General features: G+C 72.4%; 46 protein-coding genes, 4 pseudogenes and 1 riboswitch (1 of these 51 cut by a window edge). Of the genes and pseudogenes, 20 read left to right on the top strand and 30 right to left on the bottom strand.

The genetic code is table 11. The features are described 5' to 3' along the window. Positions 1-59 carry the beginning of an arginine deiminase gene (locus Sru02f_RS28195; protein ID WP_164274016.1) on the bottom strand. 1,165 nt of this gene lie to the left of the window's left edge, so 59 of the gene's 1,224 nt are visible here — the first part of the coding sequence; the start codon lies at positions 57-59; its stop codon lies off the left edge, out of view. A 240-nt stretch (positions 60-299) separates the two neighbouring features. Between Sru02f_RS28195 and Sru02f_RS28200 the strand changes: the two genes are divergently transcribed. Further along, on the top strand, positions 300-1,595 hold the full coding sequence (locus Sru02f_RS28200; protein ID WP_109030002.1) for a cation:proton antiporter: 1,296 nt from the start codon (positions 300-302) through the stop codon (positions 1,593-1,595). 52 nt (positions 1,596-1,647) lie between these two features. Here the strand turns inward: Sru02f_RS28200 and Sru02f_RS28205 are convergent, their stop codons facing one another. The 7 genes from Sru02f_RS28205 to Sru02f_RS28235 form a co-directional block, all read right to left on the bottom strand. Then, on the bottom strand, positions 1,648-4,254 hold the full coding sequence (locus Sru02f_RS28205; RefSeq protein WP_174855004.1) for a polynucleotide kinase-phosphatase: 2,607 nt from the start codon (positions 4,252-4,254) through the stop codon (positions 1,648-1,650). Continuing rightward, a complete protein-coding gene (locus Sru02f_RS28210; RefSeq protein ID WP_164274011.1) occupies positions 4,251-5,735 on the bottom strand; it encodes a 3' terminal RNA ribose 2'-O-methyltransferase Hen1 in 1,485 nt (494 codons plus the stop codon). The genes Sru02f_RS28205 and Sru02f_RS28210 overlap by 4 nt, the downstream gene beginning before the upstream one ends. 159 nt (positions 5,736-5,894) lie before the next feature. Further along, positions 5,895-6,818 (bottom strand): LLM class F420-dependent oxidoreductase, encoded by a 924-nt coding sequence (locus Sru02f_RS28215; RefSeq protein WP_109029808.1) that lies wholly within the window; start codon positions 6,816-6,818, stop codon positions 5,895-5,897. A 70-nt stretch (positions 6,819-6,888) separates the two neighbouring features. Then, positions 6,889-7,359 (bottom strand): DUF6099 family protein, encoded by a 471-nt coding sequence (locus tag Sru02f_RS28220; RefSeq protein ID WP_011030573.1) that lies wholly within the window; start codon positions 7,357-7,359, stop codon positions 6,889-6,891. Positions 7,360-7,542: 183 nt separating this feature from the next. Beyond that, complete coding sequence (locus Sru02f_RS28225; protein WP_059298140.1) at positions 7,543-7,887, bottom strand: nucleotide pyrophosphohydrolase; 345 nt, start codon at positions 7,885-7,887, stop codon at positions 7,543-7,545. Then, the gene (locus Sru02f_RS28230) at positions 7,884-9,083 is read right to left on the bottom strand and encodes an AAA family ATPase (RefSeq protein ID WP_109029809.1); all 1,200 of its coding nucleotides are present in this window, start codon (positions 9,081-9,083) and stop codon (positions 7,884-7,886) included. Before Sru02f_RS28230 ends, Sru02f_RS28225 begins: the two co-directional genes overlap by 4 nt. 95 nt (positions 9,084-9,178) lie before the next feature. After that, a complete protein-coding gene (locus Sru02f_RS28235) occupies positions 9,179-9,571 on the bottom strand; it encodes a cell division protein SepF (RefSeq protein WP_030864086.1) in 393 nt (130 codons plus the stop codon). A gap of 220 nt (positions 9,572-9,791) precedes the next feature. Between Sru02f_RS28235 and Sru02f_RS28240 the strand changes: the two genes are divergently transcribed. After that, complete coding sequence (locus Sru02f_RS28240; RefSeq protein ID WP_109029810.1) at positions 9,792-12,923, top strand: FAD-binding and (Fe-S)-binding domain-containing protein; 3,132 nt, start codon at positions 9,792-9,794, stop codon at positions 12,921-12,923. A gap of 106 nt (positions 12,924-13,029) precedes the next feature. On the opposite strand, the gene Sru02f_RS28245 is transcribed toward Sru02f_RS28240, so the two are convergent. Next, the gene (locus tag Sru02f_RS28245; protein ID WP_109029811.1) at positions 13,030-13,497 is read right to left on the bottom strand and encodes a DUF7144 family membrane protein; all 468 of its coding nucleotides are present in this window, start codon (positions 13,495-13,497) and stop codon (positions 13,030-13,032) included. Between the two features lie 278 nt (positions 13,498-13,775). Here Sru02f_RS28245 and Sru02f_RS28250 point away from each other — a divergent pair, with 278 nt between their 5' ends. The 7 genes from Sru02f_RS28250 (at position 13,776) to Sru02f_RS28280 (ending at position 19,454) form a co-directional block, all read left to right on the top strand. Next, positions 13,776-15,122, top strand: a complete 1,347-nt coding sequence (locus tag Sru02f_RS28250) for a chloride channel protein (RefSeq protein ID WP_109029812.1) — start codon at positions 13,776-13,778, stop codon at positions 15,120-15,122. Between the two features lie 98 nt (positions 15,123-15,220). Next, the gene (locus Sru02f_RS28255) at positions 15,221-15,682 is read left to right on the top strand and encodes a potassium channel family protein (protein WP_167469346.1); all 462 of its coding nucleotides are present in this window, start codon (positions 15,221-15,223) and stop codon (positions 15,680-15,682) included. A gap of 64 nt (positions 15,683-15,746) precedes the next feature. After that, complete coding sequence (locus Sru02f_RS28260; RefSeq protein WP_109029814.1) at positions 15,747-16,340, top strand: MerR family transcriptional regulator; 594 nt, start codon at positions 15,747-15,749, stop codon at positions 16,338-16,340. A 70-nt stretch (positions 16,341-16,410) separates the two neighbouring features. Then, positions 16,411-16,517: riboswitch (cobalamin riboswitch) on the top strand. 284 nt (positions 16,518-16,801) lie between these two features. Then, positions 16,802-17,500 (top strand): energy-coupling factor ABC transporter permease, encoded by a 699-nt coding sequence (locus tag Sru02f_RS28265; protein WP_109029815.1) that lies wholly within the window; start codon positions 16,802-16,804, stop codon positions 17,498-17,500. After that, entirely contained in the window at positions 17,497-17,853 is a 357-nt protein-coding gene (locus Sru02f_RS28270; protein WP_109029816.1) for an energy-coupling factor ABC transporter substrate-binding protein, read from the top strand. The genes Sru02f_RS28265 and Sru02f_RS28270 overlap by 4 nt, the downstream gene beginning before the upstream one ends. Then, complete coding sequence (gene cbiQ / locus Sru02f_RS28275) at positions 17,854-18,603, top strand: cobalt ECF transporter T component CbiQ (RefSeq protein WP_109029817.1); 750 nt, start codon at positions 17,854-17,856, stop codon at positions 18,601-18,603. Further along, positions 18,600-19,454: an ATP-binding cassette domain-containing protein gene (locus tag Sru02f_RS28280; RefSeq protein WP_109029818.1), complete on the top strand. Its 855-nt coding sequence runs from the start codon at positions 18,600-18,602 to the stop codon at positions 19,452-19,454. Before cbiQ ends, Sru02f_RS28280 begins: the two co-directional genes overlap by 4 nt. 15 nt (positions 19,455-19,469) lie before the next feature. Here the strand turns inward: Sru02f_RS28280 and Sru02f_RS28285 are convergent, their stop codons facing one another. After that, entirely contained in the window at positions 19,470-21,074 is a 1,605-nt protein-coding gene (locus Sru02f_RS28285) for an MFS transporter (RefSeq protein WP_109029819.1), read from the bottom strand. A gap of 180 nt (positions 21,075-21,254) precedes the next feature. Then, on the bottom strand, positions 21,255-21,902 hold the full coding sequence (locus tag Sru02f_RS28290; protein WP_109029820.1) for a TetR/AcrR family transcriptional regulator: 648 nt from the start codon (positions 21,900-21,902) through the stop codon (positions 21,255-21,257). A gap of 177 nt (positions 21,903-22,079) precedes the next feature. Here Sru02f_RS28290 and Sru02f_RS28295 point away from each other — a divergent pair, with 177 nt between their 5' ends. Continuing rightward, a complete protein-coding gene (locus Sru02f_RS28295; protein ID WP_109029821.1) occupies positions 22,080-22,514 on the top strand; it encodes a hypothetical protein in 435 nt (144 codons plus the stop codon). Positions 22,515-22,580: 66 nt separating this feature from the next. Here the strand turns inward: Sru02f_RS28295 and Sru02f_RS28300 are convergent, their stop codons facing one another. From Sru02f_RS28300 to Sru02f_RS28315, 4 genes are all read right to left on the bottom strand, one after another. Further along, positions 22,581-24,878, bottom strand: coding sequence for a glycosyl hydrolase family 18 protein (locus Sru02f_RS28300; RefSeq protein ID WP_109029822.1), 2,298 nt, complete (start codon positions 24,876-24,878; stop codon positions 22,581-22,583). 98 nt (positions 24,879-24,976) lie between these two features. Then, the gene (locus Sru02f_RS28305; RefSeq protein WP_109029823.1) at positions 24,977-27,718 is read right to left on the bottom strand and encodes a TIR domain-containing protein; all 2,742 of its coding nucleotides are present in this window, start codon (positions 27,716-27,718) and stop codon (positions 24,977-24,979) included. A 2-nt stretch (positions 27,719-27,720) separates the two neighbouring features. Beyond that, positions 27,721-28,488 (bottom strand): hypothetical protein, encoded by a 768-nt coding sequence (locus Sru02f_RS28310; protein WP_167469329.1) that lies wholly within the window; start codon positions 28,486-28,488, stop codon positions 27,721-27,723. A gap of 210 nt (positions 28,489-28,698) precedes the next feature. Next, on the bottom strand, positions 28,699-29,310 hold the full coding sequence (locus tag Sru02f_RS28315) for a TetR/AcrR family transcriptional regulator (RefSeq protein ID WP_109029825.1): 612 nt from the start codon (positions 29,308-29,310) through the stop codon (positions 28,699-28,701). Between the two features lie 146 nt (positions 29,311-29,456). Here Sru02f_RS28315 and Sru02f_RS28320 point away from each other — a divergent pair, with 146 nt between their 5' ends. Continuing rightward, a complete protein-coding gene (locus Sru02f_RS28320; protein ID WP_109029826.1) occupies positions 29,457-30,908 on the top strand; it encodes an MFS transporter in 1,452 nt (483 codons plus the stop codon). A gap of 291 nt (positions 30,909-31,199) precedes the next feature. Here the strand turns inward: Sru02f_RS28320 and Sru02f_RS28325 are convergent, their stop codons facing one another. From Sru02f_RS28325 to Sru02f_RS28375, 11 genes are all read right to left on the bottom strand, one after another. Beyond that, positions 31,200-32,393 (bottom strand): FAD-dependent monooxygenase, encoded by a 1,194-nt coding sequence (locus tag Sru02f_RS28325; RefSeq protein WP_109029827.1) that lies wholly within the window; start codon positions 32,391-32,393, stop codon positions 31,200-31,202. Then, positions 32,390-33,787 (bottom strand): MFS transporter, encoded by a 1,398-nt coding sequence (locus Sru02f_RS28330; protein ID WP_109029828.1) that lies wholly within the window; start codon positions 33,785-33,787, stop codon positions 32,390-32,392. The genes Sru02f_RS28325 and Sru02f_RS28330 overlap by 4 nt, the downstream gene beginning before the upstream one ends. A 13-nt stretch (positions 33,788-33,800) precedes the next feature. Continuing rightward, positions 33,801-34,574 (bottom strand): YoaK family protein, encoded by a 774-nt coding sequence (locus Sru02f_RS28335; RefSeq protein ID WP_109029829.1) that lies wholly within the window; start codon positions 34,572-34,574, stop codon positions 33,801-33,803. After that, the gene (locus tag Sru02f_RS28340; RefSeq protein WP_164278516.1) at positions 34,571-36,382 is read right to left on the bottom strand and encodes a gamma-glutamyltransferase family protein; all 1,812 of its coding nucleotides are present in this window, start codon (positions 36,380-36,382) and stop codon (positions 34,571-34,573) included. The genes Sru02f_RS28335 and Sru02f_RS28340 overlap by 4 nt, the downstream gene beginning before the upstream one ends. A gap of 5 nt (positions 36,383-36,387) precedes the next feature. Beyond that, the gene (locus Sru02f_RS28345; RefSeq protein ID WP_109029831.1) at positions 36,388-37,524 is read right to left on the bottom strand and encodes a DUF3500 domain-containing protein; all 1,137 of its coding nucleotides are present in this window, start codon (positions 37,522-37,524) and stop codon (positions 36,388-36,390) included. Then, positions 37,517-38,302, bottom strand: a complete 786-nt coding sequence (locus Sru02f_RS28350; RefSeq protein WP_109029832.1) for an alpha/beta fold hydrolase — start codon at positions 38,300-38,302, stop codon at positions 37,517-37,519. The genes Sru02f_RS28345 and Sru02f_RS28350 overlap by 8 nt, the downstream gene beginning before the upstream one ends. Before the next feature lie 192 nt (positions 38,303-38,494). After that, complete coding sequence (locus Sru02f_RS28355; RefSeq protein WP_109029833.1) at positions 38,495-39,112, bottom strand: TetR/AcrR family transcriptional regulator; 618 nt, start codon at positions 39,110-39,112, stop codon at positions 38,495-38,497. 82 nt (positions 39,113-39,194) lie between these two features. After that, positions 39,195-40,343 carry a pyridoxal phosphate-dependent aminotransferase gene (locus Sru02f_RS28360; protein WP_109029834.1) on the bottom strand — a complete coding sequence of 383 codons (1,149 nt, stop codon included), beginning with the start codon at positions 40,341-40,343 and terminating at the stop codon, positions 39,195-39,197. Beyond that, complete coding sequence (locus Sru02f_RS28365; RefSeq protein WP_109029835.1) at positions 40,340-40,999, bottom strand: RraA family protein; 660 nt, start codon at positions 40,997-40,999, stop codon at positions 40,340-40,342. Before Sru02f_RS28365 ends, Sru02f_RS28360 begins: the two co-directional genes overlap by 4 nt. Before the next feature lie 215 nt (positions 41,000-41,214). Further along, positions 41,215-42,027 carry a hypothetical protein gene (locus Sru02f_RS28370; RefSeq protein WP_167469331.1) on the bottom strand — a complete coding sequence of 271 codons (813 nt, stop codon included), beginning with the start codon at positions 42,025-42,027 and terminating at the stop codon, positions 41,215-41,217. A 77-nt stretch (positions 42,028-42,104) separates the two neighbouring features. After that, positions 42,105-42,749 (bottom strand): RNA polymerase sigma factor, encoded by a 645-nt coding sequence (locus tag Sru02f_RS28375; RefSeq protein ID WP_164277449.1) that lies wholly within the window; start codon positions 42,747-42,749, stop codon positions 42,105-42,107. A 185-nt stretch (positions 42,750-42,934) separates the two neighbouring features. Here Sru02f_RS28375 and Sru02f_RS28380 point away from each other — a divergent pair, with 185 nt between their 5' ends. Further along, a complete protein-coding gene (locus Sru02f_RS28380) occupies positions 42,935-44,110 on the top strand; it encodes a PP2C family protein-serine/threonine phosphatase (protein WP_109029837.1) in 1,176 nt (391 codons plus the stop codon). On the opposite strand, the gene Sru02f_RS28385 is transcribed toward Sru02f_RS28380, so the two are convergent. Beyond that, positions 44,094-45,521 carry a non-reducing end alpha-L-arabinofuranosidase family hydrolase gene (locus tag Sru02f_RS28385; protein WP_109029838.1) on the bottom strand — a complete coding sequence of 476 codons (1,428 nt, stop codon included), beginning with the start codon at positions 45,519-45,521 and terminating at the stop codon, positions 44,094-44,096. The two genes, Sru02f_RS28380 and Sru02f_RS28385, sit on opposite strands and share 17 nt — an antisense overlap. A 390-nt stretch (positions 45,522-45,911) precedes the next feature. On the opposite strand from Sru02f_RS28385, the gene Sru02f_RS28390 reads away from it, so the two are divergent. Further along, on the top strand, positions 45,912-47,345 hold the full coding sequence (locus tag Sru02f_RS28390; RefSeq protein ID WP_109029839.1) for an endo-1,4-beta-xylanase: 1,434 nt from the start codon (positions 45,912-45,914) through the stop codon (positions 47,343-47,345). 122 nt (positions 47,346-47,467) lie between these two features. Here the strand turns inward: Sru02f_RS28390 and Sru02f_RS28395 are convergent, their stop codons facing one another. Both Sru02f_RS28395 and Sru02f_RS28400 read right to left on the bottom strand, forming a co-directional pair. Beyond that, a complete protein-coding gene (locus Sru02f_RS28395; RefSeq protein ID WP_244941752.1) occupies positions 47,468-48,166 on the bottom strand; it encodes an MSMEG_1061 family FMN-dependent PPOX-type flavoprotein in 699 nt (232 codons plus the stop codon). A 27-nt stretch (positions 48,167-48,193) separates the two neighbouring features. Further along, a pseudogene (locus Sru02f_RS28400) lies at positions 48,194-48,616 on the bottom strand (NUDIX hydrolase); the annotation flags it as partial. Positions 48,617-48,685: 69 nt separating this feature from the next. On the opposite strand from Sru02f_RS28400, the gene Sru02f_RS28405 reads away from it, so the two are divergent. The 7 genes and pseudogenes from Sru02f_RS28405 (at position 48,686) to Sru02f_RS28435 (ending at position 56,614) form a co-directional block, all read left to right on the top strand. Then, entirely contained in the window at positions 48,686-49,414 is a 729-nt protein-coding gene (locus Sru02f_RS28405) for an SDR family oxidoreductase (protein ID WP_109029840.1), read from the top strand. An 89-nt stretch (positions 49,415-49,503) separates the two neighbouring features. Continuing rightward, positions 49,504-50,241, top strand: a pseudogene (locus Sru02f_RS28410) (MerR family transcriptional regulator); the annotation flags it as partial. Positions 50,242-50,250: 9 nt separating this feature from the next. Continuing rightward, a pseudogene (locus Sru02f_RS28415) lies at positions 50,251-51,545 on the top strand (glycosyltransferase). Continuing rightward, positions 51,509-52,819 carry a helix-turn-helix domain-containing protein gene (locus tag Sru02f_RS28420; RefSeq protein WP_109029841.1) on the top strand — a complete coding sequence of 437 codons (1,311 nt, stop codon included), beginning with the start codon at positions 51,509-51,511 and terminating at the stop codon, positions 52,817-52,819. Before Sru02f_RS28415 ends, Sru02f_RS28420 begins: the two are co-directional and overlap by 37 nt. After that, a complete protein-coding gene (locus Sru02f_RS28425; RefSeq protein ID WP_109029842.1) occupies positions 52,816-53,568 on the top strand; it encodes a toll/interleukin-1 receptor domain-containing protein in 753 nt (250 codons plus the stop codon). The genes Sru02f_RS28420 and Sru02f_RS28425 overlap by 4 nt, the downstream gene beginning before the upstream one ends. Continuing rightward, positions 53,565-55,553 (top strand): hypothetical protein, encoded by a 1,989-nt coding sequence (locus Sru02f_RS28430; RefSeq protein ID WP_109029843.1) that lies wholly within the window; start codon positions 53,565-53,567, stop codon positions 55,551-55,553. Before Sru02f_RS28425 ends, Sru02f_RS28430 begins: the two co-directional genes overlap by 4 nt. Continuing rightward, a complete protein-coding gene (locus Sru02f_RS28435; protein WP_244941745.1) occupies positions 55,550-56,614 on the top strand; it encodes a hypothetical protein in 1,065 nt (354 codons plus the stop codon). Before Sru02f_RS28430 ends, Sru02f_RS28435 begins: the two co-directional genes overlap by 4 nt. Positions 56,615-56,792: 178 nt before the next feature. Here Sru02f_RS28435 and Sru02f_RS28440 read toward each other — a convergent pair. Then, positions 56,793-56,942, bottom strand: a pseudogene (locus Sru02f_RS28440) (type II toxin-antitoxin system death-on-curing family toxin); the annotation flags it as partial. Positions 56,943-57,270: the final 328 nt, after the last annotated feature.

Here is a 57,270-nt window from a genome sequence, read left to right on the forward strand (position 1 = left end):
GGCCGGTGCAGGATGACGCGGGTGAGCCGCCCGGCTTCGGAGTCGACTTGGAATCCCATGTCTCCATCCTGACCACTCCGGCGCCCGTTCACCCCCTGCTTTCGCGTGCCCGTGACCACAGTGCGCCCTCCGGGTGCCCCTGTGCGACGGCGGGGCCCCGCGACGCCGCCGCGTAAAGCGTGGCGACGGCCGGAGTGCCCGGCCGCACGTCAGGGGGAGGCCCGTTGAGTTCCGACACGCTGAGTTCCGACATGCTGAGTTCCGACACGTTGAGTTCCGACACGCTGAGTGCCGGTGCCTTGAGTCCCGATGCCCTGATCACCCACTTCGTGGGTGCCTCGGCGCTGATCCTGGTGGCCGCCCACAGCGGTGGGTGGCTGGCCCGGCGGCTGGGGCAGCCGTACATCGTGGGCCAGTTGGCGACGGGGATCGCCCTCGGTCCCTCGCTGCTCGGCAGCACGGCCCCGGACGCGTACGCGGCCCTGTTCCCGGCGGCGATCGGTCCGGCGCTGACCGGGCTCGCGCAGTTCTCGCTGGTGGTGTTCCTGTTCGCGGTGGGCTACGAGCTGGACCTGAAGATGCTCGGTGTCCGGGCGCGCAGCTCGGTGAACGTGGCGCTGGCCTCGTTCGCCGTGCCGATGGCCGTGGGCAGCGGCTGCGCCCTGCTGTTCGGGGACGCCCTGCACGACCTGGGCATGCCCAGGGACCTCTCGCCCGGCATGGTGGTCTTCGCTGGGGTCGCCCTGGCGACGACGGCGGTACCGGTGCTGACGGCCATCGTGCGCGAGAACGGGCTGTCCCGCACGGTGCCCGGAGTGGTGGCCGTCTCCGCCGCCGGGGTGCTGGACGCGATCTGCTGGACGGTGCTGGCGGGCGCGCTGCTGGAGTCGGGGGGTGGGGGCGGCGCCGGAGGAGGGCTCGACTGGCCGTGGCGGGTGCTGCTCACGGTCGGCTACGTCGCCCTGATGGCCTGCGCGGCCCGTCCGCTGCTGCGCCTGCTGCTGTGGCGGACCCGCCTGGAGCCCTCGCTCCGGATGGCGCTGCTCATCGGCTTCGCGCTCGGCTCGGCGTGGGTCACGCACGCGCTGGGACTGCATGTGATCTTCGGTGCGCTGCTCGCCGGGGTGGTCGTCCCGCGCGAGGAGGGCGGCACGCTCGACCCCGATCTGCTGCGGCCGCTGCTGTCCGTGGCCTCGCTGCTGCTGCCGTTCTTCTTCGTGCTGTCGGGCCAGTCCGTGGCGCTGAACAGCATGACGGGCACGGGCTGGGCCGCCCTGGCGGTGGTGACGCTGCTCGCGGTGGTGACGAAGATCGGCAGCGGGGCGGCGGCGGCCGGTCTGGGCGGCCTCGACCGGCACGACGCGTGGACGGTCGGCATCCTGCTCAACACCCGGGGGCTGACCGAGCTGATCGCCCTCAACGCGGGCCTGGACGCGGGCCTGCTGAGCGCCCCGCTCTACACGGTCCTGGTCTTCATGGCCCTCGCCACGACGCTGCTGACCCAGCCGCTCCTGCTGCTGAACGCGCGGCTCGCCACCCGCGAGCGCCGTCCGGAGTCGGCCCGGTCCACGGCGGTGAAGCCGTACGCCGGGTGACTCCGGCCGGCGCACGTCCCACCGCCGCGGCCCGGTCACCGGGTCCCGGAGGTCACAGCCGCGGGTCCACCGGCTCCGACTCCAGGGCCAGCACTGCGAACACCGCCTCGTGCACTCGCCACAGCGGCTCGCCGTCCGCGAGCCGGTCCAGGGCCTCCAGGCCGAGGGCGTACTCGCGGATCGCCAGCGACCGCTTGTGGTTCAGGAAGCGGTGCCTGAGCCGGGCGAGGTTGTCGGGGCGGGTGTACTCGGGGCCGTAGATGATCCGCAGGTACTCGCGGCCGCGGCACTTGATGCCGGGCTGCACCAGGCGGCCCTTGTCTCCCCCACTCTCGGCTTCGCTCGAGCGGGGGGACCCCCACCGCACGAGGGCGCCGATCGGCTTGACCACCATGCCCTCGCCGCCGCGGCCGGTCATCTCCAGCCACCAGTCGACGCCCGCCGCCACCGACTCGGGGTCGCCGGTGTCGACGTACAGGCGCCGGGTGGTCTGGAGCAGGCCGCTGCCGTCGTGCTCGACGAGCCGGTCGAGGAGGGCCAGCTGCTCGTCGTGCGGCAGCGCGGCCAGGCTGCGGCCCTGCACCGCCAGGATCTGGAACGGGGCCAGGCGGACGCCGTCCAGGCCGTCGGTGGGCCAGCAGTAACGGCGGTAGGCGTCGGTGAAGGCGGCCGCGTCGGCGGACCGGGCGCGCTGGCGGTCGAGGAGGTCCTTCACCTCGACGCCGCGCGCCGCGGCACCCTCCAGCGCGGCCAGCGCGCCCGGGAACACCGCGCCGGAGGCGGCGCCCACGGCGGCGTACTGGGAGCGCAGCAGGCCGGATGCCTTGAGCGACCAGGGCATCAGCTCGGTGTCGAGGAGCAGCCAGTCGGTGGCCAGTTCCTCCCACAGGCCGGCCTCGCCGATCGCGGTGCGCAGCCGGTCCAGGATCTCCTCGGTGAGCGAGGCGTCGTCGAGGAAGGGGCGGCCGGTGCGGGTGTAGAGGGACCCGGTGGGACCGTCGACCCCGAAGCGGGCGCGGGCCGCGTCCGCGTCGCGGCAGACCAGGGCCACCGCCCGGGAGCCCATGTGCTTCTCCTCGCACACGACCCGCTCGACGCCGTCCGCCGCGTACTGCGCGAAGGCCTCCTTGGGGTGCTCCAGGTAGCCGTCCACCCCGGAGGTGGCCGTCGGTGCCATGGTCGGCGGGAGGTACGGGAGCAGCCGGGGGTCGGTGGCGAAGCGGCTCATCACCTCCAGCGCGGCCGCGCCGTTCTCCTCGCGTACGGTGATCCGCCCGGCGTGCCGGGTCTCCACCACCCGGCGGCCCTGGACGTCGGCCAGGTCCAGCGGGCGGCCGTCGTGCCCGCCGGGTGCCTCGGTGCGCAGCGGCTTGGCCGGCTCGTACCAGACCCGCTCGGCGGGTACGTCGACGATCTCCCGCTCCGGCCAGCGCAGCGCGGTGAGCTTGCCACCGAAGACCGCGCCGGTGTCCAGGCAGATGGTGTTGTTCAGCCAGGTGGCCTCCGGGACCGGGGTGTGGCCGTAGACGACGGCCGCGCGGCCCCGGTAGTCCTCGGCCCACGGGTAGCGCACGGGCAGGCCGAACTCGTCGGTCTCGCCGGTGGTGTCGCCGTACAGGGCGTGGCTGCGGACCCGGCCGGAGGTGCGGCCGTGGTACTTCTCGGGCAGACCCGCGTGGCAGACCACGAGCCGGCCGCCGTCGAGGACGTAGTGGCTGACCAGGCCGTCGATGAACTCCCGTACCTCGGCGCGGAACTCCTCGCTCTCCCCCTCCATCTGCTCGATCGTCTCGGCGAGTCCGTGGGTGTGCTGGACCTTGCGGCCCTTCAGGAAGCGGCCGTACTTGTTCTCGTGGTTGCCGGGGACGCACAGCGCGTTGCCCGACTTGACCATGGACATCACGCGGCGCAGCACGCCGGGGCTGTCCGGGCCGCGGTCGACGAGGTCGCCGACGAAGACGGCGGTGCGGCCGTCGGGGTGGACGCCGTCGGTGTAGCCGAGCTTGCCGAGCAGGGTCTCCAGCTCGGCGGCGCAGCCGTGGATGTCGCCGACGATGTCGAAGGGGCCGGTGAGGTGGGTGAGGTCGTTGAACCGCTTCTCGGTGACGACGGTGGCGTGCTCGGCCTCCGCGACGCCGCGCAGCACGTGCACCTTGCGGAAGCCCTCGCGCTCCAGGTGGCGCAGGGAGCGGCGGAGTTCGCGGGTGTGGCGCTGGATGACCCGGCGGGGCATGTCGGCGCGGTCGGTGCGGGTGGCGTTGCGCTCGGCGCAGACCTGCTCGGGCACGTCGAGGACGATGGCGATGGGCAGCACGTCGTGCTTCCTGGCCAGCTCGATCAGCTGACGCCGGGCGTCCTGCTGCACGTTGGTGGCGTCGACGACGGTGCGGCGGCCGGCGGCGAGCCGCTTGCCCGCGATGTAGTGCAGGACGTCGAAGGCGTCGCGGCTGGCGCTCTGGTCGTTCTCGTCGTCGGCGACCAGGCCCCGGCAGAAGTCGGAGGAGATGACCTCGGTCGGCTTGAAGTGGCGCCGGGCGAAGGTGGACTTGCCGGATCCGGAGGCGCCGATCAGCACGACGAGGGAGAGGTCGGTGACGGGCAGGGCGCGGGCCCGCACGGAGGTGGCTCCGGTGGTGCCGGTGGTGTCTGCGGTGCTCATGCGGCCTTCGCCTCCTTCTCGGTGGCGGTAGCGGTAGCGGTAGCGGTCAGGGTGAACAGGGCCAGCTGGGTGGGCGGGCCCACCTCCGGGTCGTCGGGTCCCACGGGGCGGAACTCGACGTCGTAGCCGTGGCGTTCGGCGACCGCTCGGGCCCAGGCGCGGAACTCCCCGCGGGTCCACTCGAAGCGGTGGTCGCGGTGGCGGGCGTGACCGGCGGGCAGGGTCTCCCAGCGCACGTTGTACTCGACGTTGGGGGTGGTGACGACGACGGTACGCGGACGGGCCGAGCCGAAGACGGCGTACTCCAGGGCGGGCAGCCTCGGCAGGTCGAGGTGCTCGATCACCTCGCTGAGCACGGCGGCGTCGTACCCCTTGAGGCGCTTGTCGGTGTAGGCGAGGGAACCCTGGAAGAGCCGGACGCGGGCGGCCTGCCGTTCGCCCATGCGGTCCAGCTTGAGCCGCCGGGAGGCGATGGTGAGGGCGCGCACCGACACGTCCACGCCGACGATCTCGGTGAACCGCGGCTCGCTGAGCAGCTCGCGCACCAGGTGCCCCTCGCCGCAGCCCAGGTCGAGGACGCGGGCGGCGGCGTGGTCGCGCAGCGCGGTGAGGATCGCCTCGCGGCGGTGCACGGCGAGCGGGGTCGGCTTCGGCTCCTGCTCGGCCTCCGCCTCGACCGCGTTGTCGATCTCCTCGACCTCGCTGTCGTCGGTCTCGGCCAGCCGGATCAGCTCCAGCCGGTCCATCGCCTCGCGGGTCAGGGACCAGCGGCGGGACAGGTAGCGGCTGGTGATGAGCTTGTGCTCGGGGTGGCCGGGCAGCCAGCCCGCACCGGCCCGCATCAGCTTGTCGACCTCGTCCGGGGAGACCCAGTAGTGCTTGGCGTCGTCGAGCACCGGGAGGAGGACGTACAGGTGGCGCAGGGCGTTCGAGAGGGTGAGGGCCTCGGACTCCAGCACGAGCCGGACGTAGCGCGAGTCGCCCCACTCGGGGAACTCGGTGTCCAGCGGCACCGCCTCGACGGCGACCGCCCAGCCCAGCGGCTCGAACAGGCGCCGCACCAGGTCGGGGCCACCGCGGGCGGGCAGCGCCGGGATCTCGACGCGCAGCGGCAGCGGTTCGGCGGCACGCTCCGGGCGGGCCTTGCACACGCCGCGCATCGCGCTGGAGAAGACGTTGCTCAGCGCGACAGCGAGGAGGGACGAGGCCGCGTACGGGCGGTCGTTGACGTACTGGGCGAGGGCCGCGTCGGGGGCGCCGCCGCGGCCCTTGCCCTTGCCGCGCCTGACCAGCGCCACCGCATCGACCTCCAGCAGCAGCGCGGCCGTGCAGCGCTGGTCCTCCGCCTCGGGGTAGAGCACGTGGGCCGTGCCGAAGGAGGTGGAGAACGCCTGCGCCTTCTCGGGATGCTTGTGCAGCAGGAAACCGAGGTCGGTCGCGGGGTGCTCGGGGGTGCCTGTGGTGGTGAGGGTCAGGAACATGCGGAGGGCCTCTCCGGCTGGTGGACGGGACGGGACGCCGTACGCGCGAGAGCCCCCGGGGCGGTACCCCGAGGGCTCCGGCAGGACGACGGTCACACGATCGCACAGGGCGGGTGACCGGCGCCTTCGGTTATTCGACCGTTCGACGGGCGGCCGGCTTCAGGTCAGTTGCGACTGGACCTGGGAGGAGATCAGCTCCAGGTGGTCCAGGTCGTCGAGGTCGAGGATCTGGAGGTAGATCCGCTGGGCGCCGGCCTCGGCGTAGCGGCCGATCTTCTCGACGACCTCGGCCGGGGAGCCCGCGAGGCCGTTGGCCTTCAGCTCCTCCACCTCGCGGCCGATGACGGCGGCGCGCCGGGCGACCTCGGCGTCGTCCTTGCCGACGCAGGCGACGAGGGCGTTGGAGTAGGTGAGCGCGTCCGCGCCGCGGCCGGCCGCCTCGGCGGCGGCCCGCACCCGGCCGAACTGGCGCCCGGTGTCCTCGATCGAGGCGAACGGCATGTTGAACTCGTCGGCGTACTGACCGGCCAGCCGCGGGGTGCGGGTGGCGCCGTGCCCGCCGATGAGCACGGGCACCTTGGCCTGCGCGGGCTTGGGCAGCGCGGGCGAGTCGGTGAGGTCGTAGAACTTCCCGTGGAAGTCGAAGGTCTTGCCGGTCTCGGTGGCCCACAGACCGGTGACGATGGCCAGCTGCTCCTCCAGGCGGCCGATCTTCTCCTTCGGGAACGGGATGCCGTAGGCCTTGTGCTCCTCCTCGAACCAGCCGGCGCCCAGGCCCAGCTCGACGCGGCCGCCCGACATCTGGTCGACCTGCGCGACCTGGATGGCGAGGACGCCGGGCAGGCGGAAGGTGCCGGCGGTCATGAGGGTGCCGAGGCGGATGCGCTTCGTCTCCCGGGCGAGTCCGGCGAGGGTGATCCAGGCGTCGGTGGGGCCGGGGAGTCCGTCCACGGCGCCCATGCGGAGGTAGTGGTCGCTGCGGAAGAAGGCGTCGAAGCCGAGGTCCTCGGTGGCCTTGGCCACGGTGAGCAAGGTGTCGTAGGTGGCCCCCTGCTGGGGCTCGGTGAAGATACGGAGATCCATGTCTTCCATCCTGCCTGCTCGGCGCGGGGGTACGGCACAGGCTCCCGCCGCGGCGCGCGGGGCGGAGGTCTCACCCGGCCTCCCGCTCGGGTAAGTGCGCGTCGCGGTCCGCCAGTTTGCGCAGCATCTCGAGGACCCGGTCGCGCGACTCGTCCGCCGCGTCGATGGCCTCCATGCACTGCCAGTACGTCGCCTCGTCGTCGGCGGCGCAGGCGACGCCCACGAGGGCGATGCCGGTCTCGCCGAGCAGGGTGCCCAGGCGCATCAGGGCCTGCCGGGCGTCGCCCAGTTCGGTGAGCTGGGCGGCGCGCAGCTCGCCCGGGGCCAGCTCCGGGGTGTGCAGCACTCCGCAGCCGCGGCCCGCCAGCTCGGTCAACCCGATGGCCTCGCCGCGCAGTTCGGGCGGTCCGTGGACCGCCAGCCGGCTGCCGATCGCCTGGGCCAGTGCCTGCACCTGCCACACCTCCGTCAAAACCTCCGGCACCTCGCCGCCGGCGGCCAGGGCACGCCCACTCGTCACGATGAGCCGCACAGCGTCCATGCGCTGCCCCCGTCTGTCCGACGCGCTCGCGGCGCGTCCGCCCGAACTCCGTTGTCCACTACCCAGAGTGAAGGTGTGTGGGGCGAAAAGCCAGAGGAAGGCGGAAATCTTCGGACACCATCGTGATTTCTGGCCGGAACTTGACTGCGGAGAGTGATAACGGAGTGGTCGGCTCCCCCGGCTTCAGTCTTCCGGTGCGCCCGCCACCGGGAACCGGGACTCGTTGCGCTCGATCTTCGCCTCCAGCGCGGCCAGCGGGTCGACTCCGAGTACCTCGCAGAACTGGAGGAGGTACGCCAGGACGTCGGCGACCTCGTCCCGGACCCGGTGGGCGGTGTCCGGGTCGGTCATGACGCGGGCCGACTGCTCGGGCGTCAGCCACTGGAAGATCTCCAGGAGTTCGGAGGCCTCCACGCTCAGCGCGGCGGCCAGGTTCTTGGGGGTGTGGTAGGGCTGCCAGTCGCGCGCGGCGGCGAACTCGGCCAGCCTGCGCCGCAGTGCGGCGAGGTCACGGGGGTGATCGGTCACGGATTCAGGTGTACCACCGTGACGCCGCCCGCCCCGGCCGCCCCCGCCTGCCCCGTCTCCCCCACCGCTTCGACCGCCCACGACGCGTCGGCGACCGCTCCGACGAGGCGGATGTGTCCACGGTCGCACATCCGCGCGGCCAGCCGGAGCAGTTCGGCGCGCTGGCGCACGTCGAGGCCGCGGTCGAAGCCGTCGGCGAGGACGGTGAGCGTCTGCAGCGCGGCGGGCACCTCGCCGGCCGGGTCGACCTCCAGTACGCCGGGTCCGGTGAACAGCACCAGGGCGAGAGCGACGTAGCGCAGCTCGCCGTAGCCGAGGCGGCCGAGGCCGGTGCGGACGCCGTCGCCCCGGTCGAGGAGCGCGCGGACCACACCGCCGAGGGCCGGTTCGGCCAGGACGTCCTCGACGGGGCCCGCGCATCCGGCACGTACCGCCGCGACGAACTGCGCGTGCCGCCGGCCGCACTCGGCGCGGGTGCGCCACAGCACGTCGGCGAGGTTGTCGCAGCTGCCGAGCAGACGCCCCGAGCCGGTGGGTACCGGCTCCCGCATCCAGCCCGGCCGCGGATCGCAGGCGAAGACGGAGCGCAGCGCGACCACCATCTGCTCGGCCGCCGCGAGCACCCTGCGCTGCCCGTCCGTCTTGCCGGCCACCCGCAGCGGCAGCAGCGGGGTGCCGAGCCGGTCGTCGGGCAGCGGGGCACGGGTCACGGGCGCCGACCCGGCCGTGTGCCAGGCCGCCTGCACGGCACGGCGGCCGGGGTCGCGCAGGGCCGTCTCCAGCAGCACGACGCCGTCCGCGGTCAGCCGCTCCCCCACGATGCGCAGTTCGGGCTCGGCCTGCACGGCGACGTCCAGGTGCACCGGCCCCTCCGCGCCGTCGGCCGTGCAGCCGATGCGGAAGCCCCGGCGGTGCTGCGCGTCGGGCCGGGCCCGCTCGGGCACGCAGGCGCCCGGGTCCGGGAACACGGCGCCGAGTTCCGCGCCGCCGCCGAGCCGGGCCAGCGCGTCGTACGCCCTGAGGGCGCTGGTCTTGCCGCTGCCGCTGGGCCCGGCGAGCACGGTGAGCGGCCCGAGCCGCAGCACTGCGCGCCGGTGCCCGGCGAAGGCGGACAGCCGCAGCTGGGTGACGCGGGGGCGGTCGGGGACCGGCGCGACGGACGCCGGTAACGCGGAGGACGCAGGTGACGCTGCCATATGCGGACCGTAGGACTCCGCCGGACGGCGAACCGTTTTGCCCGGACGGCATTCCTACGATCGGGGGACCGGACGGTCAGGGCCGGAGCGGACCGTCACACTCCCGGCACCCCCGCCGCACTCTCCATCAGCCCGTTCACCTCGGTGCCCGCCGGGGTCAGCAGGAAGACGTTGCGGTCCACCCGGTGCATCCCGCTGGCCAGGCCGAAGACGACGCCCGTACTGAAGTCCAGGACCCGCTTGGCCACCTCGCCCTCGGCGCTGGTCAGGTCCAGGAGCACCGGGATCCCCGCCATCAGGGTCTCGGCGACCTCGCGGGCGTCCGCGAACACGTTGATCCTCAGGACGACGAAACGGCGGCGCCGCTCCGTCTCCGCCTCGGGCATCGCCCGGTGACCGACCGCGGACGGCCAGGCGTCGCGCCCACGCAGCGGAACTACCTGGGCGAGCCCTTCCCACTGTTCATCGGTGACGTCGTGGCTGTTCACCGGCTCCCCCGATTTCACTCGCCTTCATTGCCTGCACCAGCCAATTCTTACGCCAAGTCACCCGTTCGGCCCAACAGCGACACGGTTGGCGACGCTCCGTGTCCGGTGATTGTCCGGCGCCGGGCCGGGTACTCAGCGACAGCCGTCGCGCCCGAGCGGGACCCGCGAGGGGAGCCACCGCCGCGCAGACGGACGTACGCCGTCACACGAAGGAGTGCCCATGGGTGCGCTGGACCTGCCCGGACCCGTCACACGCGAGGGGGCACCGCCGAAGGTCGACACCGCCGCCCTCCGGGACGCCCTGCGCGAGCGGGTGGACGGTGAGGTCCGCTTCGACGCCGGGAGCCGGGCCGCCTACTCCACCGACGCGTCGAACTTCCGGCAGACCCCGCTCGGCGTGGTCGTCCCGCGTACCCCGGAGGCCGGCGTGGAGGCGGTGACCGTGGCCCGGGAGTTCGGCGCGCCGGTGCTCTCGCGCGGTGGCGGGACCAGCCTGGCCGGGCAATGCACCAACGCGGGCGTGGTCCTCGACTGGTCGAAGTACTGCACCCGGGTGGAGTCGGTGGACCCCGGCGCCCGCACCTGCGTCGTCCAGCCCGGGATCGTGCTCGACGACCTCAACCGGCAGCTCGCGCCGCACGGCCTGCGCTACGGACCCGAGCCCGCCACCCACGCCAACTGCACCATCGGCGGCATGATCGGCAACAACTCCTGCGGCGCCACCGCGCAGGCGCACGGCAAGGTCGTGGACAACATCGCCCGCCTGGAGGTGCTGCTGTACGACGGCACCCGGTTCTGGTGCGGCCGGACGGACGACGAGGAGTACGCCGAGATCGAGCGGCAGGGCGACCTGCGGGCGACCGTCTACCGGCGGCTGCGGGCGCTGCGCGACACCTACGGGGACGAGGTCCGCCGCCGGTTCCCGGACGTCCCGCGCCGGGTCTCCGGCTACAACCTGGACTCCCTGCTGCCGGAGTTCGGCTTCGACGTGGCAGGGCTGCTGGTGGGCAGCGAGTCGACGCTGGTCACGGTGGTGCGGGCGGAACTGAAGCTGGTTCCGGTGGTGAAGGAACGCTCCCTGCTCGTGCTCGGGTTCGACAGCATCGACAAGGCCGCCGACGCGGTGCCCGACATCCTGCCGCACGAGCCGATCGCCCTGGAGGGCGTCGACGCCCGGCTGGTGCGCGACGAGCGGATCAAGCACCTGAACCCCGAGGCGCTGGCCGAGATGCCCGAGGGCAACGCCTACCTGATGGTGCAGTTCGGCGGGGACACCGTCGAGGAGGCCGACGCGCGGGCGCACCGGATGCTTCAGGCCGTGCACCGCTCCGAACACGACGCCGACTGCGCGTTCCTGGACGACCCGTCGCACGAGGAGGACCTGTGGCAGGTCCGCGAGGCCGGGCTCGGCGCCACCGCGCACATCCCGGGCAAGCCCGACACCTTCGAGGGCTGGGAGGACTCGGCGGTCTCCCCCGAGAAGCTGGGCGACTACCTGCGACGCCTGCGCGGCCTGTTCGAGGAGTTCGGGTACCTGAGCGACACGGGTCCGAGCCTGTACGGCCACTTCGGGCAGGGCTGCGTGCACACCCGGATCCCGTTCGACCTGTACACCGCGGACGGGGTGGCGACGTACCGGAGGTTCATGGAGCGGGCCGCCGATCTCGTCGTCGAGTTCGGCGGCTCGCTGTCCGGCGAGCACGGGGACGGGCAGAGCCGGGGCGAGCTGCTGGGGCGGATGTTCGGGGATCGGCTCGTGGAGGCGTTCGGGCGGCTGAAGGCCGTGTTCGACCCGCTGGACCGGATGAACCCGGGGAAGGTCGTCGCGCCGTACCGGCTGGACGACAATCTGCGGCTCGGCGGTGACTGGGCCCCGTTCGAGCCCCGCGACCTGCGCTTCCGCTTCCCGCACGACGGGGGTTCGTTCTCCCAGGCGGCCAACCGCTGCGTAGGCGTCGGCAAGTGCCGGCAGCACACCAGCGACGGCACGGTGATGTGCCCGTCGTACCAGGTGACCCGGGAGGAGGAGCACTCGACGCGGGGCCGGGCCCGGCTGCTGTTCGAGATGCTCGACGGGCACGGGGACGGCGCGATCCGGGACGGCTGGCGTTCGGAGGAGGTCAAGGACGCCCTCGATCTCTGCCTGGCCTGCAAGGGCTGCAAGAAGGACTGTCCTGCGGACGTGGACATGGCCACGTACAAGGCGGAGTTCCTGTCCCACCACTACGAGGGCCGGCCGTGGCGCCGGCCGCGCTCGGACTGGTCGATGGGCTGGCTGCCGGCGCTCGCGCAGGTGGTGGGCCGCACCCGGCTCGCACCGGTCGTCAACGCGCTCACCCACGCGCCGCTGCTGTCGAAGGCGGCGGTGCTGGTGGCGGGGGTGGCGGACCGGGAGGTGCCGCTGTTCGCCGACGAGACCTTCGAGCGGTGGTTCGCGGAGCACGAGCCGGAGGGCGACGGGCACCGCGGGTCCGTACTGCTGTGGCCGGACACCTTCACCAACCACTTCCACCCGCACATCGGCCGGGCGGCGGTACGGGTCCTCGAACAGGCGGGCTGGCGGGTGGAGCTGCCGCACGAGCCGCTGTGCTGCGGGCTGACCTGGGTCTCCACCGGGCAGCTCGGCACGGCGGAGCGGGTCCTCGCCCGTACCGTGCGCGCCCTGGCCGAGCATGTCCGGTCGGGCGGCCTGGTGGTGGCGCTGGAGCCGAGCTGCACGGCCGTGTTCCGGGCGGACGCGACGGAGCTGTTCCCCGGCGACCAGGACGTGCTGCGGCTGGCCGGGCAGACGGTGACCCTGTCGGAGCTGCTCACCGAGCACTCCCCCGGCTACGAGCCGCCGCGGGTCCCGGACCGGTCCGCGCGCGCGGTCGCCCAGGTGCACTGCCACCAGCACGCGGTACTGGGCTGGGAGGCCGACCGGGAGCTGCTGCGCCGGGCCGGGGTGGACGCGGAACGACTGGACTCCGGCTGCTGCGGGCTGGCCGGCAACTTCGGCTTCGAGCGCGGTCACCTGGACGTCAGCGAGGCGTGCGCGGAGCGGGTGCTGCTGCCGCGGCTGCGGGAGGAGGACGAGTCGACCGTCGTCCTCGCCGACGGGTTCAGCTGCCGCACCCAGATCCACGAGTTCGACAGCGGCGGCCACGAGGGCGTGCACCTGGCGGAGCTGCTGGCCTCGGCCCTGCCGTCCGGCCCGGGGGCCCCGGGCAGCGCGTACGGCACCGCCCCGGGCGCCCGTCCGTCCGCTCCCGGTCCGCGGGCCCGGGCCCTGGCCCTCGCGGCCACGGCGGCGGCCGCCGTGGGCACCGCGGCGGCGGCGACGGCGCTGGCCCGGAGCCTGCGCCGCCACTGAGCCCGGACACGACGGACGGTCACCACCGAGGGTGCGGGGTGACCGTCCGTCGTATCCGGGTGTGGAGTCCGGCCCGGGTGTGGAGTCCGTGTCCGGGTGTGGCGTCTCAGGCCCGGGACGAGGCCGCGTCCTGACGGCTCGCCAGGGCCCAGATCACGAACACGTCGATCGCCATCATGATCACGGACCAGACGGGCGCGTACGGCAGGAACAGGAACTGGGCGATCAGGCTCAGCGAGGCGAGGACGATACCCGCCACCCGCGCCCACGCCATGTTCTTGAGCACGCCGAACCCGGTGACGAACACGAGGGCGCCCAGGATGACGTGGACGATCCCCCAGCCGGTCAGGCTCATCTCGTAGACGTAGGTGCCGATACGGGCGTACACGTCGTCCTCGGCGATGGCCGCGATGCCCTGGAGGACGGCGAGCGCGCCGTTCAGCAACAGCAGTACGCCCGCGAAGACGACACCGCCGGTCACCCAGCCGCTGGTGCGGTCGCCCGAGCGCTGGGCCCAGGAGGCGTCGCCGCCGTGGGACGGCCGGCCGGGAGAGGGTTCGGCGTGCTGGCTCATGAGCGGAGTCCTTTCTGTGTCCCCCGTACGGGGCAGCTGCCCACCGGCGCCCGACGGCACCGACAGGTCATTCAGAGCCTGCGGGCGGCCGCGCTCCCCGGCCAGGCGGGTCCGCCGGACGGGTGAATCACTCGCCGGGCGTGCGCATGCGGACGCCCCCGGCCTCGCGTTAACTGAGCGGCACCCGCGGCCCCGGTGACCGACGGACCCGGGCGGGACGAAGGAGGGCGTGTGACGAGTCGGCCGCTGCCCCGGCGGGGTCCGCGCGGACGGGTTCCGTGACCGCGCCGGCGAACGCCGTCCCGGACCGGGCGGAGCGGTCGCTGCGGCAGACCCTGCTCAGCCCCGGCTACCGGCGGCTGTTGCTGCTGTGTGTGCTGCTGGGCGTGCCCATCGCGCTGGCCTGCTTCTTCTTCGTCGGGCTCCAGCACGAGTTGCAGCACTGGGTGTGGACGTCGCTGCCCGAGGCGGCCGGATACGACACCCCGCCGTGGTGGTGGCCGCTGCCCGCGCTGGTGCTCGCCGGGCTGATCCTGGCGCCGATCGTGACCCGGATGCCGGGCGGCGGCGGACATCTGCCGGTGAACGGCCTGGGCGGCGCGCCCGTGGGCCCCCGGGCGCTGCCCGGCGCGGTGCTGGCGGCGCTGGCCACGCTGCCGCTCGGCGTGGTGCTGGGGCCCGAGGCCCCGCTCATGGCCGTCGGCAGCGGGCTCGCCCTGCTGGCGGTGCGGCGGGCGGGCGCGGGCGGCGACCAGCGGGCGAGCGCGATCCTCGCCACGGCCGGCTCCACCGCCGCGATCTCCACCATCCTCGGCGGCCCGATCGCGGCGGCGGTGCTGCTCATCGAGGGGGCGGGGCTGGCCGGCACCCAGCTGGTCGCCCTGCTGCTGCCCTGTCTGCTGGCCAGCGCGGCCGGCGCCCTGGTCTTCACCGGCTTCGGGCAGTGGACGGGGCTGGAGATCGGCGCGCTGAGTCTGCCCGACCTGCCGCCGCAGGCCAACCCGGACGCGGGTGACTTCCTGTGGGGCCTGCCCACCGCGGCCCTGATCGCCGTACTGGTGACGCTGGCCCGGGCGCTGGGCCGCCGCACCGTCTCCTGGACCCGGCGGCAAACGGCCGCCCGCACCGTCGCCTGCGCCACCGCGGTCGGCGTCTGTGTCGCGGCGTACGCGCTGATCACCGGCCGTTCCCCGGCCGAGGCGGCGCTGTCCGGCCAGGCCACCCTCGCCCAGCTCGCCGCGCACCCGCACGCCTGGTCCGTGGGGGCACTCGTGGCGCTGGTCGCCTGCAAGGGGCTGGCCTGGGGCATCGCGCTGGGCGCACTGCGCGGCGGCCCGATCTTCCCGGCCGTCCTGCTGGGCGCGGCGACGGCCCTGGCCTGCTCCGGGCTGCCGGGCTTCGGCGCCACCCCGGCCCTCGCCCTCGGCATCGCCGCCGCGGCGGCCGCGGTGACGGGGCTGCCGCTGGCCAGCTCGGTCCTGGCGGTGCTGCTGATGGGCCGGGACTCCCACGACCAGATGCCGCTGATCGTCATGGCCTCGGTCGTCGCGTTCGTCGTGGCCCAGCTGGTGCGCCGGACCGACCGGGAGGCGGCCGGGGCCCCGGCGACGGGAGGGGGGCGGTGAAGGACCGCGCCGGCCGGAGGATCCGCCGGACCGCACACCCTCGCACCGGCTGGCGAGCCGCCCGGCCCTGGCTCGTACGCGCCGGCATCGCGGCCGCGGTGGTGGTGGCGTACTTCCTGCTCCCGCTCGACCACCTGGGCCCGCAACGGCCGGTGCTGAGCTGGGTGCTGTTCGCCCTGCTGCTGACCGTGGTGGCGGTCCTGCTGCTCCGGCAGATCCGGCACGTCTTCCTCGACCGTCCGGACAGCCGGCCGGGGGTGGTCATCTCGCTGCTGATCGTGCTGTCCGTGCACGTCTTCTCGGCCACGTACTACGCCCTCGCCAAGGAGCCGGGCCAGTTCAGCGGACTGCACACCCGGCTCGACGCGCTGTACTTCACCGTGGTGACGCTCGCCACCGTCGGGTACGGGGACATCACCCCGCGGGGCCAGGCCGCGCGGCTGGTGACCGTCCTGCAGATCACCTACAGCTTCGTCTTCCTCACGGCCGCCGCCACCGCGCTCACCACCCGTATGCGGGACAGGGTGGTCCGGGGGCCACAGCGGGGCCGCTCGCGCTGAGGCGGGCCTTGAAGGTGCCGCCGCGTCACCTTCTAGCCTCGGTCGCAGACCCAGGAGGAGCCCCATGACGCACGCGACCGACGGAACCCGGCGCATCGGCGCACTCGCGCGGGAGACCGGGCTGAGCATCCGCACCCTGCGCTACTACGACCGGCTCGGCCTGCTCACCCCGTCCGCCCGCACCGAGGGCGGCCACCGCTGCTACGACGCCGGCGACGTCCGGCGTCTGCACCGCGTCCTGGCGCTGCGCGGTTTCGGGCTTCCGCTGGCCCGGATCCGCGCGGTGCTGGACGCCGAACCGGACCACGATCCGGCGGAGCTGATCCGGCGGCAGCTCGGCGTCGTCGAGGAGCGGCTGCGGCAGACGGCCGAGCTGCGGATCCGGCTGCTGGGTGTGCTGGGCGCGCTGGACGCCGCCGCGGACGGCTCGTCCGAGGCCCTGCTGGGCGTGATCGAGGAGATGACCGCCGTGGAACGTCCCCTGACCCCGGAGCAGGTCGCCGGTCTCGGCGAGGCGCGCCGCCGCTGGGCCGAGTCGCTCGGCGAGGAGGAGTTGCGTGCTCTGCACCACAGGCGTGCGGAGATCTTCGCCACGATGGGCGAGGACGAGCGGCGCCGGCTGACGGACCGGCGGCGCCGGGCGTTCGCGCAGCCCTGAGGCATGTTCGGCGGCCCGGCGGAGGGTGCGCGGGGCCCGAGGCCTGCTTGTGCCCACCCCGGTGGGAGCACTACTGTCGCCACGCCTTGGTGAACGGGAAACCGGTGTGATGCCGGTGCGGCCCTCGCCACTGTGAATCGGGAAGTCCGGCTCCGGCCCTGGGGCCTGTCGTCACATTCCCGTCGTCCGCCCGAAGGGCGGGCCCAGCGGCGTCAGGTGCGTGCTCTCGGCGTGCCGGGCGTCGACCGGCGTACTGGTTGTACGTGGTCGGCGCCCGGTGCGGCGAGAGTGCGTGCATGGCGTCGCCGGGCAGGCGGGAATGTGACGACAGACCCCAACGGGCAGCCACTGGATCGCTTGCGGTCCGGGAAGGCGGAGCACGGGCGGTGGTACCCGTAAGCCAGGAGACCGGCCAAGGCGCGTCGTCCATCCACGAGGTGCTGGAGAGGGTCTGCCGAGTCATGCACATAGCCGAGGGCTTTCTGCCACCGGCGCACGCGATCGCCTGGGGTGTCGCGTCCGCGCCGTTCGTCGTCCACGGAGTCCGGTCACTCACCCGTGAGGTCAGGGAGCACCCGGAGAGCACCTTGCTCCTCGGTGCCTCCGGAGCCTTCACGTTCGTCCTGTCGGCCCTGAAGCTGCCGTCCGTCACCGGGAGTTGCTCGCACCCGACCGGCACCGGTCTGGGCGCGATCCTGTTCCGGCCGCCGATCATGGCGGTCCTGGGCACCATCACCCTGCTCTTCCAGGCGCTGCTGCTCGCCCACGGCGGGCTGACCACGCTCGGCGCCAACGTCTTCTCGATGGCGATCGTCGGTCCCTGGGCCGGGTACGGCGTCTACCGGCTGCTGCGCCGCTTTGACGTGCCGTTGATGGTCACCGTGTTCTTCGGCGCGTTCGTCGCCGACCTGTCCACGTACTGCGTGACCAGCGTGCAGCTGGCGCTGGCCTTCCCGGACCCGAGCAGCGGGTTCCTGGGCGCGCTCGGCAAGTTCGGCTCGATCTTCGCCGTCACGCAGATTCCGCTGGCGGTGAGCGAGGGCCTGCTCACGGTGATCGTGATGCGGCTGCTCGTGCAGTCCAGCAAGGGCGAACTGACCCGGCGCGGAGTGCTGTTGACCCGGTCCGGCGAGCGGAAGCAGGAGGCGGTGGCCCGATGAGCCGCAACGCGAGGATCAACGCCCTGCTGCTGCTCGCCGTGGCCGCGCTGGCGGTGCTGCCGCTGGTGCTGGGGCTCGGCGACCACAAGGAGGAGCCGTTCGCCGGGGCCGACGCGGAGGCGGAGACGGCGATCACCGAGATCGAACCGGACTACGAACCGTGGTTCTCCCCGCTGTACGAACCCCCGTCCGGGGAGATCGAGTCGGCGCTGTTCGCCCTTCAGGCCGCGCTCGGCGCGGGCGTGCTGGCGTACTACTTCGGCCTGCGCCGGGGCCGACGGCAGGGCGAGGAGCGGGCGGTGGCGGCCGCCGAGGCCGCGGCGGCACCGCGGGACACCCCCGAAGGGGACTGAGTGCTGCCGATCGACGCGGCGGCGCACGGCAGTCGCTGGCGCCGCCGCCATCCCGTGGACAAGGCCGTGCTCGGTCTAGGCCTGACCGTGCTCGCGATCTCGCTGCCGCCCTGGCCGGGCGCGGCGCTGGTACTGGTGACGGCGCTGACGGTGCTGCTCGGCCCGGCGGGCGTGCCCGCGCGCCGGCTGTGGCGGGCGTACCGGGTGCCGCTGGGCTTCTGCGTGACGGGTGCGCTGCCGCTGCTGGTGCAGGTCGGGGGCCCGGACGGGTTCCTGACGGCGGCCGACGGCGGTGCGGTGCGCGCGGGTGGGTTGCTGCTGCGCACCTCGGCGGCCTCGCTGGGGGTGCTGCTGTTCGCGTTCACCACGCCGATGTCGGACCTGTTGCCGCGCCTGGTGCGGGCCGGGGTGCCCGCGCCGGTCGTGGACGTGGCGCTGGTGACGTACCGGATGAGTTTCCTGCTGCTGGACTCGGTGCGCCGGATCCGGCAGGCGCAGGCCGCGCGGCTCGGACACACCACCCGGGCGGCGACCTGGCGTTCGCTCGGCGGGCTCGGCGCCACCGCGTTCGTGCGGGCCTTCGACCGGGCGGCGCGGCTCCAGTCGGGGCTCGCCGGGCGCGGTTACGACGGCACCCTGCGTGTGCTGGTGCCCGAGGCCCGCGTGTCGGTGCCGTTCACGGCGGCGAGCGTCGCGCTCCTCGCGGCGCTGGCCGCCCTCACCCTCGTACTGGAAGGACCCCTGTCGTGAGCGGACCGGCGCAGCCCTCGGAACCGGCCCCGGCCCTGGTCGCCCTGCGGGGCGCGTCGTTCGCGTACGAGGAGGGTCCGGACGTGCTGACGGGCCTGGACTTCGCGGTGCGCGAGGGGCGCGCGCTGGCGCTGCTCGGGCGCAACGGCAGTGGCAAGACCACGCTGATGCGGCTGCTCAGCGGCGGACTGAGGCCGCGTACGGGGGCGTTGACGCTCGGCGGGGAGCCGGTGACCTACGACCGCAAGGGTCTGACCCGGCTGCGGACCACGGTGCAGCTGGTGGTGCAGGACCCGGACGACCAGCTCTTCGCGGCCTCGGTCGGCCAGGACGTGTCCTTCGGTCCGCTGAACCTGGGGCTGCCCGACGCGGAGGTGCGCTCCCGGGTCGGGGAGGCGCTCGCCGCGCTCGACATCGCGGCGCTGGCCGAGCGGCCCACGCACCTGCTGTCGTACGGGCAGCGCAAGCGGACCGCGATCGCCGGGGCGGTCGCGATGCGGCCCCGGGTGCTGGTCCTCGACGAGCCGACCGCGGGGCTCGACCCGGACGGGCAGGAGCGGCTGCTGGCCACCCTGGACGGGCTGCGCGCGGGCGGCACCACCGTGGTGATGGCCACCCACGACGTCGACCTCGCCCTGCGCTGGTCCGACGACGCCGCCCTGCTCACCCCGGACGGTGTGCGCACCGGCCCGACCGCCGAGACGCTGGCCCGCACCGACCTGCTGCGGCGGGCCGGGCTGCGGCTGCCCTGGGGCGTCGCGGCGACCGGGCTGCTGCGGGCGCGGGGCCTGTTGGCGGACTCGGCGACGGGCCCGCGTACGGCGGAGGAGCTGGCGGCGCTGGCCGAGTGACGGCGCTGCCCGGGGTCAGCTCGCCGAGCCGCTGTACTCCGGTTCCCGGGCTTCCTCCGCCTGCTGGGCGGCGCGGGCGCGGCGGCCGGGCAGGACGGCGAGGACGATCAGGGTGCCGGCCGCCATGATGATGCCGCCGACGAGGCTGGTGGTGGAGACGCCGTGGGCGAAGGCCTTGTTCACGGCGTCGGCGAGGGCCTGCGCCTGCTCGGGTCCGGCGGCCGGGTTGGTGGCGAGCCGCTCGGCGACGGCCAGCCCGCCGCCCACCGAGTCCTGGGCGGTGTCCAGCGCGGCGGCCGGGAGACGGTCGCCCACCAGGCCGGCCAGTTCGTCCCGGTAGGCGGTGCCGAGCAGGGAGCCCAGGACGGCGATGCCCAGCGAGCCGCCGAGTTCCAGGGCGGTGTCGTTGGCGCCGCCGCCGACGCCCAGTTCGCTCTCCGGGAAGGACCCCATGATGGTGTCGGTGGCCGGGGAGACGCTGAGGCCGATGGCGAGGCCCAGCAGCAGCATCGGGGCGAGGAAGTCGGCGTAGGTTGAGCCCTGGTCGATCAGGACGAGCAGGAAGACGCCGACGGTGCCGATCGCCATGCCGGAGCCGACCATGGCCCGCACGCCGAGCCTCGGGGTCAGCCGCCCGGTCACCGCGGCGCCGACGAACACGGCCCCGGCCAGCGGCAGCAGCCGTACGCCGGTCTCCAGCGCGCCGAAGCCGAGCACGAACTGCAGGAACTGCGTGGCGTAGTAGATGGCGCCGTAGGTGCCGAAGAAGAAGAACAGCACCGCCAGCATGGAGCCGCTGAAGGGCCGCAGCAGGAACCTGCGCACGTCCAGCATGGGGTGCGGATGGCGCAGCTCCCAGGCCACGAAGCCGATCAGGCCGACGGCGGCGACGACGGCCGCGGTGACGGGGCCGGCGCCCCAGCCGAAGTGCGGGCCCTCGATGGTCGCGTAGACCAGGCTGCCCACGGAGACGATGGACAGCAGGCCGCCGACGTAGTCGATGCGGCCCATGCCGGCCGCCCTGGACGGCGGTACGAGGACCAGCGCGCCGACCACGGCGAGGACCGCGACGGGGACGTTGACCAGGAAGGTGGAGCCCCAGGCGTGGTCCTCCAGGAGCCACCCGGCGACCAGCGGCCCGACCGCGATGGCCAGTCCCGAGGTGGCGGTCCAGGCCGTGATGGCGCGGGCCCGTTCCCCCTTCGGGAAGACCGCGACCAGCAGGGACAGCGTGGCCGGCATGACGACGGCGGCGCCGACGCCCATGACCGCCCGGGCCGCGATGACCAGCCCCGTCTCGTGCACCAGGCTGCCCATCACCGAACCGCCCGCGAAGATCACCAGACCGGTGACCAGGGCGCCGCGGCGGCTGTACTTGTCGCCGATCGCGCCCAGCACCAGCATCAGCGCGGCGTACGGGACGGTGTAGCCGTCGATGACCCACTGCAGGTCGCTGCTGCTCAGGCCCAGGTCGGTGGTCATGTCCGGGGCGGCCACGATCAGGGACGTGTTGGCCATGACGACGATCAGCAGGCTCAGGCAGAGCACCAGGAGAGCCCACCAGCGCCGGGGGTAGGGCCCGGGCATCTTCTCGACGGGGGTGGTGGCGAGTAGGGGCATGGGGGCTCCCGGAGACAAGCGAGGGCGAGTTAATTGCCCATGAGTGAGCAGACAAGAGCAGCGTAGTTTGTTGCACATGGACGTGCAAATAAGGCGCCCGAAACCGGGGCGCCCGCTGAAGATGGGTGGCCTGAAAGGGGGGCTGAAGGGGGGTGGCCTGCTCGGCCGGGACGGGTGTGCCTACTCGGCCGGGACGGACTTCGCGCGCACCGCCGGGCCCACGTCCTCGACGACGGCCAGCGCCCGCCGCTCCGGCACACCGGCCGCGATGAGCATGGCGACGGCGGTCCGGGTGCCGTCGTCCTCGAGGGCACCGGTGTTGACCTGCTCCAGGAGTGCGACGACCATCGCCTCGAGTCCCGCGCTCAGCACGGCGGGGGGCAGGTGGGCCGGGAAGACCCCGTCCTGCCGGCCGCGCTCCAGGATGGCGGTCACCTCGGCGCGGGCCGGGGCCAGGATCTCGGCCACGCGCTCCACGCCCAGGTCGTGCCGGGCCAGGGCCAGCAGCATGCGGTAGCGGTCGCCCACGGACCACATCAGCAGCGTGAAGTGCGCCAGCGCCCGGTCGGCCGGTTCGTCCGGTCCCGCCGCCTCGGCCATCGCGCCGCGCAGCACCTCGGACGCCTCCTCGGCGAGGGCCTCGAGCAGCGCCGCACGCCCCGGGAAGTGGCCGAAGAGGGTGCGCCGTACGACACCTGCGGCGCGGGCCAGCTCCTCCAGCGTGGTGTCCGGGTCCCGCCCCAGCTCCCGGCGGGCGGTGGCCAGGATGCGCGCCCGGTTCGACCGCGCGTTGCGGCGCTGCGGCTCACGGGCGACGGGCTTGGTCACGGGAACCTCGGTGCGGGACGTTGCCGGGGGGCGCGGGGCGGGCGGCGTGGACGTGGTCGTACATTCTGGCACGGGGGGCACACCCGGCAGGACACCCAGCAGGACACCCAGCAGGACACCCAGCAGGACACCCAGCAGGACTCCGAAAAGGACGACGAGAAGGACGAGGTCTGTGCGATGGACACGACGTCGGCGGCCGTGGCGGGTGCCGTCACCTTCCTCTGGCTCGGCATGGTGCTGGCGATCTCCTTCCTGGAGGCGCCGCTGAAGTTCCGGGCCCCAGGGGTGACGATCCCGATCGGGCTCGGCATCGGCCGTATGGTCTTCCGCGCCCTGAACCTCGCCGAGGCCGTGCTCGCCGCCGCCGTGGTCGTCGCGGTCGGCACCGGCGGCCCGTCCGCGGCGGTCGTGACGCTCACCGCCGTCGCGGTGGCGGTGCTGGCCGTGCAGCTCGGTGTCGTACGCCCCCGCCTGAACCGCCGTTCCGACGCGGTGCTCGCGGGCGAGGACCCGGCGGAGAACCGCTCCGGCGCGCACCTGCACTACGTCGCCCTGGAGATCGTGAAGGTCCTCGCGCTGCTCGCCCTGGGCTGCACCGTCCTGGCGGCGTGAAGGGGCCCTGCCGCCCCCGGCAAGGGGCGGCAGGGCCGGCGGCGCGTCACGCCGCTCCGGTTCGCGTCACTCCAGTCCGTTGTCCAGCGCGGTCATGAGCCGGCCGTCGGCCGTGTCGCCGGACATCTCCCAGACGAAGCCGCCCAGCAGGCCCTTGGACTTGACCCAGTCTGTCTTCTTCCCGATCGACCAGGTGTCGTCGAAGGACCACCACTGGCCGCCCGGACCGGTGTAGCCGAAGGTGGACACCGACTCCTCGTCGTGGTGGACGGTCATGGACGGGTAGCTGCCGATCAGGTTGCTGTAGCCGCGGACCCCGGCCTCCGCTGGGAACTGGCCGGGTGCCGCGCCGTTCGCGGCCTGCCACTCACCGGCGACGCCGCCCTCGGTGACGCCCTGCCAGCCGCGCCCGTAGAACGGGAAGCCGACCGTCAGTTTGCGCGGGTTGACCCCGGCGTCGAGATACGTCTGGATCGCGTTCTCGACGCTGAAGTGGAAGGGGTAGGGGTCCTCCGCGTCGGTGTAGAGGTTGGAGGCGTGCCCGGTGCGGTTGGGCTCCCAGGAGTTGTCGCTGCCCGAGCCGTGGAAGTCGTACCCCTGCACGTTGGCGTAGTCGAGGGAGTCGAAGATCTTGGTCAGGTCCCAGCCTGCCTCGATCTTCGCCGGGTCGGCCGGGGTGAACGCGGTGAGCAGCTTGTGTTCGCCGCCGAGCGCGTCGAGCCGGGTGCGGAACTCGGCGAGCAGGGCGGTCAGGTTGTCCTTGTCCTGGGCGCCGTAGTGGTTGCCCGGGTGGCCCTCGGAGCCCGGCCACTCCCAGTCGATGTCGATGCCGTCGAAGATGCCGGCCGCGGTGCCGGGACCGCCCGCGCCGTTGTAGACGGGCAGGTTGCCCTTGATCCACACGTCGATGCAGGACTCGACGAACTTCTTCCGGGACTCCGGCGTCGCGGCGGCGTCCGAGAAGAACTTCGAGTACGTCCAGCCGCCGAGCGACACGACGACCTTGAGGTGCGGGTACTTGGCCTTGAGCTTCTTCAGCTGGTTGAGGTTGCCGCGCAGCTTGCCCCAGCCGTCGTCGGCGACCCCGTCGACGGACTGGGCGGCGGACATGGGCCGCGCGTAGTCGGCGTCCGCGTCACCGGCGCCGGTGCCCTCGTCCGGGTCCTGCGGGTTGCCGGAGGTGCCCTTGGTGACGCCGGCCTGGCAGGTGAGGCTGGTCGGGTCGAGGTTCTCGAAGGCGTAGTTGACGACGTCCAGCTGCTTCGCCGCGCCGGAGGTGTCGAGGTTCTTCACGAAGTACTGGCGGCCGTAGATGCCCCACTGCACGAAGTACCCGACCTTGAGCTGCTTGCCCTCGCCGGCCACGTCGTCGGTGGTCGCCTTCACGGCCGCGGAGGGCGCCGAGGAGTTGTCGGCGGTGTCCCGGGCCTTGACGGTGAAGGTGTAGGCGGTGGCCGGGGAGAGTCCGTCGACCGTGGCGGTGGTGGTGTCCGCCCCGACGGTCTTCGCCAGGGTGCCGCCGCGGTAGATGTCGTAGGCGGCCACGGCCACGTTGTCGGTGGACCTGTCCCAGGCCAGGCCGACGGTGGTGGCCGTCTTGCCGGTGGCGCGCGGGTTGCCCGGCGCGGTCGGCGGCGTCGGGTCGGTCGCCGGGTCCACCGTCTCGACGGTGAGCGGTTCACTGGCCGGTCCGACGTTGCCGCGCTTGTCGGTGGCCCGGACGGTGAAGGTGTAACTCGTGGCCGGGGTCAGGTCGGTGACGGTCGCGGAGGTGCCGCTCGTGGTGGCGACGGTCTCCGTGCCCTTCAGGACCTCGTAGGAGGTGACGGGGTGGTCGCCGGGCCGGGCCGCGGCCCAGGTCAGCGCGACCGTGTGCGCGGTGACCGCGGTCGCCTCCGGCGCGCCGGGGGCGGCCGGCGGCACGTCGGGGGTGCCGTCGCACTTGTCGCCGTTGACGGTGCAGCCGGTCGGGGTGCCGACCGGGCCGGTCGCCGAGAACTGGTAGCTGTAGGGCTCGGTGGTGCCGCCCGCCGGGACCCTGCCGTTGTAGTAGGCGTTCTCGACGGTCACGTGCCTGCCGGAGACCGTGGCTTCGCCGTAGAGGTGCCCGCTCACGGACACGCCCGGCGGCAGGTCGAACTCCAGGGTCCAGCCGTCGGAGGCGGCCGTGCCGTTGTTGTGGACGACGTATTTGCCCGTCCAGCCGGACCCGTTGCTCTGGGAGGTGAAGGTCGCCGTCAGCGTTCCGGCCGCCTGGGCGGGTGCCGCGAGCGCGGTGAGCGCCGCGAGCGGCAGCAGCAACGCGGTCACCAGTGCGGCGATCCGCGCTCTGATCCTGTTCGGTGGTCTGCGCCTGTGGAACATGGCTCTCCCTGTGGTGGTGGGGTGGTACAGGGGTGAGGTGAACCGTGCGCGCGTGAGGGAGTCGAGCGCCCACAACGTAGAAGGTCTGGACCAATGCGTCAACCGTGCGCTCGGGGCTTGCCCGCGCACTGGTCCCGGTAGTCGAAGCTGTCCGAGATCCACTTCTTCCAGTCGGACTCGGACATGTTGTAGGTGATCCGCCGGCACAGGTCACCCGCCGGGTCCCGGAACGTGTGCCAGACCCGGGCCGCCTTGTCGGCCCCCAGGGAGATGAGACGGCTGCCGTCCCGGCTGAAGGCGACGGCCTCGACGGGACCGGTGTGGGCGGGGACGCGGGCGGAGATCTCCTTGGCTCCGTGGGGGTAGACGGCGACGGAGCCGTCTTCGCCCGCCGAGGCGAACCAGCGGCCGTCGGGACCGTAGGCGACCGATTGCACCGCCCCCCGGTGCACCCCGACTCCTACGAAGGCTTCGGCACCGTGCTCCAGCCGCCAGACCGTGCCGTCCGGGGTGCCGAGGATCAGAGTGCGCCCGTCCGGGCTGATCACCAGGGCGGTGACCCGGCCCTCGGCCTGGAAGGTCCGCACTTTTCCGGCCTCGGCGTCGGCGACGCCTCCCGTGTCGTCGCAGGCGTACGCGACCTGCATCCCGTCCTGGCTGACGGCGAGATGCCCCGCCGCGCACTTGATGTCGATCGAGGCGCTGGGCGTACCGGTGGCCTCGGCGTCGAGGTCTTCGAAGAGGAGCTTTCCCGCATGCGAGCCGACCACGATCTGCCGGCCGTAGGGCATGAAGGCCGCGCCGGCGACCGGACCGACGGAGGAGTCGAGGGTGACCGTGCGCGCCTCGGCCCCCTCCTCCCACAGCCGCAGAGCGTCGGGGCTCACGATCAGCAGGGAGGTGCCGTCGGGCGAGTAGGACAGGCTCAGGACACCCTGCGGGAGGTCCAGTGTCGCCACTTGGACGCCGGTCTCCGGGTCGAAGACGCGCACCCCTTCGCTGCCGCCGACCGCCACCTTCGACCCGCGGGGGGCGACGGCGAGGGCGTCCGGGGCGCTCGCGTCGTCGGGCCCGGTTGGCAGCAGGGCGTTCCGTGCGTCCCAGCGGCGCAGTGTCGCGTCCTCCCCGAGCGAGACCAGTTCGCTTCCGCCGCGCGAGAACGCGACGAAGTCGACGGGACCCGCGTGGCCGGTGAGCGGAAAACCGATCGGGGTCCCGGTCGCCGGGTTCCACTGGCGGATCGACCTGTCCGCCCCCGCCGTGGCGATGCGGGAGCCGCCGGAGGCGAAGGCGATGGCCCGGATCGCGCCCCGGTGACCGGTCATGGCCCGGCCCGCCGCCTCACCGGAGTCCGGGTCCCAGAGGCGCAGTCCGCCGTCTTCGGTACCGACGGCGAGGGCATCCCCGTCGGGCGCGAAGGCGATGTCGCCGATCACGTCGTGCGGGTACGGGATGACGACCTCGTCGGCGCCCTCCGCACCGACGTCTCGGACGTGGACCTCGGGCCCCCCGTTGTCGAGCGCGTCGAAGGCGAGCTTTCGGCCGTCGGGGCTGAAGACGACCCGGTCGCCCGTCACGCCCAGGGGTTCTCCGAGGCGCCTTCCGCTGACGGCGTCCCAGATCCGCAGGCCTCCCCCGGCCACGGCGACGGTCGTCCCGTCGGGACTGAGCGCCAGGGAAGTGGTGGTGCGGCGGTCCGTGGCGAATTCGCTGATCTTCTTCCCGGACGCCACGTCCCAGAGCACGACGGCCGTTTCGAAGGCCGCGGCAAGACGTTTCCCGTCACGCGAGAACGCGAGGGCGAGCGCCCTGGAATCCGTCATTTCCGCGGCTTCCAGGGCGGGCCCGGAAGGGCGGCCGGTGCGGGGACTCCAGAGCGTCGGCTGCTCCTTCCCTCCGAAGGCGACCCGCCCGCCGTCGACCGTCATGGCGGCCCGGCCGTCGGGACCGCTGTCGACTTCGGTGACCCGCAGCAGGTTGGGGCGGGAGTAGGCGGCGTCGAGCGCGGCGTCGTAGGCGGCGCCCTCCACCGACGGTCTCCCGGCGAGGGACCGTGCCGCCATCAGCCGTCCATAGGCTCTGACGTCGTAGCCCGTCTCGGCATTGGCCAACTCGACCTGCGCCCGCTGGATCGCGCTCATCACCGTGGCGTCACGGGCGTTCGCGTTCGCCCGGTCCCTTTCGGCCGTCGCGAACCAGTACTGGATCCCGAAGGCAACGGCCAGGATGAGGATCAGTGCCGTAGCCAGCGCACCCACGAGCAGCAGGGCCCGGTGCTCCTTGACCTCGGCGTTGTCCAGTGCGCGTTTCGTGGAACCGTGGATCGGAGCCGCCAGTGTCGCCACCGCGTCGCGGAAACCCGCGTGCCACAGGGAGAGGCGGTCCGCGTCACGGGACCAGGTGAGGTCCTGCCACAGCGGTTCCGCCTCGAAGTAGCCCGACAGACTCCGCGGCAGGGCATCGGTCACCGACCAGTCGAAGTCCCCCGCTTCGTCGTCCCACCTGATGGTCCCGTCGGTCAGCGCGATGAGGAAGGTGTCGCTCGTCCTGTCGCGCTGCCAGAACTCGATCTCCTTGGCCACCCACTTGGACTCCGCGGCGGCCGGTGAGGCGAGCAGCACGAAGAATCGCGCGTCGGCGAGCGCCCGCTCGATCGAGGCGCCGAGGGCGTGGGAGGCGGACAGATCCGTCTGGTCCCGGAAGACGTGCAGTGCCCGGGTGCGGTACCACTTCTTGGCGAGGCGGGTGAGCCCGCGCTGGATCGACGGGGCGAGCCGGGAGTCGGCTGCCCGGCTGTACGACACGAAGGCGTCGATCCGCGTGCCGTCGCCGCCGCCCATCCCTACGGGCGGGCCGTCCGCCCGGCGTCGCGCCGCAGGTCGCCGGACTCGTCGCGGGGGCCGGGCACCTGCCCGATCAGCGCGTCGGCCTCGCGGACGCCGGCCAGCCGCGCGAAGCCGGCCGCGTAGCCGTGGATGTTCCGCTGCACACGCTGGAGTTCGGCCCGGCAGGCCGCGTTGTCCGACCAGGTGGATTCCGAGTCGTCCGGATGGGCCAGTTCGAACTCGCGCAGCCGCGGGTGCCACTTGGACAGGAACGGCCTCAACTCACGGTTGAGCATGGTGATCGCCAGGTACTCCACCGTCTGGCCGCTGGGGACGACGGGAGAGGGGCGGGTCACCTTCAGCGTCTCCCGAGTCGTGGCGAACAGCCCGTACATCGAGGTGAGGGCCTCGCGGACGACGCCCTCGTCGTCGGCGAGGGGCTGAGTGGACACCCGCGTCACCGTTTCGACGAACATGTGCCAGGCGACCTGACGCGAGTCGTTGTTGACCGCGAAGGTGAGTTCGCTCAGTTGCGGGATGGTGACCTTCACCTCGGTCAGGCGCGCCGCCTTCCGGTACCACTCGCTGGCCAGCAGCGCCACCACGGCCGCCAGCGCCCCCGTGACGGCGAAGAGGCTGCGGCTGGTCACCCGGGTGAGGCTGTAGAGGACCAGACCGGCGATCCCGCCGGTGACCGAGGCCAGCAACAGGCGGAGTACCGCGCGGCGGACGACTCTGACCTCCCAGCGCGGTCGGACACCAGGCCGCACAGACAGCTTCCTCACCCGCCCCCCTCGAATGTCCGGACGGGGAGAAGATATCGCCCCGGAGCGGCCGGGCGAAGTCGAACACGGGATTCCGGCGTGATCACAGCGGACCCGACGTGTCGCGCCAACGCCCCCTCGTGTCCGAGTACTTGACGTGGGCCGGGTCCCGGGCTCCTCCGGGCCGCCGCCAGCTCGCTCCGTTCGGCGAGTCCGGCACGTTCGGCGCGGTCAGCCCGTCACCCACACACCCGCCCGCGCGGCGGTGCTCGCCGCGCGGGCCGCACGGTCGGCGTCGGCCTCGGTGAGGGGCCGGCCGGTGTTGAGCAGCGCGTAGTAGAGCGGAGCGGAGACGGCCGCCACGACTCCGTGCGGGTCGGTGCCGTCCGGGACCTCGCCCCGCGCGACGGCGTCCCGCACACAGCCGGCCCACTCGTCGACGCGTACGGCGTAGAAGCGGTGCAGGGCCTCGGCCGCCTGCTCGTTGCAGAGGGAGGCCGCGATCAGCGCCCGGAAGAGCCGCCCTTGGCGGGGGTCGTCGAGCGTCCTGACGACGAGGCGTGCGTTCGCCCGGAGGTCCTCCTCCAGGTCGCCCGTGTCGGCACGGGGCAGCGACTGGTCCGCCATGTCGGCCAGAAGGTCGGCGGCGAGCCCGCCCGGGGTCCCCCAGCGGCGGTAGACCGTCGTCTTGCCGACGCCCGCGCGGCGGGCGATCTCCCCCAGGTCGAGCGCGTCGAAGCCGTCGGCGGCGAGCGCGTCGCCGGCCGCCAGGAGGACGGCCTCACGGATACGTGCGGTGCGGCCTCCGGGGCGGAGGGTCCCTGGGGCGGCTGGGTCCGGCATCACGTCTCCCTCGTCTCTCTCACGGCGCGCTCACGACGCCAGACTCCCACCTTATCGGAACCACAGTTCCTTTACCGTCCGCCGCCGTGCTACCTTCCGAGCCGTAATGGAACTTCAGACCCATTAATGACTTCGAAGGGAACGCCATGTCCACCACCACCGCGGCCACCGCCGGGGCCACCGCCCGGGCAGGGGCCGATCCGCAGCGGCTCACCGGCCGGTCGAAACTGGTCCTCGCGGTCCTGCTGGTCGCCCAGTTCATGCTGGCCGTCGACTTCTCGATCCTGAACGTCGCGCTGCCCGCGATCGGCGACGGACTCGGTTTCGCCCTCTCCGACCTGCAGTGGATCGCCACCTCGTTCGCCCTGTCGGCCGCGGGCTTCACCCTCTTCCTCGGCCGCATCGGCGACCTGGTCGGACGCAAGAGGATCTTCATAGGCGGCATCGGCCTCCTGGGCCTCGCCTCCCTGCTCGGGGGCCTCACCACCAGCCCCGAGGTGCTGCTCGCCGCCCGGGTTGCCCAGGGCCTGGCCACCGCCGCCGCCACCCCTGCGGGTCTGTCCCTGCTGACGACGTCGTTCGCCGAGGGCCCCCTGCGGCAGAAGGCGCTCGGCATCAACGGCGCGCTGATGTCGGCCGGGTTCACCACCGGAGCGATCCTCGGCGGTGTCCTGACCGACCTGCTCTCCTGGCGCTGGGCCTTCCTCGTCAACGTGCCCGTGGCGCTCGCGGTGGTACTCGTCGCCCCGGCCGTCATCAAGGAGTCCAGGCCCGCCACCCGGGCCGGCCTCGACCTGCCCGGCGCGCTCACCGTCACCCTCGGCCTGCTCGGTCTCGTCTACGGCATGACCCGGGCCGGCGAGCACGGCTGGACCCACCCGCACGCGCTGGCCGGGCTGGCCGGGGGCGCACTCCTGCTCGCCGCGTTCGTCCTGATCGAGCGCACGGTGGCGGCCCCGCTGGTACCGCTCGGGACGCTGCGGCGCCGCAACGTGGCCTGGGGCAATGTGCTGGGCCTGCTCGCCTTCGCCACCGAGACCTCGCTGGTCTACCTGCTCACCCTGTATCTCCAGAAGACCCTGGGCTTCTCCGCCCTCGCGGCCGGTGTCTCCTTCGGCGTCCTCGGCGTGGGCACCGTCGTCGGCGGGCTGGTCGCCCCCAGGCTGCTCGCCAGGACGTCCACGCCGGCCGTGCTCGTCGTCGGCGGCATCGTCCAGGCGGTCTTCACCGCGGCCCTGCTCTTCCTCGGTACGACGACCGGGGCGTCCCTCGCCCTGCTGCTGCCCGCCACCTTCTTCGGCGGCGTCGGCAACATGCTGGTCATCGTCGGTTTCATGGTCACGGCCACCAGCGGACTGCCGGACGCCGAACAGGGCCTGGCCACCGGGCTGGCCTCGATGTCCCAGCAGGTCGGCATCACCATGGGCACGCCGGTCATGTCGGCCGTCGTCACCGCCGCCACCGCGGGCGCGGCCGGAGCCTCCGCCGTCCACCGGGGCGTCACGACGGCCATCGCCGTCAACGTGGCCCTGGTCCTCCTCGGCGTCGCCGCCGCCGCGCTCTTCCTGCGAGGCCGCGCCGCCCGGCCGTCCGGGTGACGCCTCGCGGGGCGTGCCGGCCGGTTTCCGGCCGAGTCGTCGTACGGGGATGTCACGGGCGGAGCGTCAGGGCCTGTCCGGCGGATCCTGCCGGACAGGCCCTGGTGCCGAGGAGGGCTCAGCGCTTGAGCGTGAAGGTGAAGTCGCCGGACGGCTTGCCGCTCAGCCGGACTGCTGCCGAAACGAGTCTGCCCTTACCGCGGGCCGGGTTCGCCGGCGCGGCCCCGGCCGCCCTGGTGGGGTGACCGGGGCCCTTCCGCTCGGGCAACGGCGCTGTGGAACCGAGCGGGGTCAGCGGGTGCCGAAGGACGGCAGCGTCAGGGCCGAGTGGGGCGGTCGGGGTTCGGGGGCGGGCATGGCGCTGAGGGCGCGCAGCCGGGCGTTGCGCTGTGCCAGGGCCTGGGCGGTGGTCGGGAAGAGGGTGGCGCCGCCCTCGCCGACCAGGTCCTGGTTCAGGGTCACGAAGTCACGGGTGGCGTGCTCGTACGCGGCGAAGCCCTCGGCGTGGTCCCGGTCGGCGAGGGACCCGGCGAGCATGTAGGCGCCGACGAGGGCGAGGCTGGTGCCCTGGCCGGTGAGGAACGAGGGCGCGTACGCGGCGTCGCCCAGCAGCGCGACCCTGCCCTCGGTCCAGCGCGGCATCCGGATCTGGCCGACCGCGTCGAAGAACACGTCGTCCGCGTCGTGGAGGGCGCCCAGGATGCCGGGGACCTCCCAGCCGGCGTCGGCGAAGACGTCGGCGAGCAGGGCTCGTTGGGCGTCCCGGTTGCCGAAGGCGTCGTAGGGCGGGTCGGGCTGGGCGAAGTTCAGGAAGGCGTGGACCTCCTCGTCGTCGCCCACGGCGTAGACGGCCGCCGCCCTGCCCGGGGTGTTCCACATCACCGTCTCGTGGGAGAGGCCGAGGGTGTTGGGCATGGTGAACACGGCGAAGCAGTAGCCGAGATGGCGGTGGAACCGCTCCTCGGGGCCGAACAGCGTCTCGCGGGTGCGCGAGTGCATGCCGTCCGCGCCGAAGACCAGGTCGAACCGGCGGGCGCCGCCGCCGTGGAAGGTGACGTCGACTCCGGGCCCGGACTGGTCGAGGGTGTCGATGGAGTCGTTGAAGAGGAACTCCACGTCGTCCCGGACCGCCGTGTACAGCGCGTCGGTCAGGTCGCCTCGGCGTATCTCCAGGTCCCGTCCGGTCACCCCGCCGGTGACGGCGTGCGGGTGGAGCGAGGTCACCTCCTCGCCGTCTCCGTCGAGGAAGGTGATCCGGCGCAGGTCGATGTGCGCGTCGCGCAGTCGCGGCAGGATTCCCATCCTTTCCACGACGTCGAGTGCGGTGCCGCGTACGTCGATGGGGTAGCCGCCGCTGCGGAGGGTCCCGGCCTTCTCCACCACGGTGACCTGGTATCCGTGGCGGTTGAGCCAGAAGGCCAGGGCGGGTCCGGCGATGCTGGCCCCGGAGATCAGGACGCTGCGCCTCGGTGCGGTGCGGGTCATGCTTTGACTCCTTTGCTCATGGTGCGGGTGACGAACAGGGCCGTCAGTACGACGACGCCGGCGATGACGAAGCCGGTGACGTAGGCCGATTCGGCCGCGACCTCCGACCCGGAGGGGGTTCCGGCGGTGAGGAGAGCGCCGCCGAGCTGGCCGCCGACGGCGGAGCCGAGCACGCGGCTCACCAGGATCAGGCTGGTGGCGATGCCGGTGTCGTTCGGGTCGACGGCGGTGGCGGTGCTGGTCATCATCGCCGTGACGCACAGGCCGTTGGCGAGCGCGATCAGCACCTTGCCGACGACGAGGTGCCAGACCTCGGTGTGCACGGCCGCGACGGCGAGCAGGCCGACGGCCATCATGACGACGCCGGTGTTGACCACGGCGCGCGAGCCGAAGCGCCGGTCCCCGAGCCCACCGAGCGGCCCGGCCAGCGTCGCGGCGATGGCGCCGGGCAGCAGGTAGAAGCCGATCTCGGTGGCGCTGGCCCGGAATCCGTAGCCGTCGCCGCGCTCGTCGAGTAGTTGCGGGACGAGGTAGACCGCCATCGTGGTGCCGAGGCAGATCACGAAGGTCAGTACGCACGCCTTCCATATCGCGGGCCGTGCCAGCATGTTCAGGTCGATCATCGGCGCAACCGCCCGCCGTTCGACCCGCACCCATCCGGTGACGAGGACGGCCAGCAGTACGACGAGGGCGACGAGCACGAGGGGCGCCGAGCCGGCTTCGGGCGCCAGCGCGAGGACGAGCATGAGGGTGACCAGCATGCCGCTCAGGAGCAGCAGGCCGGGCCAGTCGATCCCGGCGCCGTCCGACCGGCCCGGCGGATCGGCCGGCATCAGCCTGTTCACGAGCAGGGTGGACCCGACGACCGCGATCGTCGGCAGCGCGAACATCCAGTGCCGGGAGAGCTGTTCCGCCACCGGGCCGGCCGACAGCATGCCGACCATCGACCCGCCGACGAAGAGTCCGCTGACCACGCCGATGGCCACCTTGGACTCGCCGGCGGGCAGGTGTTTGCGGACCACGATGAACGACAGGGGCAGCGCGCCGATCATCGCGCCCTGCAACACCTGGCCGACCAGCAGCACGGGCAGGTTCGGCGCCAGGGCGGACACCGTGCCGCCGAGCGAGACCACCGCCATCAGGCGGATCAGGACCTTCTTCCCGCCGTAGCGGTCGCCGAACTTGCCCGCCAGCGGGGTGATGAGCGCGCCGGTGATGAGGAGGACGATGCTGAGCAGTGCTCCCTCGGACTGGCTCATGTCCAGTTCGCGTTCCAGGAGCGGGATCGTCGGTGACACCACCGACTCCAGGGCACCGGTGGACAGTGCCAGTATGCCGAGGGCGCCGACGGCGGCCTTCCCGATGGGGACCGGTGGAGCCAGGGTTGTGGTCATGAGCGTCCTTCCGTCATGGCCGCGGGAGGGCCGTTGATGGAGCGGTCGGAGGAGCCGCAGCGGGAGCGGTCGAAGGAGCCGCCGCGGAAGCGGTCGGAGGAGCGGTTGCGGGGGCTTCGGTCGTGGTCGGCGCCGCTCGGCTGCCGAGAGCCGTCACGGCCAGGACGACGCAGGCCGCCGCCGCCACCGCGAGGCCCTCGTGCACCTGGCACAGCAGCGCGCCGGCCGCCGCTCCGGCGACGATGAGCGCGACGGCGGCGGTCCGGCGCAGGGCGCCCCGGCCGCGGGCCGTGCCCAGTCGGGAGTCGGCCGCGAGGCCGGTCAGCGTGGAGGTCACGACGACCGTGGTGACGTCCTTGACGGCCAGGTGACGGGCGGTCGCCGCCTGCGCCCCCATGGCCAGGGCGAGTGACGACGCCATGCCCGCGCGGGCGCCGGAGGTGTCGGCGCCGACGACGGCCGGGCCGAGGGCGGTCGCGGTCAGGATCAGTCCGACGCCGCCCAGCAGCGCCGCGCACCGGCTGCTCCAGCCCGCAGCGGCGGTGCGCAGGACCCGCCCGGTCGTCGCCGCGCCGGCGAGGAAGGACGCGAGCGCCACGACCGGCCCGAGCACCGGCAGCCCCGTACCGCCGCCGGTGGCCGCCATGCCGAGGATGACCACGTTGCCCGTCATGTTGCCGGCGAACACCTGGTCGAGGCGCAGGTAGCCGACGGCGTCGACGACGCCGGTCGCGAAGGTGAGGGCGAGCATCAGACCGGGTTGCGTCACCCGACGCCGCGCGTTCATCGGCCGGCCGCGTAGCCCTGGGCGCCGCGCGGGTTCGCGGCCGCCCGGAGTACGCCGCTGTCCGGATCACGTGTGACGACGGACAGCCGGCCCTGGCTCCAGGGCCCGGAAACCGTCACCTGGTGGCCGCGTGCGCGCAGTTCCTCGACGACCGCGCCGCCCGCGCGCTCCTCGACCACCAGTCCCCCGGGCGTCCAGGTCCGCGGCCAGAAGGAACTCGGTACGGCGGTGGTGTGGAACGCGGGTGCGTCGATCGCCGCCTGCGGGTCCATGCCCAGCGCCAGCGTGCGTACCAGGTAGATCAGTTGCCACTGGTCCTGCTGGTCGCCGCCGGGTGTGCCGAGGGCGGCCACGGGGTTGCCGTCGCGGAGCAGCAGGGTCGGCGTCAGGGTCGTACGCGGCCGTCGGCCCGGTGCCAGGCGGGAGGGGGCGGCCGGGTCCAGCCAGGTCATCTGGAGCCGGGTGCCGAGCGCGAAGCCCAGTTCCGGCACGGCGGGCGAGGACTGGAGCCACCCTCCCGACGGTGTGGCGGAGACGATGTTCCCCCAGCGGTCGACGACGTCGATGTGGCAGGTGTCGCCGCGGGTCTCGCCGGTCTGCTGCACGGTGGGTTCGCCCACGCCGTCGGCCTGCTGGGCGTACCCCCGGGTGACGAGCGGCGGGGTGTACGGCGTGACGCCGATGTGGCCGGGCCGGAAGGCGGTGGAGGCGAGCGGCCGGATCAGACTCGCGCGCTCCTCGCTGTACCGGGGCGAGAGCAGCCGGCGCAGCACGGCCTCCGCCTCCGCCGGGTCGAGGTGGCCGTAGTACGCCTCCCGGTCGGCCATGGCCAGCTTCAGGGCCTCGGTGAGGGTGTGGACGCCCTCGGCGGTCGACGGGTCGAGCCGCGCGTCGTCGAAGTGGTCCAGCATGGTGAGGGCCTGCAACAGCACGGGTCCCTGGGACCACAGGCCCGCCTTGGCCACCGTGGTCCCCCGGAAGCGTGCGGTGACGGCGGGTTCCAGGGACGGGTGGAAGTCGGTGAAGTCGGCGGCGGTGATGACTCCGGCGTGGTCGCCGCCCGAGGAGTGCCGGTGCGGCACGGCCGCGAACCCGGCGACGGCCTCCGCCACGAACCCGGTGCGCCAGGCGCGCCGCGCGGCGCCGATCCGGGCGGTCCGCGTCCCGCCGGAGGCCGCCGTGCCCAGCCGGCGCAGGGTGCGGGCGTAGGCGGGGTTGACGAGAGTGGCGTACGGCGCGGGGACGCGGCCCTCGGGCATCCACAGCGCGTACGACGTCGGCCAGTGCGTGCGGAAGAGCTGCTCGACCGTGGTCAGGACGCGCGCCAACTGCGGTACGACCGGTACTCCGTGCTCCGCGTAGTCGATGGCGTAGGCCAGGACGTCGGCGAGTTCCCAGGTGCCGAGCTCGGCGAGCAGCCAGAGCCAGGAGTCGACGGCGCCCGGGACGGCGGCGGCGAGCGCTCCGGCGCCCGGGACGTGGTCGAGCCCCTCGGCCCGGAAGTGCTCGATCGTGGCTCCGCGCGGGGCGTGTCCCTGGCCCGCCAGCACCCGCGGCGCCGGGTCCGCGGCGGTCGCGAGCACGGCGACGAGGTCACCGCCGGGGCCGTTGAGGTGGGGTTCGGCGACGTGCAGCACGAAGGCACCGGCCACGGCGGCGTCGAAGGCGTTGCCGCCCCGCTCCAGTACGGACTGGGCGGTCGCGGTCGCCAGCCAGTGCGTCGACGCGCACATGCCGAAGGAGCCGCGGAGGGTGGGGCGGGTGGTGTGCGCGGGGGCGTCGGGCGGTGACGGTGGTCGACCGGCCATGTCAGTCACCTTCCATTCGGGTGGTGGGCGGCGTGGTGGGCCGCGTGGTGGGCGGCCAGGACGTCGCCGCCGAAGTCGGTTTCCGGGTCCCGCCACACGGCGTGCGCGTGGTTGACGCCGCGGTGGACGTTGGTCCACTCGATGAGCAGCCGGGGCCCCTGCAACCGGTAGTAGTGCGGCTCGCCCGGCGCGGTCGGACCGGCCCAGGCGAGGTGTACGGCGTCCAGTGCCGCGGGGTCGTCGTAGCGGGGCAGGGGCGACACCCCGTCCGGGACGCGGCCGAGATAGGCGCCGAGCAGTGCGCGCAGCAACTCCCGCTGCTCCGCGTCGAGTTCCGCGCCCGGGACGCCCTTGGGCGCCGGGGTGAGGGCCAGCGCCCGCCGTTCGTCGCCGTCGAGTCCGGTGGCCGGCTGCTCGGCACGGTCCGGGGTGTGGGTGCCGGGGCGCCAGAGTTCGCCGCGCCTGATCACGCGGTCGCCTACGCGGGCGCTGTTGCCCGCCACGATGTCGTTCGGGGCGCGGGGCAGCAGGACCGCACGGGCGGCGGCCTCGGGGCGCAGGGAACGGACCAGTTCGCGCGCCAGGTCCTCGGCCGTCCCCAGCGGGCGCAGCGTCGAGCCGCCCAGCAGGGGCGAGGCGGCGGGGTCGGCGCCCAGGAAGCAGGGGGTGGTGGCGGCGACGCGCCCGTCCACGACGAGGTTGTTGAGCGAGACGTGGTGGCCGCCGAACCGCCAGCCCCACGGCCGCGGCCCGCCGGGCTCGCCGAAGACGCGCAGGTAGTACATGCCGGGGTCGCGGGTCCGCTCCCGGCCCCAGTTCACCGAGAAGCCCTCGACGTGGTCGAGCACGTTCTCCAGGCCGAGCACGGTGGCGACGGTGACGAACCCGGCGTCGGACAGCCCGCTCGCGACCAGTCGCATGGCCAGGCGCTGCTGGGCCGGGCGCTGCTGGTGGAGGGTCAGGCCGCCGTGGTCCGTGGGCGTGTAGTACCAGCGGGTACGTTCGCCCTCGGCCTCGCCCGGGGCGCCCGGGGCCGGTGCCGGTCCGACCTCGGCCCCGCGCCGGTCGGCGTCCAGGGAGTCCAGCCAGGCCCGGGCGGCCTCGGCCATCCGGTCCGCGGCGTCGCGGGCGGCGTCAGCCATGACCGTTGACCCCGAGGAACTCGCGCACCCGGTGGGCGACGGTGTCCGCGAACTCCACCGCGATCCCGTGGCGTCCGCCCTCGATCGGGCACAGCTCGGCGTTCGGGATGCGTCGTTCCATCAGGAGGGCGCCCTCGTAGGGCGCCAGCCGGTCCTGCGTGCCGTGCACGATCAGGGTGGGTGCGGCGATGTCCCCGAGGCCGTGCCGTATCTCGTGCCGGCGGGCGGCGTCGTGGCGGCGCACGCTCTGCTCGGGGGTGCGGCGGGTGAGCGTCCCGGCCGGCCGGGCACGCTGCTCGGCCTGGCCCCGGGGCGTGAAGAAGAAGTCCGCGGCCGCCTGCTGCCGGTCCTCGTGGGACATCTCCAGGAGTTCGTCGATCGCCGCGCTGCCCATCGCGTAGCTCGGCGTGGTGGCGACCAGGACGAGGGACGCCACCCGTTCGGGGTGCCGGCGCGCGGCGTGCTGGGCGACGGCGCCGCCGAAGGAGGTGCCCAGCAGGTGCGCCCGAGCGAGCCCCAGGGCGTCGAGCAGGGCGACGAGGTCGTCGGCGAGGACCTCGGGCGTGTAGGGAACCGGCGGGTTCACGGTGATCCCGGAGTCGCGCTGGTCGTACGAGATCGCCCTGATCCCCGGGCCGAGCCCCGCGCGGAGCGTGGCGAACTGGGTGCGGTCGCTCTCCCCGCCGTGGACGAGCAGGAGGGGCACGCCGTCGCCGCTGTCGAGGAGCCCGACGTCGAGTTCACCCGCTCGTACGGTCTCCTGCCGGTGCTTGGTCATCACTGGCCTCCACTAGGTATAGCTGTCTTATTTGAGTTGCTTCTATCACTTCATGGGCCGCCTGAAGGAAGGCTCCGACGCGGGTGCGGCGGTGCCTTACGACGAGGTGCAGGGTGGGCGGGCGGCTACGCGCCGGGCGTCATACCGGGGAGCCGACGTGGGGTGATACCGGGGTAGGGGGTGGTGGGGCGGTCAGCCCGCCCGCACCCACCCGCGCAGCGCGCCGCAGTACGCCTCGGTCAGCCGGGCGATGACCTCACGGCGGGACAGGCCGGTCTCCCGCAGCAGGTCCTGGATCTCCCGGGGGTCGAAGATCATGTTGCTGAGGAACAGGGCGTGTTCGAGCATCCCGTCGGGCACGCCGATGTCGTCGAGCAGTCCGCGCACGGGCTCGCTCCAGGCGTCCCGCAGCGCGACGATGATCTCGTTGCCGTCGTGCAGCCGCTCCAGGTAGCCCCGGCGGGACCGCAGCTGCACCAGCGCCGGGCCGTGCTCGGCGAGCAGGTCCACCCACTTGTCCACGAGGGCGTCGAACAGGGGCCGCCCCTGCGCGGCGGAGGCGAGGCTGAAGTCGCGGAGCTGCTCGACGACGCTGAGCACATAGGCCGCCAGCACGTCGTCGACCGAGGAGTAGTAGCGGTACGCGGTGGCCGGACCGATCTCCGCACGGGACGCGACCGCCTGCATGGTGAGCCGGTCGGGCGCCTCCCGGGCCAGCTCACCGACGGCCTGGAGGAGGCGGCGGTGGTTGCGCCGGGTGTCGCTGCGCGGCTTGCGCCGCCCGAGCGGGGCGGCCTGCTGATCGGTCACGGGCGTCCTCCGCCTCACAGAAGTGCAGGCAAAGGGTATCGCCTTGGTGCGGCGGCCCCGGCCGAGGTGCCGGGCGGGGCCCTCAGGGGCGCGCCTCGCCGAAGTAGCGGACGAGCCGCTCCAGCCCGACCCACAGGTCGTCCTCGGAGGCCGCGAACGAGATCCGGAGGTGGCCCTCGCCCGAGGGCCCGTACTCGGCGCCGGCCCGGACGAGTACCTGGCGGGCGGCGAGTTCGCGCGCGACCACCTCCGAGGGCAGGCCCGAGTCGTAGCGCAGGAACCCGTAGAACGCCCCTTCCGGCGGCACCAGGTGCAGACCGGGCACGCCGGACAGCCGCCCGACGACCAGGTCGCGACGCTGCCGGTACCGGTCGGCCATGGCCTCGACGACGCCGTCCGGCAGGTCAAGGGCGGCCAGGGCCGCGTACTGGACCGCCGTGTTCAGCGAGCCGTTCCAGGTCCGGTGCACCTGGGCCGCCGCGTCCAGCACCTCACGCGGCCCGGCCAGGTACCCCACCCGCCAGCCGGTCATCGCGTACGTCTTGGAGAACGTCTGCACGTACACCGTCCGGTCGCGCAGCGAGTCGATCTCCAGCGCCGAGACCGGTTCGTGGCCCGGGTGGGTCAGCCGGTGGTACGCCTCGTCGCTGACGACCAGGGCGTCGGTGCCGTCGAGGAGCTTGCCGAGGGCCTCCAGTTCCTCCCTGCGGTGCACGATGCCGGTCGGGTTCGAGGGGTTCGAGAAGATCGTCATCGCGGCGCCGGGGAGCGCGGCGGCCAGTGCGTCGAGGTCCCAGTGCAGGTCCGGGGCGAGCGGGACGAAGTCCACGGTGCCGCCGGCGAGGACGACCAGGTCGGCGTAGAGCGAGTAGGCGGGCTCCGGGACGACCACCCGGTCGCCGGGGCCGATCGTCGCGAGCACCACCGCGGCCAGCGCGGCGGTGGCGCCGTGGGTGACCAGGACGTCGTCCGCGTCCCACGCCCGCCCGGGACGCTCCGGCAGTCCCGCCGCGAGCGCGGCGCGCAGCTCCCGCAGGCCCCTCTGGTCGGCGTAGTGGGTGTGCCCCTCGCGCAGGGCGGACACCGCGGCCTGGACCACCGTCGGCGGGGTCGGGAAGTCCGGCTCCCCCATGGCCAGGGAGACGGCCCCGGGCGGGGCCGGAGCGAGGGCCGGGCGGCGCGAGAGGCGGCGCAGTTCCGCGATCCGGGAGGCGGGCGAGGTGGCGGTCATCGGGCCACCGCCGCGCGGTCGGGGCGCGCGGCGAGGATGCGCCCGCGGAGCGCGTCCTCCTTCTCGGCGATCCCGTCGACCGCGGCCACCACCTCCGCCACCCGCCGCCGGGGAACGACCACGACGCCGTCGGCGTCACCGACGAGCACGTCACCCGGGGCCACCACCGTGCCGCCGACCGCCACCGGGCACCCGACGGCGCCGGGCCCGTCCTTGAAGGGCCCGGCGGGGGTGATCGCCCGGGCGTAGACGGCCAGGCCCATCGCGGACAGCGCCTGTACGTCACGGACCGCGCCGTCGACCACGGCGCCGGTGACACCCGTGTTCACCATGATCTCGCCGATGAGGTCGCCGACCAGCGCGCGGGTCGTGTCCCCGTGGCCGTTGACGACCAGGACGTCGCCCGGCCGGGCCTCGTCGAGCGCCCGGTGGACGGCGAGGTTGTCGCCCGAGCGCACGTCCACCGTGAGGGCGTTCCCCAGGAGGACGGCGTGGCCGGTGAGCAGCCGGATGCCGCCGTCCATGACGGTCATCCGCTCCAGCGCGTCGCCGACGTGGGCGGCCGGCACCGCCCCCAGCCGGCGCGTGTCGGCCGCGGCAGCGCGGTCCCAGCTCGGAGCGACGGACACGCCGTCCGTCGCCGCAGCAATGAACATGGTGGCACTCCATTCGCATGAGGCTGATACACCTCTTAAATGAGGTGACTCTCTCAGATAAGAGGGACCATAGCCGCCCCGACGCCCGGCCACAATGGCCGGCACCCTCAGGACCTGCTCACGGGGTGCGGATCACCAAGTACGTCCATTCCTGCGTCCGCCCGACGCCCGAGCCGTCCGGCCCCGTCCGTGCCCGCGGGGCCGGGCCGGGGGACCTACTGCTCGTCGGTGAACTTCGGGTCCTCGGCCTGGTTGTAGATCTCCCGGCCCGACGCGTCGTAGGCATGGACGTAGGGGCTCGGGCCCGTGTAGCGCGGGCCGGGGGGCGTGTCCGGCGAGAGCGCGGCCCCGTAGACGAACGCGCCGTCGGCCATGTCGGCCGGGTACTGCTTCGGGTCCTCCCCGTAGCTCACGGTGATCTTGGCGACGTCGGACGAGTAGTGCCCGGCGCCCAGGCTGAGGTACTTGCCCTCCCCGGCGGGCACCAGCATGGAGTCGAAGTACTCGACGATCCGGCCGGTGCCCCACAGGCGGTCGTTGATGAAGGTGGGCGGGGAGTCCTGGCTGGTGCCCTTGTCGCCCTTCGACTGGCACTGCACGTACTGGCCGGCGGAGTCGACGGCGACGACCACGCCGTCCCAGTCCTCGGTGGCGAGGGGCGTACGGACCGCGACGACGGCGTGGTACCGCGACGCGTCCGCCCCGAGGCAGGAGGAGAGGATCCGGGTGGCGGTACCGGCGTCGATCGGGGTCGTGGTCGCGTCGGTGACGGTGAAGTCGGCCTCGGGCGAGGTCCCGCCGGGCGAGGACGACGCGCTCGGACTCGGTGCCGGAGTGGAGTTGGCCGGGCCCGCGCCGTCGTGCGCGGGGTCGGCGGCACCCGGTCCGGCGCTCCCCGATCCGCCGAGGACGACCACGGCCGCGACGCTCACCGCCGTCACACCGGTGGCGACACCGAGCGGCACGCCCCACCTGATCGCCCATCTGCGCCGCGACGGGGCCCCGTTGTTCTCTGGACCGATCTTCATCAGTAGTTCCTCTCGGGTCCGCCGGTGGTTCGGCAGATCACGATCGGAAGGAGCCGCGGGAACGCCCTGCGGGTCGTTCATCGTGCGACCTCCTTCTCGTTGACGGGATTCCTGGAACGGAACGGCGGCGGGGCCTCGGCACCGGCGAGGTCGGCCCCGAGCCTGCGCCGGGCCCGGTGCAGTCGGGACTTCACGGTTCCCACCGCCACCTTCAGCACCGCCGCGGCCGCCTGCTGGTCGAGGCCCGACCAGACACACAGTTCGACGACCTCGCGTTCGTGCCGCGGCAGCCGGGCCAGCGCCCGGTGGATCTCCGACATACGGCGCTCGTCGTCGACCCGCCCGGCGACGCGGTCCGCGTGGTCGCCCACCGACTCCTCGTGCGAGACGAGCCGGTGCAGCAGCGCCTCGGCCCGTCTCAGCCGCCGCCGGGTGTTCGACAACTGGCCGTTGGCGATGCCCAGCAGCCACGGCAGCGCCGAGTCGCGGTCGAGCACCGTCTCCGACCGCCGCCGCCAGGCGTGCAGGAACACCGTGGACGTGAGGTCCTCGGCCTCGGACCAGTCGGCCGTCCGCCGGAAGAGATGGTTGTAGACGGCCTTCCCGTGACGGTCGAAGATCCGGCCGAAGGCCTCGCGATCGCCGTCGACGGCCCTCGCCCACAGCTCCCGGTCGGACACCCCGCCGACCGGTACGGCAGGACCGGCGTCGTTCAGTTCCATACCCTGTCCATGTCCGGCAGCCGGCCGAAGGTTCCCGCCGGAATCACCCGGGTGGACTCACTTCGGCACGGGTACGGCCAGCCTCCCTCCGGTACTTCGACCGGATTGGATGATCGAGGGCGCCCGTCCGCCGCTGCACGCGGCACCCGCACCGCCCGATCACGCCGCCACTGGAGGTTGCGCGCATGTTCCGTCCGTCGCGTGCGGCGCCGGCCCTCGCGCAGGGCGGTGCGGACCAGGACGACGGCACCGCGATCCGCACGCCCCCCACGCGTGTCGTCGCACTGGTGACGGTCGCGGCGACGGTGGTGACGGTCGTCCTGGGTGCGGTGACCGAGACCGCCGTGCTCCTGATCGGGCTGCTCGTGTTCCTCCCCGCGTTCGCCTCCGCGCTGTGCACCCCGCGCCAGACCACGCTCGTCTCCGCCTGGGTGAGCATCGTCGTCATCGTGCCCGTGGCGCTGTCCACGGAGCAGCTCGCCGACCGGGTGACCCTGGCCCTGTTCGCCCTCGGCTTCGGTGCGCTGGCCGTCTACGGATCCTGGCTGCGCATCACGCGCGAGGGCACGCTGGTGCGTCTGCGGTCGACCGCCGCCGCCATGCAGCGGCAGATCCTGCGTCCGCTGCCACTGCTCACCGACGACGTGCTCGTGGACGGCGTGTACGAGCCGGTGCAGCAGGACAAGCTCGTCGGGGGCGACATCTACGACGTGGCGGCCACTCCCTGGGGCACCCGGGTACTGATCGGTGACGTCCAGGGCAAGGGGCTCGCCGCCATCGGCATGGCGATCGACGTGGTCGGTGCCTTCCGTGAGGCCGCCCACCGCGAACCGACGGTCACCGCGCTCGTGGACTCGCTCGAGGCGGCGGTGGTCCGGCACAACGGCTACGCGGAACAGCGCGGTGAGCCGGAACGGTTCGTCACCGCCGTCGTCCTGGGGGTGGACACCGGCGCCGAGACCCAGCTGGTCACGTGCGGCCACATCCCGCCCTACCTGCTGCACGACGGGACCGTCACCGCCGTGGGCGGCGGGACGGAGCACGCGCCGCTGGGCCTGGCCGACCTCGTCGACGAGCCGCGCACGGTGTCCTGGTTCCCCTTCCCCGCCGGGGCGACGCTGCTGCTGTGCACCGACGGTCTCACCGAGGCCCGCTCCCCCGCCGGCGCCTTCTACCCGCTGGAGGCCCGCCTCGCCGGGCACGTCGACATCACCGCGGGCCGGCTCACCCACGCTCTCGTCGACGACGTCCACGCCTTCACGGAGGGACCGCAGCAGGACGACTTGGCGGTACTCGCCGTACGCCGCTCACCGCACCGCATGCGGTCACCGTCCGTCGGGAAGGTCAGCGCCGCAGGGTGAGGACTCCCGGCCGCCACGGCAGCGAATTGTAGTCCCCGCCCGCGTTCGGGGACTTGCCCTGGTAGAGGAACTGCAGGTTGCAGGGGTCGATGGTCATGGTCTGGTCGGGGTTGTCACGGACCAGGTCGCCGTGGCTGATGTCGTTGGTCCAGGTGGCGCCGCTGTTGGCCTTGCCCGCGAAGGGGTTGCCCTCACTGGCGGCCTGCGGGGTCCACGAGCCGCTCAGGCTGGAGGCCGTGAAGGAACGGAAGTAGCGCCCGTTCGCACCCATCGCCTCGACGATCATCAGGTACTGGTTCTGGCCCTGGACCTTGTAGACCTGTACGGCCTCGAACAGGTTGGCCTTCGTGTCGCTCATGATCGTCGTGTACGAGGAACCGAAGTTGCCCGGGAAGTTCCCGATCGGCATGCTCGCCCGGTAGATCTTGCCGTTGTCACCGGCGAAGAACAGGTACATGTTCTGGCCGTCGGCGATCAGGGTCTGGTCGATCGGGCCGGTGTCGGAGCCGGAGATGCTCCCGGTGAACAGCGGCTGCGGAGCGGACCAGCCGTTGGGGTCGGTGGGGTCGCTCGACGTGCGGTAGATGAACGGCCACGAACCCCACTGGTACGCCAGTACCCAGATGTTCTTGGGCGCGAAGTAGAACAGCGTGGGCGCCACCGCGGCCTGGTTCATCGCGTTCTGTCCGGCCGACGCCATGTCCGACCAGTTGGTGAAGGGGCTGAACACCATCGAGCCGTACGACGACCCCGACGAGGTCGACCCGTAGACCAGGTGCCTGCCGTTGTGCGTCACCGTGGTGAAGTCCTTCAGCGCGACCCACCCGCTCCTCGGCTGCGCGAGGACCCCCGTCGAGGACCACCGGTACGTCGACGGAAGCGCACACGTGCCGTCCGTCGGCGGCGTACCGGTCAGACCGGTCCACTTCTGGTTGCCGCCGCCGTTGCACGTCCAGAGCTGCACCGCCGTGCCGTTGGCCGTGCCGGCGCCCGCGGCCTCCAGGCACAGCCCGGACTCCACACCGACGACCGTGCCGTCGGAGTTCACCCGCCACTGCTGGTTCGCACCGCCGGAGCAGGACCAGATCTGCACCCGGGTACCGGGCGCGGTGGCGTGCCCCGGAACATCCAGGCACTTGTCGCCGTACACGGTGAGCTGGCTGGTGTCCGTCGACGTCCACTGCTGGTTGGTGCCGCCCCAGCAGTCGTACATCTGCAGGAGCGCGCCGTCGGTCCGGCTGCCGCCCAGCACGTCGAGACACCGGTTCGAACCGACACCGCGCAGGGCACCGCTGCCGGCCGCCTGGGCGGGGGCGGTGGCGACGAGCAGCGCCGCCAGCGCGGCCAGGGCCGCGACCACGGCGGCTAGCACCGCGGACGTGTGCCCGCGGCTGAGACTTCCTCTGTGCATGGGAACTCCCTCAACTTGGGTGGGTGGTTCCTTGCCGGGCAGGAGAGCGACACGGCATGTTCGTAATATCGAACGCCGATCGAAGGATCGAGCGCTCCGCATCATAGAGAACCGGTGAACGCCGTCAATACCTCTCGCATGTATCGCTGCCACCCCGAAACATTCACCAGGGGCGACGCACCCAATGCCGCACGTCACACGGCACTTCCTCAAGCGATGGCTCGAAACCCCGCAGATCAGGCCGGATTCACTCGACTTCGAAAGTTTCGAACGAGAACTGAAACTTTCTTAGCGCCAAGTATTGACCGAGCATCGTCAACACCTCAATCATTCCTGTCTGACTTCCCTGCGCTCCAGTCCTTCCGTGACCACTACTTTGGAGGCACAGTCATGGGCTCCTACGCCCTTCCCAGATCCGGTGTCCGCAGGAGCATTCGCGTCCTGCTGCTGGCACTGGTCGTCGGCGTCCTCGGCACGGCCACCGCACTGATCGCGCCGCCGGGGGCGCACGCCGCAGAGAGCACGCTGGGCGCCGCGGCGGCGCAGAGCGGCCGCTACTTCGGCACCGCCATCGCCTCGGGCAGGTTGAGCGACTCGACGTACACGTCGATCGCGGGCCGTGAGTTCAACATGGTGACGGCCGAGAACGAGATGAAGATCGACGCCACCGAACCGCAGCGGGGCCAGTTCAACTTCAGCTCCGCCGACCGCGTCTACAACTGGGCGGTGCAGAACGGCAAACAGGTGCGCGGCCACACCCTGGCCTGGCACTCCCAGCAGCCCGGCTGGATGCAGAGCCTCAGCGGCAGCGCGCTGCGCCAGGCGATGATCGACCACATCAACGGCGTGATGGCCCATTACAAGGGCAAGATCGTCCAGTGGGACGTCGTGAACGAGGCCTTCGCCGACGGCAGTTCGGGAGCCCGACGGGACTCCAACCTGCAACGCAGCGGCAACGACTGGATCGAGGTCGCCTTCCGCACCGCGCGCGCCGCCGACCCGTCCGCCAAGCTCTGCTACAACGACTACAACGTCGAGAACTGGACCTGGGCCAAGACCCAGGCCATGTACAACATGGTGCGGGACTTCAAGCAGCGCGGCGTGCCGATCGACTGCGTCGGCTTCCAGTCGCACTTCAACAGCGGCAGCCCCTACGACAGCAACTTCCGCACCACCCTGCAGAACTTCGCCGCCCTCGGCGTCGACGTGGCCATCACCGAACTCGACATCCAGGGCGCCCCGGCCTCCACCTACGCCAACGTGACCAACGACTGCCTGGCCGTCTCGCGCTGCCTCGGCATCACCGTCTGGGGTGTGCGCGACAGCGACTCCTGGCGATCGGAGCAGACGCCGTTGCTGTTCAACAACAACGGCAGCAAGAAGGCCGCCTACACCGCCGTCCTCGACGCACTCAACGGCGGCGACTCCTCGGAGCCCCCCGCGGACGGGGGACAGATCAAGGGCGTCGGTTCGGGCCGCTGCCTCGACGTGCCCGACGCCAGTACCTCCGACGGCACCCAGCTCCAGCTGTGGGACTGCCACAGCGGCACCAACCAGCAGTGGACCTACACCGACGCCGGAGAGCTAAGGGTCTACGGCGACAAGTGCCTGGACGCCGCCGGCACCGGGAACGGGACCAAGGTCCAGATCTACAGCTGCTGGGGCGGAGACAACCAGAAATGGCGCCTCGGCTCCGACGGGTCCGTCGTCGGCGTCCAGTCCGGCCTCTGCCTCGACGCCGTCGGCGGCGGCACCGCCAACGGAACCCTGATCCAGCTCTACTCCTGCTCGAACGGCGCCAACCAGCACTGGACCCGCACCTGACGGGACAGCGCCGACGATCCCCGGGTCGCCGACGCGGCCGCCGGTTCGTCGGCGCTCGTCGGCGCTCGTCGGCGCTCGTCGGCGCTCGTCGGCGCTCGTCGGCGCTCAACGACTCGTCGTCGTCATTCGTATCGCAGGCGCAGTGACTCCCGTTCGGCCTCCTCGATCTGGTCCAGAGTCAGGCCGGGCAGGTTCAGCTGCGCCAGGGTCACCTCGGCGCTGGTCGGCTGGGCGTCGGCGGACGGCCAGCGTTCCGGTCGCCAGGCGTCGGCGCGCAGCAGTGACTTCGGACAGTGCGGATAGACCTGCTCGACCTGCACCACCAGCGCGGTGACCGGCGGCTTTCCGACCGGAGTGAGCCGGGCGAGCAGCTCCGGGCGGGCCGAAACGCAGGCGCGTCCGTTGACCCGCAGCGTGGTCGGACGCCCGGGGACGAGGAAGAGCAGCCCCAGGCGTCCGGTCTCCAGCACGTTGCGCAGGGTGTCGAGCCGTTTGTTGCCGGTCGCGTCCGGGATCACCAGGGTCTGCTCGTCCAGCACCGAGACGAACCCGGCCGGGCCGCCACGTGGCGTCACGTCGGCCCGGCCCTCGCGGTCCGCGCTGCCGATGAACACCAGTGAGGAACAGCCGATCAGCGCCCGGGCCTCCTCGGTCAGGCGGTCGGTCTCCTTGCGCAGCGCGTTCGGGTTCGGCTGCGGGTAGAGCTCACGCAGCTGGTCCGGGCCGGTGAGGGCGTCCGCCCGGAGGAGGTCGAAGAGCGAGCCGGCCGCATCGTCGTCCGGGCGGTCTTCGACGGCACGCGCGATGAGGTCGTGGATCAGGTATTCCCCTGGTCCGCGGTTCTCCTTGAGTCGGTCGAGATCGCCGGGGCCGAACCAGTCGTAGGCGGAGTGCTTGGACCATTCCAGCCTCGGGTGGTCCAGGTCGCCGTCCACCTCGACCAGGTAGTCGGCCTCGTGACGCAGGCCGCCGCCGTCGTCCCCCGTCCAGGTCGTGGTGCCGAGGAACCGTCGCACGTGGGTCAGGCGCCAGCCGGTCTCCTCCTCGACTTCACGTGCGAGTGCCTCCAGAAGCGTTTCGCCCTCCTCGACATGACCGCCCACGATGTCCCAGGCCCCGGGGAACAGGCGGCGGTCCCGGCTCCGCTTCTGAGCGAAGGCATGACCCTCCCGATTGAGGATGACCGCGCCGACGGTCCAGACCTCGTCCGCACCGGGGCTGGGCACCTCGACATCATCGTTGACCGTGAACGACCGTTCGTGAGCGAGCATGACCGATAGCGTAGAGCCGCGACGGACGGCAGCACCCGATCCACGAACCGGCGACTGGGGAACGACACCATGAGATGGGACAACCACCGCGTCGTCGTCACGGCCGCCGGCCGGGACTTCGGACGAACCCTGGCCATCCGCCTCGCGGACCTCGGCGCCGAGGTCTTCCTCTCGGCACGCCGACTCGCCGCCGCCCAACGGGTCCGCGACGAGATCCGCGACCGCGGACACCGGCGGGTGCACGCCTTCGCCTGCGACCTGACCGACCCCGCCTCGATCCGCGGCTTCGCCTCCGGCGTCGCGGAACGCACCGACCGCGTCGACGTACTCGTCAACAACGGCTCCCGCTACCTCACGGGGCCGGACCTGCTGTCGGCAACCGACGCCGACGTCGTCGACACCATCGCCTCCGGCGCCACCGGCACGGTCCTGACCACGAGGGCCTTCCTCCCCCTCCTGCTCAACTCGGACACGCCCGACGTCGTGACGATGGTCTCCGCCTGCGGAGCACCGGGCCACCACCGCTCGGACGCGCACGACGCCTTCTACGCGGCCAAGAGCGCCCAGGCGGGGTTCACCGAGATCCTCTCCAAGCGCCTGCGCTCCCAAGGAGTCCGGGTGATCTCGCTCTACCCGCCCGACTTCGACAACCCCGACCCGCTCTCCGAGGAGTGGGAGACCACTTCGCGCGGAGCCGAGGACGCCCTCACCGCGCAGTCGCTCGTGGAGTGCATCCTCTTCGCCGTCGCCCAGCCTCGCGACTGCTTCATCAAGGCGTTCCACTTCGAACAGGTCTGACCGACCTTCGCGAGCGGGGGCGCCGGGTGCCGAGTTGACCCTCCCCCTACGTCGGGCTCGAAGCTGTGGGCCGACGAAGGGGCAGGTGGATGAGCTACTCCGTGGGACAGGTCTCGGCCTTCGCCGGGGTGACGGTGCGAACGCTGCATCACTACGACAAGGCGGGGCTGCTTTCGCCCAGCGACCGCAGCCACGCCGGATACCGGCTCTACGGCGAGGCCGACCTGGTCCGTCTCCAGCAGATCCTCTTCTACCGGGAACTCGGCTTCCCTCTCGACGAGATCGCCGCGATCTTCAAGGATCCGCAGGTGAACCCGCTGGAGCGGCTCCGGGCCCGGCAGCGGCAGCGGCAGCTGAACGAGGAGATCGACCGGCTGCGGCGGCCGGCCGAGGTGGCCGAGCGGGCCATCGAGGTCCAGAAGACCGGGGTGTCCCTGACTCCCGAGGAGCGCTTCGAGGTGTTCGGCGAGGTGACCTTCGACCTGAGTTACGCCACCGAGGCAGAGCTGAGGTGGGCGCACTCGGAGGGACGGCGCGAGGCGATGTCGCGCGCGGACGCCCACACCAAGGAGGACTGGCGCCGGCTCATGGGCGAGCCCGCCGCCTGGCGCGCGGAACTGCTCGCCGCCTTCGACGAAGGGGAGCCGAGCCGCGGCGGGCGGGCCATGGACCTCGCGGAGGAACACCGCCTGCACATCGCACGCTGGTTCACCTCCTGCCCGCCCGCCATGCACCGGCGCATCGCCGACGACTTCGCCGCCGCCCCGCGCGCCTTCGCGCTGGTCGTACCCCCGCCGCAGCAACGCCCGGGCCTGGCCGCCTATCTGGGCGCCGAACTGCGCCGGGCCGGCCATGACGTCGCCCTCGCCGCCACCGGCACCTTCGCGCCGCGCCCGCGACGCGGGGCTGGAGTTCCGGAGCCTGCCCGCGGACACGCGGGTGCAGGGCGAGGTCACGGGGAAACGCGACCTGATGCGAACCGCTGCCGCCTTCATCACGGAACTGGGGCAGGGCTTCGCCGACGCCGTGGCCCAAGGCACGGATCTTCTCCTGCTGTCGGCCACCACGGCCCCCCTCGGCTGGCACCTCACCGAGGCCACCGGCACACCGAGCCTCGGCGTGTACCTCCAGCTCACCGCGCCGACCGGCGACTTCCCACCCGTCGTGACCGGTTCCCGCTCACTGGGCCGGCTCGCCAACCGGGCAACAGGACGTTTCGCCCTGCGCATGGCCGACCGCGTCTACACACAGGCCGCCGCCCAACTGCGCCACCGCCTCGCCCTCCCCCTCCGAGGTACGCCGACGCCAGGGACGGGCGAACTGGCCCATCCTGCACGGCTTCAGCACGATCCTGGTGCCCCGCCCCTCCGACTGGCGCCCCGGCCTGGACGTCGCGGGCAACTGGTGGCCCCGTCACGACCCGGCCGACCGGCTGCCCGCCGCCCTCGAGGACTTCCTGGCCGCCGGACCCCGGCCCGTCCTCGTCGGCTTCGGCAGCATGGCCTCCGGCCACGGGGAACGGCTGAGTGAGCTCGCTGTGCGCGCCCTGCGCGGCGCAGGGCTGCGCGGCATCCTCCAGGCGGGCAGCGCCGGACTCGCCGCCGGCGGGGACGACGTACTCACTGTCGGGGACGTACCGCACACTCTCCTGTTCCCGCGCCTGGCCGCGGTGGTCCATCACGGCGGGGCCGGCACCTCCGCCGCCGCGCTGCGCGCCGGAGTTCCCGCCGTCACCGTCCCGGTGGCCGCGGACCAGCCGTTCTGGGCCGGCCGCCTCGCCGCCCTCGGCGCCGCCACCGACCCGATCCCCTTCCGCTCCCCCACCGCGGAACGGCTCGCCGCCCGCCTCCACCAGGCGGTGAAACACCAGTCACAAGAGTCGAGACAGGGAAGCCGCGTCGGTGCGCCCAGTGCGCACGAGAGGCCCCTCGTCAAAGGGACGGTGCGATCGGAATTCGACGGCGAGGCTTGCCGCGCCCCGCAGTCGGAGAAGGAAACGGGAAACGGCTTCGATCGCCTTGTCCGTCCGGGAGTTGGTGCCGCACTCTTCGTGCAGTACCCCTCGGCCCGGACGACCGGGTTTGGGAGGTTCCCGTGCCACATCCGTCCACCCCGTTCGGCGAAGAACTGAGGAAGCGGCGTCTGGAGGCCGGACTGAGCCTGACGGACCTGTCCGGTCTCGTGCACTACAGCAAGGCGCAGCTCAGCAAGGTCGAACGGGCCATCAAGGCACCCAGCCGTGATCTCGCGCGGCTGTGCGACGCCGCACTCGGTGCGGACGGCGCACTGATCGCTCTGAGCACCCCCGTCGCTGTCGATTCACCTGCCGTGTCGGCGCCAGGCCGGGTCGAGGAGGAGAACTGGATGATGCAGTTGTCACCGGACGACCCGAGTTCCTTCGGGCCCGTGGGCCGGCGCGAGGTGATGAATGCCGGTGTCGCGTCGCTGATGACCTGGAGGTCGGATGGATCGAGTCCGGCGTCCCCGGCCGCCGGCGCCGGCATGCTGGAAGCCTCACACCTGTTGTTCACGCACTACCGCAGACTCGGTCAGGCCGTGGAACCCGGCCTGCTCCTGCCCGTTCTGATCACGCAGACACACACGCTCCGGGAACTGTCGGCGCAGAGCGACAGCGGCACCAGGCGACACCTGCTGGCGCTCGGTTCCCGATACGCCGAGTACGTGGGCTGGCTGGTGCAGGAGACCGGGAACGAGCGTGCGGCGCTGTGGTGGACGCAGCGTGCGGTCGACCTGGCCGCCGCCGGCGGTGATCAGGCACTGGCCGGCTATGCGCTGGTCCGCAGGGCGTTGATCACGCTGTACCGGGAGGACGCCGAGCAGACGATCGCGCTGGCCCGCCGAGCGCAGAGCGGCGTGCTGCCATCACGGATCCGCGGTCTCGCCGCACAGCGCGAAGCGCAGGGTCATGCGCTCGCCGGTGATGTCGACGCCTGTCTCCGTGCCCTGGACCGGGCTCGTACTCTGCTCGCCCGCCGGGACGACGACGCCGACGGTCCGGTGATCGGCTCCATGCATCTTCCAGATTCGGTCGGCATGGTCACCGGCTGGTGCCTCGTCGATCTCGGGCGACCGCGCGAAGCGGGCGAGGAACTGGATCGGCAGCTCACTCAGGTCGGCCGCGACGCGGTGCGTACGCAGGTGCGGTACGGCGTACGCCGCGCGCTCGCTTATGCCTCCGCCGGCGAGATCGACCACGCGTGCGCGCTGACGGAGCCACTGCTCGACGGCGTGACGGCGGTCCGCTCGGCAACCGTCACGACCGATCTCCGGCGGCTTGTCCGGGTGTTGGGCCGCTACCCGGACCACCCTCTGGTACGCCGACTTGCACCGCGGCTCGGCACCTTGTCCCGCCCGACCACCCCTCTTGAGGAGTCACCGTCATGAGCGAGATCTTCATCAACTACCGTACCGGGGACGGAGAGAAGACAGCAGCCCTGCTCCGCCAGGGGCTGTCGCACCGCTTCGGCCCGGGACACGCGTTTCACGCGTCACAGTCCATCGTCCCCGGTGAGAGCTGGCCCGAACGGTTACTGACCGCTGTACGGCGCAGTTCCGTACTTCTGGCCGTCATCGGACCGGACTGGACGAACTTCCGTACCCGGCTGGATGATCCAGAGGACTGGGTGCGCAAGGAGATCGAGGAGGCCTTCCGGTGTGAGGTCCCAGTGGTCCCCGTTCTGGACGGGCGCAAAACCAGCCGACTGAGCAGGACCGATCTTCCGCCCGCGTTACGACGGCTGGCCGATCTCCAGTCCATCGCGTTCGACTCCGGTGACACAGACGTGTGTGTCGCGCGCGTCGGTGATCTGATGGCCGAGCTGATTCCCGGCCTCGACGACGGGTCAGGGACCGAGGCGGGGACGCCCGCGCCGGGCAGTGTGACCAATTCCATCGGGACTGTGAACGGTACGGCCGTACAGAGCCGTGACTTCACCGGTGACGTCGGCACGGTCGTCAAGGGCGCCCACGGTCCCGTCCACACCGGGAACGGCAACATCTACTCGCATTCACGCCATGTCTCGGGCGACCGTCACTTCTCGGGTGACGGAATGACGTACTTCGAGGGCGACCACCTCGGCGCCATCCAGCACCGGTTCGGTGAACGGGACGGTCACGAGGACAAGGACCGGTGATCCAGCGCACCGACACCTGGGTCCGGGACTCGGGCGTCACGGTAACGGGCAACGGCGACGTCTACATCGGCATGCAGTTGCGGGACTCGGACAAACAGGCTTTCCGCCGAGTCGCCGAGGACCAACTCCGCCGACTGCGCTACGTACTGGTCGCTCCGCCGCGCATGGGCGAGGCTCGTGCCGTGCTCGCCGACTCCGGCACCGTCATCCTGGACGGTGTCCCGGGCATCGGCCGGTCGGCCGTGGCCCGCGTACTGCTGCACGAACACCACCGGGACTGTGGTGTCTTCCGCGAACTCCCGGCCGGTGAGGAGGACGAGCTCCCCCTCCACGACCCCGCTCTGGTAGGGACCGGTGACCAGTTGCTGCTGGACCTGTCCGCCGCGGACGACCGCCGCTGGGCCGCAGCTCAGGCCGAACTCCCGGCGCTGCGCAAGACCGTCCACGAGCAGCGGGCCCACCTGGTCGTGGTCATGCCGTACCGAGGCGTGCTCGACCCGGACCTGCAGTACTGCCGCGTGGTGCTCGAACAGCCATCCGGTATCGGCGTCTTCCGGCGGCATCTGCGCCTGCACGGTGTGCCGCCTGAGCAGTATCTCCAGCCGGACGGCACCGTCACCGGGTTCCTCACCGCTGACAGGCCCATGCGGGAGATCGCGGAATTCGCCGACCTGGTGCGCCGGGCACGCGATGCCGGTCAGCCCGGGGACGGATTCGCTCAGTGGTGCGAGACGGCCGGGCGGGCGCGGAACGACGGACGGCGGGACGCCGCCGCGCTCGTCGCCAAGTTACGGGAAGCCCCGCAACGAGCCCTGCTGATCGCCGTGTCCATGCTGCACGGGGCGCATGCCGATGTCGTTCACCGCGCGGCCGAGCAACTGCTGAGCCTCCTCGAGCCCCCGTCGGAGAGCGTCTCGCCGCTGCAGCAGCGAGACCTCGCCGAGCGACTCCTCGACATCTCGGCCACTGCCGCCATCACCGGACAGGTCCGGTTCGAGAAGTTGGACTTCGACTCAGCCGTCCGCGCCCATGTCTGGGACCACATGCCCGATCTCCGCCCCCACCTGGGCACCTGGGCCGCGAGTGTGGTGGAGCTGAACGACCCGCACGTCGTCACCGTCGTACGCGACAGCCTGGTGGAACGGGTGGCCGGTGAATACCTGCGCACCGGACGTGCGGACGAACTGGGGTACCTCGTCGAACGCTGGAGTACCGGTACGACGAGCCGGCCTCGTCTGGAAGCGGCCGTGCATGCGCTCGCCCGCGGCCTGGCGGATCCGGTGCATGCCAGGGACTTCCGTCGGCAGATCTACCAGTGGTGCGCCAACGGGCGCCTCGAGGGGGAACTCGCACGGGTGCTGGTCCGCGTCTGTGCCGACGTCCTCGCGACCAGTCATCCGGATCAAGCCCTGGTCAGGCTCTACCACCTGGCCCGGCGTGAGCGCGGCACGACGCGTGCCCGGCAGGCGCTGTGCGATCTCGTGGCGGGCAGCCGCAGGCTGCACCGCGTGCTGCTCGACCGTCTCGCCCGCTCCGACTTCTCACCTGCCCATCTCGGGATTTTCCTCCAGGCCAGCGACCCCGAACTGTTGACACTCCGCTCCGGCACCTCGCACGCGCTGATCGACGAGCAGAGCGCGCAGCGTTCCCTGACAGCCTGCTGGCACGCGGTACTGACCGAACTGCCGCCTCCGCAGTGGCAGGCCGAAGCACGACGCTGGCTCCACCGGGCGGCCGCCGGCACCGGACCACACAGTGGGCTCCTGCTCGACCTCCTCGTCAGCGCAGCACAACGGTGCACGGAGAAGCGGGGCGAGGCCTTCGCTCTGCTGTACGCGTGCGCTCGCGACGCCGAGCGCGCCGGTCCGGAAGATGCGGTGCGAGCCGCGGAGACCACCGGTCTGCTGCTGCACAAGATCAGCGCGGCTCAAGGCATCGCTCCGGCCACACCGCCGACGACCTCACCGAGGGGGACTCGACCATGACCACCGCACGGAAGACCACAATCGTCTTCCTCACCGTTCTGAGCGGTCTTCTGCTGAGCATCGTCGGTCTGACGCAGCGGTGGCCCACATGGGCCTGGCCACTGCTGGCAGTGCTGCTGCTCGTCGTCCCCGCGGCCGTCTTCCGGGTCGCCTCGATGCGCCGCGGCACGGTACCGGTGGCTTTCGAGGAGCAGCTCACGGCCGCCCCCGTGGAACGCACAGAACACCGCGTCAACCAGGTAGTGCTGCCCAGCAAATGGCCCGACTACGACTTCGTCTTCTCCGCGACGGTGCGCTGGTACCTGGTCGACGCTCCCGCGAGTGCCCCCGTTCTCAACCCGGCGGGCCTCGCCGTCGACGCAATCCTGAAGCGGGCCCGCATCATCACCGAGCAACGGGAACCGGTCCGGTCCTCACTCGTCGAGCAGGAACTGTCCGGCGCCCTCAGCCGGATGGTGCCCGAGTCCACCGGGCACCTCCAGGCGATGGCGGAGAACATCCGGCTCGTCCTGGTGCAGCAGGACCAGGAGCGCCTCGACAAACTGGCCGACGTACGCAAGGACGAGGAGGTCTGGGCCCACCAGCGCAAGTACGAGCAGAGCAGGCGCCGGTACCTGGGCGAGGACGTTCTCAAGGACACCGGCAGCGCCGTGGTCTGGTGGCTCACCAAGAACGACGAGCACGTGGAACATACGGTGAACGACCTGGCCCTGCTCGCTCAGCTGACCTCGGCGGCCAATGACACCGACATTCCCGAACGGCTTCAGCATCTGATCGCTCAGCAAGCCGGCGGGCCGACGACGCCGGACTTTCCCGAGGCGCAGCCTCCCTCAGCGCCGCAAGGACGGGAGACAGCCACGATGCGTCTCTCCGACTTCCTCGACAGCATCGGATTCACCGACGGTGATGTACGCCGCCCGATGCTCGCGGCACAGATCGCCGGCCTCATCAAGGAGCAGAACCGCCACGAGACCGCCGAGGCGATCCAGCACCACTTCGATCCACCGGCGTCCCCCGCCCTGGACGACGAGGCGTCCACCTCCGGCTCGCCCCTCGCTTAGGAGCAGACCCATGGACAGCGAACTGCCGTACTCGCGGCGTCGGGCGCCACCGCGCGGACCTCGACAGGTTCGACACGACGGACAACCGCATCAGCGGTGGAGTCCCAGCACGGCCCCGTCGTCCAGTCGGGCACCGTGCTGGTCCGCCCTTCCCCGTGGATCACGTCGATCGCGGCGCCGGACAGAGCTCGGCCCCGAACACGTTCGTCCGGGGTCGCTCGATCACCGACACGAGAAGGCCCGTGTCGCGCACGCTGTGCTCGGTGCGGTTGACTGCTCGGGCGATGGCCAGGATCTCGTCGATCCGGACGTGACGCACGTCGGTCACTTCAGGCAGGCCAGGATCTCCGCATCGCTGTCCACCAGCTCGGCCAGGATGTCGTCGGGCATCAAATGGCGCGGTCGGGCCGTACTCCGTTACGAAGCGGCAGGTCAGGCACCCTTGCTCGCAGGCTCCAGGATCGCCACGCACTCCACATGATGCGTCATCGGAAGCATGTCACCCGGGTGAACTCAGAGAAAACCGCAGGTCAGGTCCGTCTCTCGTCTCCGTCTTGGGGCCACCATGCGCTGAGAGCGTCAAACGAACGTCACGGCGAACGCCCAGTGATCGCAGCAAGGAGTGCACCAGACGCCGCCCCCGTGGTCAGGTTCAG

The organism is Streptomyces rubrogriseus (assembly GCF_027947575.1).
Classification (GTDB): Bacteria; Actinomycetota; Actinomycetes; order Streptomycetales; family Streptomycetaceae; genus Streptomyces; species Streptomyces rubrogriseus.

Bases quoted from the DNA above. Each gene is read 5' to 3' on its own strand.
- Sru02f_RS28245 (WP_109029811.1), bottom strand. From the start codon at position 13,497: ATGAGCCAGCACGCCGAACCCTCTCCCGGCCGGCCGTCCCACGGCGGC.
- Sru02f_RS28335 (WP_109029829.1), bottom strand. From the start codon at position 34,574: ATGAACGCGCGGCGTCGGGTGACGCAACCCGGTCTGATGCTCGCCCTC.
- Sru02f_RS28305 (WP_109029823.1), bottom strand. From the start codon at position 27,718: ATGGGCGGCGGCGACGGCACGCGGATCGACGCCTTCGTGTCGTACAGC.
- Sru02f_RS28265 (WP_109029815.1), top strand. From the start codon at position 16,802: ATGCACATAGCCGAGGGCTTTCTGCCACCGGCGCACGCGATCGCCTGG.
- Sru02f_RS28340 (WP_164278516.1), bottom strand. From the start codon at position 36,382: ATGGCCGGTCGACCACCGTCACCGCCCGACGCCCCCGCGCACACCACC.
- Sru02f_RS28230 (WP_109029809.1), bottom strand. From the start codon at position 9,083: ATGGCAGCGTCACCTGCGTCCTCCGCGTTACCGGCGTCCGTCGCGCCG.
- Sru02f_RS28300 (WP_109029822.1), bottom strand. From the start codon at position 24,878: ATGTTCCACAGGCGCAGACCACCGAACAGGATCAGAGCGCGGATCGCC.
- Sru02f_RS28330 (WP_109029828.1), bottom strand. From the start codon at position 33,787: ATGACCACAACCCTGGCTCCACCGGTCCCCATCGGGAAGGCCGCCGTC.
- Sru02f_RS28405 (WP_109029840.1), top strand. From the start codon at position 48,686: ATGAGATGGGACAACCACCGCGTCGTCGTCACGGCCGCCGGCCGGGAC.
- Sru02f_RS28320 (WP_109029826.1), top strand. From the start codon at position 29,457: ATGTCCACCACCACCGCGGCCACCGCCGGGGCCACCGCCCGGGCAGGG.
- Sru02f_RS28325 (WP_109029827.1), bottom strand. From the start codon at position 32,393: ATGACCCGCACCGCACCGAGGCGCAGCGTCCTGATCTCCGGGGCCAGC.
- Sru02f_RS28360 (WP_109029834.1), bottom strand. From the start codon at position 40,343: ATGACCGCCACCTCGCCCGCCTCCCGGATCGCGGAACTGCGCCGCCTC.
- Sru02f_RS28270 (WP_109029816.1), top strand. From the start codon at position 17,497: ATGAGCCGCAACGCGAGGATCAACGCCCTGCTGCTGCTCGCCGTGGCC.
- Sru02f_RS28385 (WP_109029838.1), bottom strand. From the start codon at position 45,521: ATGCACAGAGGAAGTCTCAGCCGCGGGCACACGTCCGCGGTGCTAGCC.
- Sru02f_RS28350 (WP_109029832.1), bottom strand. From the start codon at position 38,302: ATGACCAAGCACCGGCAGGAGACCGTACGAGCGGGTGAACTCGACGTC.
- Sru02f_RS28365 (WP_109029835.1), bottom strand. From the start codon at position 40,999: ATGTTCATTGCTGCGGCGACGGACGGCGTGTCCGTCGCTCCGAGCTGG.
- Sru02f_RS28380 (WP_109029837.1), top strand. From the start codon at position 42,935: ATGTTCCGTCCGTCGCGTGCGGCGCCGGCCCTCGCGCAGGGCGGTGCG.
- Sru02f_RS28210 (WP_164274011.1), bottom strand. From the start codon at position 5,735: ATGTTCCTGACCCTCACCACCACAGGCACCCCCGAGCACCCCGCGACC.
- Sru02f_RS28260 (WP_109029814.1), top strand. From the start codon at position 15,747: ATGACGCACGCGACCGACGGAACCCGGCGCATCGGCGCACTCGCGCGG.
- Sru02f_RS28315 (WP_109029825.1), bottom strand. From the start codon at position 29,310: ATGCCGGACCCAGCCGCCCCAGGGACCCTCCGCCCCGGAGGCCGCACC.
- Sru02f_RS28285 (WP_109029819.1), bottom strand. From the start codon at position 21,074: ATGCCCCTACTCGCCACCACCCCCGTCGAGAAGATGCCCGGGCCCTAC.
- Sru02f_RS28375 (WP_164277449.1), bottom strand. From the start codon at position 42,749: ATGGAACTGAACGACGCCGGTCCTGCCGTACCGGTCGGCGGGGTGTCC.
- Sru02f_RS28390 (WP_109029839.1), top strand. From the start codon at position 45,912: ATGGGCTCCTACGCCCTTCCCAGATCCGGTGTCCGCAGGAGCATTCGC.
- Sru02f_RS28215 (WP_109029808.1), bottom strand. From the start codon at position 6,818: ATGGATCTCCGTATCTTCACCGAGCCCCAGCAGGGGGCCACCTACGAC.
- Sru02f_RS28435 (WP_244941745.1), top strand. From the start codon at position 55,550: ATGACCACCGCACGGAAGACCACAATCGTCTTCCTCACCGTTCTGAGC.
- Sru02f_RS28240 (WP_109029810.1), top strand. From the start codon at position 9,792: ATGGGTGCGCTGGACCTGCCCGGACCCGTCACACGCGAGGGGGCACCG.
- Sru02f_RS28370 (WP_167469331.1), bottom strand. From the start codon at position 42,027: ATGAAGATCGGTCCAGAGAACAACGGGGCCCCGTCGCGGCGCAGATGG.
- Sru02f_RS28205 (WP_174855004.1), bottom strand. From the start codon at position 4,254: ATGAGCACCGCAGACACCACCGGCACCACCGGAGCCACCTCCGTGCGG.
- Sru02f_RS28295 (WP_109029821.1), top strand. From the start codon at position 22,080: ATGGACACGACGTCGGCGGCCGTGGCGGGTGCCGTCACCTTCCTCTGG.
- Sru02f_RS28425 (WP_109029842.1), top strand. From the start codon at position 52,816: ATGAGCGAGATCTTCATCAACTACCGTACCGGGGACGGAGAGAAGACA.
- Sru02f_RS28220 (WP_011030573.1), bottom strand. From the start codon at position 7,359: ATGGACGCTGTGCGGCTCATCGTGACGAGTGGGCGTGCCCTGGCCGCC.
- Sru02f_RS28345 (WP_109029831.1), bottom strand. From the start codon at position 37,524: ATGGCTGACGCCGCCCGCGACGCCGCGGACCGGATGGCCGAGGCCGCC.